59 protein-coding genes and 1 riboswitch (1 of these 60 running past the window's edge) are annotated in these 57,671 nt (G+C 29.5%); of the genes, 21 read left to right on the top strand and 38 right to left on the bottom strand.

Annotated elements, in window-relative coordinates; all coding sequences use genetic code 11:
* From QZ286_RS08830 to QZ286_RS08780, 11 genes are all read right to left on the bottom strand, one after another.
* On the bottom strand, window positions 1-1,662 hold the 5' portion of the coding sequence (locus tag QZ286_RS08830; RefSeq protein ID WP_291256598.1) for a TonB-dependent receptor. It extends 273 nt beyond the left edge of the window; only the first 1,662 of its 1,935 coding nucleotides appear in the window; the start codon lies at window positions 1,660-1,662; its stop codon lies beyond the left edge, outside the window.
* Between the two features lie 88 nt (window positions 1,663-1,750).
* Window positions 1,751-1,920: riboswitch (cobalamin riboswitch) on the bottom strand.
* A 481-nt stretch (window positions 1,921-2,401) separates the two neighbouring features.
* Window positions 2,402-2,566 (bottom strand): hypothetical protein, encoded by a 165-nt coding sequence (locus tag QZ286_RS08825; RefSeq protein ID WP_291256597.1) that lies wholly within the window; start codon window positions 2,564-2,566, stop codon window positions 2,402-2,404.
* A gap of 639 nt (window positions 2,567-3,205) precedes the next feature.
* A complete protein-coding gene (locus QZ286_RS08820; RefSeq protein ID WP_291256596.1) occupies window positions 3,206-3,751 on the bottom strand; it encodes a hypothetical protein in 546 nt (181 codons plus the stop codon).
* 328 nt (window positions 3,752-4,079) lie between these two features.
* Complete coding sequence (locus QZ286_RS08815; RefSeq protein WP_291256595.1) at window positions 4,080-4,307, bottom strand: hypothetical protein; 228 nt, start codon at window positions 4,305-4,307, stop codon at window positions 4,080-4,082.
* Window positions 4,304-6,178, bottom strand: a complete 1,875-nt coding sequence (locus QZ286_RS08810) for an ATP-binding protein (protein WP_291256594.1) — start codon at window positions 6,176-6,178, stop codon at window positions 4,304-4,306. The genes QZ286_RS08815 and QZ286_RS08810 overlap by 4 nt, the downstream gene beginning before the upstream one ends.
* Window positions 6,168-7,250 (bottom strand): SIR2 family protein, encoded by a 1,083-nt coding sequence (locus tag QZ286_RS08805; RefSeq protein WP_291256593.1) that lies wholly within the window; start codon window positions 7,248-7,250, stop codon window positions 6,168-6,170. The genes QZ286_RS08810 and QZ286_RS08805 overlap by 11 nt, the downstream gene beginning before the upstream one ends.
* Window positions 7,251-7,368: 118 nt before the next feature.
* Window positions 7,369-7,590, bottom strand: coding sequence for a DEAD/DEAH box helicase family protein (locus QZ286_RS08800; RefSeq protein WP_291256592.1), 222 nt, complete (start codon window positions 7,588-7,590; stop codon window positions 7,369-7,371).
* Window positions 7,580-7,738 carry a hypothetical protein gene (locus tag QZ286_RS08795; RefSeq protein ID WP_291256591.1) on the bottom strand — a complete coding sequence of 53 codons (159 nt, stop codon included), beginning with the start codon at window positions 7,736-7,738 and terminating at the stop codon, window positions 7,580-7,582. The genes QZ286_RS08800 and QZ286_RS08795 overlap by 11 nt, the downstream gene beginning before the upstream one ends.
* Entirely contained in the window at window positions 7,728-8,756 is a 1,029-nt protein-coding gene (locus QZ286_RS08790; protein ID WP_291256590.1) for a PDDEXK nuclease domain-containing protein, read from the bottom strand. The genes QZ286_RS08795 and QZ286_RS08790 overlap by 11 nt, the downstream gene beginning before the upstream one ends.
* A 12-nt stretch (window positions 8,757-8,768) precedes the next feature.
* Window positions 8,769-8,966: a hypothetical protein gene (locus tag QZ286_RS08785; RefSeq protein WP_291256589.1), complete on the bottom strand. Its 198-nt coding sequence runs from the start codon at window positions 8,964-8,966 to the stop codon at window positions 8,769-8,771.
* Window positions 8,967-9,211: 245 nt separating this feature from the next.
* The gene (locus QZ286_RS08780) at window positions 9,212-9,364 is read right to left on the bottom strand and encodes a hypothetical protein (protein ID WP_291256588.1); all 153 of its coding nucleotides are present in this window, start codon (window positions 9,362-9,364) and stop codon (window positions 9,212-9,214) included.
* Between the two features lie 247 nt (window positions 9,365-9,611).
* Between QZ286_RS08780 and QZ286_RS08775 the strand changes: the two genes are divergently transcribed.
* The 3 genes from QZ286_RS08775 to QZ286_RS08765 all read left to right on the top strand — a co-directional run bounded on the left by QZ286_RS08775 (window position 9,612) and on the right by QZ286_RS08765 (window position 11,888).
* Window positions 9,612-10,085 (top strand): hypothetical protein, encoded by a 474-nt coding sequence (locus QZ286_RS08775; protein WP_291256587.1) that lies wholly within the window; start codon window positions 9,612-9,614, stop codon window positions 10,083-10,085.
* Between the two features lie 29 nt (window positions 10,086-10,114).
* Window positions 10,115-11,017, top strand: a complete 903-nt coding sequence (locus QZ286_RS08770) for a toxin-antitoxin system YwqK family antitoxin (RefSeq protein ID WP_291256586.1) — start codon at window positions 10,115-10,117, stop codon at window positions 11,015-11,017.
* Between the two features lie 169 nt (window positions 11,018-11,186).
* A complete protein-coding gene (locus QZ286_RS08765) occupies window positions 11,187-11,888 on the top strand; it encodes a hypothetical protein (protein ID WP_291256585.1) in 702 nt (233 codons plus the stop codon).
* 175 nt (window positions 11,889-12,063) lie between these two features.
* On the opposite strand, the gene gltX is transcribed toward QZ286_RS08765, so the two are convergent.
* The 10 genes from gltX to QZ286_RS08715 form a co-directional block, all read right to left on the bottom strand.
* Window positions 12,064-13,578: a glutamate--tRNA ligase gene (gene gltX / locus QZ286_RS08760; RefSeq protein WP_291256584.1), complete on the bottom strand. Its 1,515-nt coding sequence runs from the start codon at window positions 13,576-13,578 to the stop codon at window positions 12,064-12,066.
* A 98-nt stretch (window positions 13,579-13,676) separates the two neighbouring features.
* Window positions 13,677-14,778, bottom strand: a protein-coding gene (gene prfB, locus QZ286_RS08755; RefSeq protein ID WP_291256583.1) for a peptide chain release factor 2 whose coding sequence is annotated in 2 segments (ribosomal slippage) — window positions 13,677-14,705 and window positions 14,707-14,778 — 1,101 coding nt in all. Because the reading frame shifts where the segments join, the coding sequence is not laid out codon by codon here.
* Window positions 14,779-14,790: 12 nt separating this feature from the next.
* Window positions 14,791-15,246, bottom strand: coding sequence for an NAD(P)H-dependent oxidoreductase subunit E (locus tag QZ286_RS08750; RefSeq protein WP_291256582.1), 456 nt, complete (start codon window positions 15,244-15,246; stop codon window positions 14,791-14,793).
* Window positions 15,236-15,619, bottom strand: a complete 384-nt coding sequence (gene acpS, locus QZ286_RS08745) for a holo-ACP synthase (RefSeq protein ID WP_291256581.1) — start codon at window positions 15,617-15,619, stop codon at window positions 15,236-15,238. The genes QZ286_RS08750 and acpS overlap by 11 nt, the downstream gene beginning before the upstream one ends.
* A 2-nt stretch (window positions 15,620-15,621) precedes the next feature.
* A complete protein-coding gene (locus QZ286_RS08740) occupies window positions 15,622-16,446 on the bottom strand; it encodes a putative RNA methyltransferase (RefSeq protein WP_291256580.1) in 825 nt (274 codons plus the stop codon).
* A gap of 9 nt (window positions 16,447-16,455) precedes the next feature.
* Window positions 16,456-17,214 carry a TatD family hydrolase gene (locus tag QZ286_RS08735; RefSeq protein ID WP_291256579.1) on the bottom strand — a complete coding sequence of 253 codons (759 nt, stop codon included), beginning with the start codon at window positions 17,212-17,214 and terminating at the stop codon, window positions 16,456-16,458.
* A 22-nt stretch (window positions 17,215-17,236) separates the two neighbouring features.
* Window positions 17,237-18,127, bottom strand: a complete 891-nt coding sequence (gene hslO / locus QZ286_RS08730; RefSeq protein WP_291256578.1) for an Hsp33 family molecular chaperone HslO — start codon at window positions 18,125-18,127, stop codon at window positions 17,237-17,239.
* A gap of 19 nt (window positions 18,128-18,146) precedes the next feature.
* Complete coding sequence (locus tag QZ286_RS08725) at window positions 18,147-18,668, bottom strand: helix-hairpin-helix domain-containing protein (protein ID WP_291256577.1); 522 nt, start codon at window positions 18,666-18,668, stop codon at window positions 18,147-18,149.
* Window positions 18,669-18,689: 21 nt separating this feature from the next.
* The gene (locus QZ286_RS08720; RefSeq protein WP_291256576.1) at window positions 18,690-20,105 is read right to left on the bottom strand and encodes a coproporphyrinogen III oxidase; all 1,416 of its coding nucleotides are present in this window, start codon (window positions 20,103-20,105) and stop codon (window positions 18,690-18,692) included.
* A gap of 12 nt (window positions 20,106-20,117) precedes the next feature.
* Window positions 20,118-21,137 (bottom strand): type IV pilus twitching motility protein PilT, encoded by a 1,020-nt coding sequence (locus tag QZ286_RS08715; RefSeq protein ID WP_291256575.1) that lies wholly within the window; start codon window positions 21,135-21,137, stop codon window positions 20,118-20,120.
* 124 nt (window positions 21,138-21,261) lie between these two features.
* Here QZ286_RS08715 and QZ286_RS08710 point away from each other — a divergent pair, with 124 nt between their 5' ends.
* From QZ286_RS08710 to adiA, 3 genes are all read left to right on the top strand, one after another.
* Window positions 21,262-22,071 carry a Cof-type HAD-IIB family hydrolase gene (locus tag QZ286_RS08710; RefSeq protein ID WP_291256574.1) on the top strand — a complete coding sequence of 270 codons (810 nt, stop codon included), beginning with the start codon at window positions 21,262-21,264 and terminating at the stop codon, window positions 22,069-22,071.
* Window positions 22,072-22,214: 143 nt separating this feature from the next.
* Window positions 22,215-23,645, top strand: coding sequence for a basic amino acid/polyamine antiporter (locus tag QZ286_RS08705; protein ID WP_291256573.1), 1,431 nt, complete (start codon window positions 22,215-22,217; stop codon window positions 23,643-23,645).
* Between the two features lie 32 nt (window positions 23,646-23,677).
* On the top strand, window positions 23,678-25,987 hold the full coding sequence (gene adiA, locus QZ286_RS08700; protein WP_291256572.1) for an arginine decarboxylase: 2,310 nt from the start codon (window positions 23,678-23,680) through the stop codon (window positions 25,985-25,987).
* A 59-nt stretch (window positions 25,988-26,046) separates the two neighbouring features.
* On the opposite strand, the gene minE is transcribed toward adiA, so the two are convergent.
* Genes minE through minC form a run of 3 tightly spaced genes read right to left on the bottom strand, consistent with a single transcriptional unit; the run spans window position 26,047 to window position 27,788 of the window.
* Window positions 26,047-26,310 (bottom strand): cell division topological specificity factor MinE, encoded by a 264-nt coding sequence (gene minE / locus QZ286_RS08695; RefSeq protein ID WP_291256571.1) that lies wholly within the window; start codon window positions 26,308-26,310, stop codon window positions 26,047-26,049.
* Between the two features lie 8 nt (window positions 26,311-26,318).
* Window positions 26,319-27,110 (bottom strand): septum site-determining protein MinD, encoded by a 792-nt coding sequence (gene minD / locus QZ286_RS08690; protein WP_291256570.1) that lies wholly within the window; start codon window positions 27,108-27,110, stop codon window positions 26,319-26,321.
* 18 nt (window positions 27,111-27,128) lie between these two features.
* Window positions 27,129-27,788, bottom strand: coding sequence for a septum site-determining protein MinC (gene minC / locus QZ286_RS08685; RefSeq protein ID WP_291256569.1), 660 nt, complete (start codon window positions 27,786-27,788; stop codon window positions 27,129-27,131).
* A 139-nt stretch (window positions 27,789-27,927) separates the two neighbouring features.
* Here minC and QZ286_RS08680 point away from each other — a divergent pair, with 139 nt between their 5' ends.
* Together QZ286_RS08680 and QZ286_RS08675 are read left to right on the top strand one after the other, a co-directional pair.
* Window positions 27,928-28,569, top strand: coding sequence for a flavin reductase family protein (locus tag QZ286_RS08680; protein ID WP_291256568.1), 642 nt, complete (start codon window positions 27,928-27,930; stop codon window positions 28,567-28,569).
* A complete protein-coding gene (locus QZ286_RS08675) occupies window positions 28,570-28,884 on the top strand; it encodes a hypothetical protein (protein ID WP_291256567.1) in 315 nt (104 codons plus the stop codon).
* 80 nt (window positions 28,885-28,964) lie between these two features.
* On the opposite strand, the gene QZ286_RS08670 is transcribed toward QZ286_RS08675, so the two are convergent.
* Window positions 28,965-30,587, bottom strand: coding sequence for an ABC-F family ATP-binding cassette domain-containing protein (locus tag QZ286_RS08670; RefSeq protein WP_291256566.1), 1,623 nt, complete (start codon window positions 30,585-30,587; stop codon window positions 28,965-28,967).
* 159 nt (window positions 30,588-30,746) lie between these two features.
* Here QZ286_RS08670 and QZ286_RS08665 point away from each other — a divergent pair, with 159 nt between their 5' ends.
* From QZ286_RS08665 to efp, 3 genes are read left to right on the top strand one after another with little or no spacing between them, the layout of a single operon-like run.
* Window positions 30,747-31,706, top strand: a complete 960-nt coding sequence (locus QZ286_RS08665; RefSeq protein WP_291256565.1) for an NADH:flavin oxidoreductase — start codon at window positions 30,747-30,749, stop codon at window positions 31,704-31,706.
* Entirely contained in the window at window positions 31,687-32,850 is a 1,164-nt protein-coding gene (gene earP / locus QZ286_RS08660) for an elongation factor P maturation arginine rhamnosyltransferase EarP (protein ID WP_291256564.1), read from the top strand. The genes QZ286_RS08665 and earP overlap by 20 nt, the downstream gene beginning before the upstream one ends.
* A gap of 12 nt (window positions 32,851-32,862) precedes the next feature.
* Entirely contained in the window at window positions 32,863-33,426 is a 564-nt protein-coding gene (gene efp, locus QZ286_RS08655; protein ID WP_291256563.1) for an elongation factor P, read from the top strand.
* 39 nt (window positions 33,427-33,465) lie between these two features.
* Here efp and htpG read toward each other — a convergent pair whose 3' ends face one another.
* The gene (htpG, locus tag QZ286_RS08650; protein ID WP_291256562.1) at window positions 33,466-35,286 is read right to left on the bottom strand and encodes a molecular chaperone HtpG; all 1,821 of its coding nucleotides are present in this window, start codon (window positions 35,284-35,286) and stop codon (window positions 33,466-33,468) included.
* A gap of 82 nt (window positions 35,287-35,368) precedes the next feature.
* A complete protein-coding gene (locus tag QZ286_RS08645) occupies window positions 35,369-36,250 on the bottom strand; it encodes a lysophospholipid acyltransferase family protein (RefSeq protein ID WP_291256561.1) in 882 nt (293 codons plus the stop codon).
* 158 nt (window positions 36,251-36,408) lie between these two features.
* Here QZ286_RS08645 and QZ286_RS08640 point away from each other — a divergent pair, with 158 nt between their 5' ends.
* Genes QZ286_RS08640 through QZ286_RS08605 form a run of 8 tightly spaced genes read left to right on the top strand, consistent with a single transcriptional unit; the run spans window position 36,409 to window position 43,621 of the window.
* Complete coding sequence (locus tag QZ286_RS08640; RefSeq protein ID WP_291256560.1) at window positions 36,409-37,104, top strand: 5'-methylthioadenosine/adenosylhomocysteine nucleosidase; 696 nt, start codon at window positions 36,409-36,411, stop codon at window positions 37,102-37,104.
* A 12-nt stretch (window positions 37,105-37,116) separates the two neighbouring features.
* Window positions 37,117-38,361, top strand: a complete 1,245-nt coding sequence (locus QZ286_RS08635; RefSeq protein ID WP_291256559.1) for a folylpolyglutamate synthase/dihydrofolate synthase family protein — start codon at window positions 37,117-37,119, stop codon at window positions 38,359-38,361.
* Entirely contained in the window at window positions 38,345-38,596 is a 252-nt protein-coding gene (locus QZ286_RS08630; RefSeq protein ID WP_291256558.1) for a hypothetical protein, read from the top strand. The genes QZ286_RS08635 and QZ286_RS08630 overlap by 17 nt, the downstream gene beginning before the upstream one ends.
* 2 nt (window positions 38,597-38,598) lie before the next feature.
* Window positions 38,599-40,557, top strand: coding sequence for an HPr(Ser) kinase/phosphatase (hprK, locus tag QZ286_RS08625; RefSeq protein ID WP_291256557.1), 1,959 nt, complete (start codon window positions 38,599-38,601; stop codon window positions 40,555-40,557).
* Window positions 40,550-41,497: a bifunctional oligoribonuclease/PAP phosphatase NrnA gene (locus tag QZ286_RS08620; RefSeq protein ID WP_291256556.1), complete on the top strand. Its 948-nt coding sequence runs from the start codon at window positions 40,550-40,552 to the stop codon at window positions 41,495-41,497. The genes hprK and QZ286_RS08620 overlap by 8 nt, the downstream gene beginning before the upstream one ends.
* Window positions 41,498-41,505: 8 nt before the next feature.
* Entirely contained in the window at window positions 41,506-42,417 is a 912-nt protein-coding gene (locus tag QZ286_RS08615; RefSeq protein WP_291256555.1) for a CsgG/HfaB family protein, read from the top strand.
* Window positions 42,418-42,435: 18 nt separating this feature from the next.
* Window positions 42,436-42,750, top strand: a complete 315-nt coding sequence (locus QZ286_RS08610) for a cell division protein SepF (protein WP_291256554.1) — start codon at window positions 42,436-42,438, stop codon at window positions 42,748-42,750.
* 31 nt (window positions 42,751-42,781) lie between these two features.
* Window positions 42,782-43,621, top strand: a complete 840-nt coding sequence (locus QZ286_RS08605) for a TSUP family transporter (RefSeq protein WP_291256553.1) — start codon at window positions 42,782-42,784, stop codon at window positions 43,619-43,621.
* A gap of 51 nt (window positions 43,622-43,672) precedes the next feature.
* Here QZ286_RS08605 and QZ286_RS08600 read toward each other — a convergent pair whose 3' ends face one another.
* The 11 genes from QZ286_RS08600 to QZ286_RS08550 all read right to left on the bottom strand — a co-directional run bounded on the left by QZ286_RS08600 (window position 43,673) and on the right by QZ286_RS08550 (window position 56,295).
* Window positions 43,673-44,485: a zeta toxin family protein gene (locus QZ286_RS08600; protein ID WP_291256552.1), complete on the bottom strand. Its 813-nt coding sequence runs from the start codon at window positions 44,483-44,485 to the stop codon at window positions 43,673-43,675.
* Window positions 44,486-44,497: 12 nt separating this feature from the next.
* Entirely contained in the window at window positions 44,498-44,755 is a 258-nt protein-coding gene (locus QZ286_RS08595; RefSeq protein WP_291256551.1) for a hypothetical protein, read from the bottom strand.
* 216 nt (window positions 44,756-44,971) lie between these two features.
* Window positions 44,972-47,215, bottom strand: coding sequence for an alpha-galactosidase (locus tag QZ286_RS08590; RefSeq protein ID WP_291256550.1), 2,244 nt, complete (start codon window positions 47,213-47,215; stop codon window positions 44,972-44,974).
* Between the two features lie 74 nt (window positions 47,216-47,289).
* Window positions 47,290-47,622 (bottom strand): PTS sugar transporter subunit IIB, encoded by a 333-nt coding sequence (locus QZ286_RS08585; RefSeq protein WP_291256549.1) that lies wholly within the window; start codon window positions 47,620-47,622, stop codon window positions 47,290-47,292.
* 19 nt (window positions 47,623-47,641) lie between these two features.
* Entirely contained in the window at window positions 47,642-48,361 is a 720-nt protein-coding gene (locus tag QZ286_RS08580; protein ID WP_291256548.1) for a GntR family transcriptional regulator, read from the bottom strand.
* Window positions 48,362-48,392: 31 nt separating this feature from the next.
* The gene (locus QZ286_RS08575; RefSeq protein ID WP_291256547.1) at window positions 48,393-49,715 is read right to left on the bottom strand and encodes a PTS sugar transporter subunit IIC; all 1,323 of its coding nucleotides are present in this window, start codon (window positions 49,713-49,715) and stop codon (window positions 48,393-48,395) included.
* 17 nt (window positions 49,716-49,732) lie between these two features.
* On the bottom strand, window positions 49,733-50,665 hold the full coding sequence (locus QZ286_RS08570) for a haloacid dehalogenase-like hydrolase (RefSeq protein WP_291256546.1): 933 nt from the start codon (window positions 50,663-50,665) through the stop codon (window positions 49,733-49,735).
* Between the two features lie 24 nt (window positions 50,666-50,689).
* Window positions 50,690-50,992 (bottom strand): PTS lactose/cellobiose transporter subunit IIA, encoded by a 303-nt coding sequence (locus tag QZ286_RS08565; protein WP_291256545.1) that lies wholly within the window; start codon window positions 50,990-50,992, stop codon window positions 50,690-50,692.
* A gap of 306 nt (window positions 50,993-51,298) precedes the next feature.
* Window positions 51,299-52,930, bottom strand: coding sequence for a Na/Pi cotransporter family protein (locus QZ286_RS08560; RefSeq protein WP_291256544.1), 1,632 nt, complete (start codon window positions 52,928-52,930; stop codon window positions 51,299-51,301).
* Window positions 52,931-53,130: 200 nt separating this feature from the next.
* Window positions 53,131-54,252 (bottom strand): alanine--glyoxylate aminotransferase family protein, encoded by a 1,122-nt coding sequence (locus QZ286_RS08555; RefSeq protein WP_291256543.1) that lies wholly within the window; start codon window positions 54,250-54,252, stop codon window positions 53,131-53,133.
* 66 nt (window positions 54,253-54,318) lie between these two features.
* Complete coding sequence (locus tag QZ286_RS08550) at window positions 54,319-56,295, bottom strand: S9 family peptidase (RefSeq protein WP_291256542.1); 1,977 nt, start codon at window positions 56,293-56,295, stop codon at window positions 54,319-54,321.
* Window positions 56,296-56,423: 128 nt separating this feature from the next.
* Between QZ286_RS08550 and proB the strand changes: the two genes are divergently transcribed.
* Both proB and QZ286_RS08540 read left to right on the top strand, forming a co-directional pair.
* Window positions 56,424-57,224: a glutamate 5-kinase gene (proB, locus tag QZ286_RS08545; RefSeq protein ID WP_291256541.1), complete on the top strand. Its 801-nt coding sequence runs from the start codon at window positions 56,424-56,426 to the stop codon at window positions 57,222-57,224.
* Window positions 57,225-57,468: 244 nt separating this feature from the next.
* Window positions 57,469-57,671: helix-turn-helix domain-containing protein (locus QZ286_RS08540; protein WP_291256540.1), on the top strand; the 203-nt coding region annotated here is incomplete at its 3' end.

The raw sequence follows: 57,671 nt of genomic DNA, 5'->3' as shown, positions 1-57,671 counted from the left end.
CTTATCTGTTAATTTATAATGTATTCCTAATGATCCTTTATTTCTAGATACTCCTGGTATATATTTATCTTTAAATTCCCCATTTTTAAATTTTGAATATAAAAATGAATATGTTCCTGTTAATCTCAATTTATCATTTATAATTTTTTCTGCTAATAATTCATATCCAAACTTTTCACTCTTTCCATCATAATTTGTATTTACTCCCGAATCTTTAAAATTAGGATCTGATGGTTTTCGTGAAGAAAAATAAATTTCATCCTCAGTTACACTATAAAAAATAGAAGAATTAAAGTATGTATCTTTATAATAATCTCTTATCCCTAATTCAATTGAATAAGATTCTTGAGGTTTTATATCTTCATACCAACCATTTGAAGAAACCATTTCTCTACTCAAAGGTGTTCTAAAATCTTTTCCAAAAGTTAAATATGCTGAACCTGTTTCCGAATATTTATAATTTGTTCCTATATTAAAAACCATATTTGAATATGTATTATCTTTAATTAGAGAAGTTTTAAAATTTTTACTATAATTGTATTCCGTTTCCTGATACCTAACCCCTGCTTGAAAATCTAATTTTTCGTTTACTGAATAAGTATCTGAAATAAATATTCCAACAGCTTCTTTCTCATCTGTTCTTATAACTTTATTTTTAGGAATACTTGCTTTTCCATATGAATAATCTATTCCTGTAATTATTTTGTTTTTTCCATAAATATATTTTAATTTTAATGTATTATCCAATTCTTTTAAATTTTTTACTTTATAATTTGTATCCCCATCAGCTCTTGTTTCTTGATAACTTAATTGCTCTATAATTTCTAAATTATTATCTTTATAGGTATATGCCCCTAAAAATCTATTTGTCTCATTGAACATCCATTCTGTCATTTTTTTAGCTTGTTTTCTATCTTCATCATATTGTTTTTGAGATAAATCTCCTGCTAATCTTTTGTAACTATTATTATAACCATATTTAAATAAAATACTATTTTTTTCATTTAATTTAGTATTTATTCCAAATTGTACATTTTCATATTTTGATCTGGAATTTTCTCTATATCCATCACTTTTTTTATTTAAATAATTTCCAAAAACTGTAGTATTTTTTAAATTTACATTAAAATCTATTGTTCCTTTGGCTCCACTATAAGACTCTAACATTCCTCCTAATACTACTTTATTTCCAATCTGATTATTCTTAGTTGTAATATTTATAACTCCTCCTACACTATTATCTCCATAAACTACTGAGGCATTTGATGGAATTACTTCAATTTTTTCTATTGTATCCACTGGAATACTATATAAATCTACATTTCCCCAATCAATAGGATTCATTCTTACACCATCTACTATTATTGCTGTATTTCTATTAAATTGTTTTCCCTGACCTCTTATGTCTATTATTCCATTTCCATCATATCCCTCTGCAATTTTTATACCCGGTACCATATTTAATGCTTCTGGTAAAGATTGAACTCCATTTTCTTTTATCTCTTCAGAAGTTACTACATACACTGTTTTTGGGGTTTCTCTAACACTTGTGTAAAATCCTTCACCTGATATAACACTCTCTTCTAATTTTAAAGCTAATTCTTTATCTGCACCAGCTGAAATTAATGATAAAACAATAAATAATAATGATATTTTTTTCATTCTTTCTCCCTTTCTACAAAAAATTAAAAAACGTCTTTTAACTAAAAAAAAGACGACAAAAAATAAATTTTATCTGTCCTCGCAGATTCAATTAAAGTTAAAAAATAGTAGGTCTCCTGACTTAGTTTCATCCTCAAGTATCCTTCCCAAATTTCTTCAGTGGTTTTATACTCTTGTCAACATCACAGTGGCGGGACCGTACAGGAGTTTAACCTGTTTCCCTTTTAATCTTTCAGAACTATTTTTTATTATGTTTTCTTATTATACAATACTTTCTCTATTTGTGTCAATATTTTATAATACACTCATTTAATTTATAGAATTATATAACTATTATAAAATTCTTTTTTCCATTTTCTTATCTTTATTCTAAATATCCCAAAAGAAACTAAAACATATTCTTCATTAAAACAATTATATAAAAAAACTACCCCTAAATTAGAGTAGTCTTAAACTTACATCTCTTCCTCATCATTTAAAATTAATTGAAATATTTTATTTATAAAGTCCGCGATCACTAAGACACATGCATACCAAACATACATACACCTATTGCTAAAAATCCTATCAGCGAAAATAATATTATCCAAAACATTTTATCATCTCCTATTTTTAATTGATCAATAAGTCACTCGAGTAATCAAGTAACCTGAAATCAATTAAAGTCCTTTCACTTCTACCTTTCCATTCTGATATAACTTGTAAGAGACTTTCTCATTTAATACAATCTATTCCCCTACTACTGGGCACTCAAACATCTCTCTTCCATCTCTGCCCAAAGCAATAACTCAATGTTATATACAAAACCTAAGAACTCAAAGAACGCATACAAAGCATATGATCTAAACTCAATGCTTCCATTGTACTTTATAGTCTTGTCTCTTCCTTCTGAGAACTTGTCCATAGTATAGTTGTATTGTTGAATAACTATATATATTAAGATACCATACTGAGTTTTAGTCTCCTTCTAAATTGGAGTGGTCTTAAGCTGATAAATTTTTTGGCTTATAACTTCTTATTTTTTTACACTTCACAGGTTTTTTACAACTAATTTTATTATTATTTTTTGAGCTTAAAACCACTCTTATGAAGAATTTTATCACTATTCCTTTTATTTTTTAACAACATGTTCAATTGGTAGATACCTATTTTTATATTTTAATTTTTGATAAAATATCTCTAAAATTTTACTTTTACACTCCCAATAGCTAGATTAAAATTATTAAGTATGCTCTTATGTTCAATTCATAAACTTGGATAAAGCCCTTTTGCAACAATGATCTTACTAATTAAAGTTCTAAGCAATGTCTAGTCATAATTCAATCCCATATTCTCTATATCGACATCAACTCTTTTAAATCCATCACCAAATAATACTTTAAAGCTATCTCTTTTATACCCTCTTCCTGTTCTATAACTAACTTTTCTTTTAAGATTCTCAGTTGTTCAACTTATAAAATATTTAAAATCATCCTTACCACTTATATTATTGTATAACTCTTTACTATATCCATCTTTATAATTCTTCCCTTTTTTAAGTGTTTTATTTCATGCTTATCACACTTTCAATAGTTATATTTTTAGCCATTTTAAATTCAATTTCAAATCCGTACTCTTCAAAAATATCTTTAATTGATTTTAAATATACATTTTTCAATTTCCTGTCATAATCTAAAAGTTCTCTCATCTTCATAAAAACTTCTAATAAAGAAAATTTAGGAGTTGGAATATAATTAAAATTTCCTTTTATATCTATCGTAAATACCTCTTCTACTTTCTCTTTTGGCTCTTTTATCTTCTTTAATTTTATCTCATTCTGTTCTAAATATATTTCATAGCTTGAAAAAAAATCTCTTAATTTTTCTCTTCTTATTTTATTTTCTTCCTGTTTTTTTCTTTTTTCTTCATCTTTCTCTGTTGGATCCTTAGGTGTTTTTATAAAATTTCTTAAAGAATATCTTTCTAATTCATCAAACTTATTCTCCGTTTTGTCTATAGGATTTTCAATATCTTCAACCAATATTCTATTTGTTCCCTTAAAATGAGATAACTCTTTTAATTTTTGATTCTTATTTTTTGTTACTTTCATTTTTTCTTTCCTCTCTCAATTTAAAGTAGCCCTACTTTTATTATATATTATCTTTTACACCAAATTTATTTTTAAAATCTGAAGTTTTCTCTGTAAATTTATCATTAGAAATATTAATATTTCATTTCTTCTTTTGATTATACCATAGAACCTAATAAAATTATATATTATATTCATTACCTATATTAATTCTATTCGTACTCCTTCCTTTTTAATTTTTTTACATTTTTTGACAAATAGAACTAATCGTCAACTTGACGATTAGTTCTTCAACTTCTATGTTTAATAAATAATTTTTTATCTTACTATTAATTAATATAACTTATACTTAAAAGTTATTTCCTTTAGGTGGAGAATATATTTCTTCATATTCATATCCACAACTCCTCATAGCTGAACATACTGTTGATATTGCTTGAATTATATTTAACTTTTTTACTATTGTTTCTGTATTTATTTCTGTTTCTTTAATTCCTCTAGCTTTTAAATCATCTAATTGTTTTCTTAAATATTCTCTAACTTCTTTTACTCCTAGATTATCTGCCTTCTTTTTCATTTCTTACTCCATAATTCAACCAGATTTATGTCATCACTATTTGGTCTTTCATCTTTATCTTCTATTTTTTCTACTTGAATAATTTGAGGAAAATCAAAAGCTGTTCCTGTTAATATACATGCTCCTTGTGGTAAAGTTGGAATAAGTCCTTTTGAATAATTATCTAATGTTGAGATAACATTATCAATTAATCTTAAATCTTTTTCATTAATTAATCTATGAATAAAAAAATTATGAAATTGTGACATAATAGTTTCTGAAATATCTGCTGGTCTTTGACTTGATACAGTTAGAAAAAAGCCAAATTTTCTTCCTTCTTTTATTATTTCTTCAAATAATTCTAGTCTATAATCTTTCCAAATTTCAGCTTCTCTATTCGATTGATAAGATAAAATATTATGAGCTTCATCTATTATTAAATGAAATGTATTTCTTACTTCTGCTCTTGTTTTATTTTTATGAGCTTCAAAATATTCTCTTGCTAATAAAATTGGAAATAATTTTTTTATTTCTTGATTACAATTTCTCAAAGATATTACTTTAACTTTTTTACCATTATCTTCTGTTTCAGAAACAATTTTCATTATCTTTCTTAAACTTTTTGATATTGATTTTATTCTAGAAATTAATGGATTTATATTATCATATTGTACATAATTTACCAATAATCCTCTTATTAAATCTAATCTTACTCTTATTTCTAATTCATCAAAGGAATCTAAAACTGTTTCTTCAGCAAAATTTAATCTATCTATATTGAACAATTCAATGTAAGCGTTAATATTCTGAGAATATAAAAAATTTGTTGCAATATTATAATCTGCTTTTATCTTATTCTCTAAAGGAATATTTAAATCTAACTGAACTCTAAAACAACTATTACTATTAAACCATTCTATTCTTTTTAATAATTTAAAATCTATGTTTATATTTCCTATTTTTAAAACATCTTTTAATAATTCTAACATTTCTTTTTTAGGGTTTGTTGTTTGGAGAATTTTTTTAAACATACTTTTTATATATTTTAAAATATTAGTATTTATACTTTCTTCTTCTTTTAAAAACTGTTCTCTTCCTTCTATCATATTTTTCAAAAAAGGTTTTTGTGTTTTTTCAGTTGAGTGAAACAATATTCCTAAAACTTCTTCACTCCAAAAGTTTTTTTCATTTAATGAAAATTTATCCTCTTCTTTATTTGTATTTAATTTAAGTATTTCTTTATTTTCGTTAAACACTTTATCTCCTACATACTCTCCATTAAAATCTATGAAAACAAATTCACTATTATCTAAATTTAATTCTTCATGATTTAATAAAGTTTTATATAACATAGTTAAAGTGTTTGATTTTCCACTTCCTGTATTTCCAAAAATCCCTATATGAGTATTAAAGATCTTATTCCATGGTAAATCCATATTTATACCATATTTTATATCTTTTCCTATGATAAAAGGTATCTTATTATCTTTTTTTTGAGGAGTAAGCATTAGTTCAACCAAATTTTTACTCATCATTTTTACTGTATTATATATAACTGGTGCATATTTTACTCCAGTAAAAAAAGTTCCTCTTTCAAAGTATCCAATACATTTAGCATAAACAAATCGCTCATATCTTTCTTTATTAAGAATATTTTCATTCTCTTCTTTAGTTAGTAATTTTGAAAAATTATCTTTAATCTCTTCAGATTCTATTTGACACACTATATCAATGTGTCCTCTAGTAATGCTTAAATATCCCCCAGTTTTAACTCCTTCATATTCTTCTCCATTATAGAAATATTTAAAATCACTTGATATATCATACATTTTAATTATAATATTAGTTCCATTAACCCCCCAAACTATACCTACTTCAAAATTATTTTCCATTCTTATCACTCTCTATTTCAAATAACTTATTTAAAAATGTATTAAAATCTATGCTTCCATTATCTTTTGGAATAATTGGAATAATATTATTAGGAAATTTCTCTAAATGTAAATTTTTTAATACATCTTCTCTATTATCTTCTTTATAACAGAAAATAAATATTTGTAATGTTGGATTATTACAAGCTCTTTTTATCATTTCTGCTATATGCTCATCTGCAAAACTAAAACCAAAAGCTATTAATATTGTATTTTTTCTCTCTAACTCATAGCTTAATTGTCTTAAAAACTGATAATAATATTCTTCAAAAAGTGTTTTTTCAAATTTATCTTTCTCAGGAAAAATAAGTACAAACTTTTCTCTAAGATTTTTTCTAATATTTTCTAATCTAGAAATATTTTCTGGATCTTGTAATATCTTTTTTATTTCTTCTTTATTCAAATTTTTTAATAAAATATCTTCAGTCAATTTATTTTCTTTATCTTGATAATCTACATTTATTCCAACAATTTTTTGTTTTTCATTATATTCATACTTCCAAGATACAGAACCATGAACTTTAAATAAATTTATTATTGGAATTTCTCTATTGAAATTATCAAAGTTTCCAGTATGATAAACTTTTTTATGATAGTTTTTCATACTTAATCTTCTTGTTATATTTCCTGCTGAACCATCATTAAAATAAAACTCATATTTCCCAATTAAATTATCAATAGCTTTTTCAAAAAATAAATCATAGTTTGTTGTGAAAATATTTATTCTTTTCTCTTTTTGATAATTTTCTCGATACATAAATTTTATTAATTGCTCAAGAAATTTCTCATAATTTTTCATAACAATAGAATCTTTTATATCTTCTAAAAAACCTGTTTTAATAATTTTTTGATAAAAATATAAATATATAAGATTTCTTAAATTTTTATTATCTTTTTCCACTGTTAAAATTTCTTCTATACTTAAATTTTTTCCATCTTTTTCATATTCTGTTGCTAAAGTAGGAATAGCCCCAGCACTTGCTCCTGATCCTATTAAAAAATTTATATTTTTTCCATATAACTTTTCTATCATATAACCCCCATCTATATTTTATTTAAAGAGCTACCTCAATTTGAAGTAACCCTACTTTTATTATATATTATCTTTTACACCGAATCTATTTTTAAAATCTTGATAATTTTTAATCCAATCAAATTTTAGGAACAACTATTATAAACTTTTTAAATCCATGTTCTTTAAATAATCTTATGGTTGTTCTTAAATAAGCATAAGTTTTTCCTATTCCTGTTTCCATCTCTATTATAAAGTTATTATTTTCTATTTTATCGTCAAAAAAAAGCTTATTTTCTAATTGAACTTTTCTTAAATTCTCTAGTAGTTTTTTTCCTGTAAATATATTTTTATTTCTCACTGATTCCATATAAAGTACTATTCGTTCTGGTACTTAAATATATCACACTTCTCTCTTTAGGCAATCCTCTAAAAAGTTCTACTACTGAATTAATAGCTTTTTCTTGATAAGCTAGTTCTTCAAATTGAAATACAACTCTATTTCCCATCTTCTAAATTCTTTTCTTGCTCCAAAATATCATATTCTTTTTTTAATTCTAAAAGTAATTCCTCTTCACTTGGTAAATATAGCATATATTTTGAAGCAAAAATCTGTTTTTCTCCTTTTGGCAAAGTATACTTTACTATTGAATCACTTTTATCTGCACAAAGAACTATCCCTATAGGTGGATTATCCCCCACTGTCATCATCTTATCTTCATAGTAATGAACATACATTTGCATCTGTCCTAAATCTTGATGTGTCAAATCTCCAATCTTTAAATCTATTAGGACAAAACATTTTAATATATAGTTATAGAAAACTAGATCTATATAAAAATGTCTACCATCAAAAGTTATTCTTTTCTGTCTAGCTACAAAAGAAAAACCTCTTCCAAGTTCTAGTAAAAATTTTTGTAAATGATCTATCAAGGCTTGTTCTAAATTTTTCTCTAAAAAATCCATATTCTCTGGTAGTCCTAAAAATTCTAAAACATATGGATCTTTTATTATATCCTCTGCTTGTTTAGGTTGTGGCTCTAGCTTATAAATCTCTTGAGCTACTTTCTCTTTATTTTTACTTGATAGTATTCTTTCATAAAAAAGAGTTGTTATCTGTCTTTCTAACTGTCTTGTACTCCAATTAGATTTTATACACTCTTCCATATAAAAATTTCTAGCATTATCATTTTCAATTCTCATAAGTAATCTATAATGTGTCCAACTCAATTCGCTACGCAGTGCGTAGCTTTTTGGAAAAGTCAAATAAAATTGTCTCATATTTTTTAGATTTGCTATTGTAAATCCTTTTCCAAACTCTTTAGTCATCTCTTTTGAAAGATTTTTTAATAAGGCTGTACCATATTCAGCCTTATCATTTCCACCTTGTTTTTCTACTATTACTCTTCCAATATTCCAATAAGCTTCTACCATAGCGTTGTTTGCTACTTTATATACTTTATTTCTTGCTTCTTGTAATATCTCTTTTATCTTTTGAAAAATTATTTTTTCTTGACCCTCTAACATAAAGCGTACCCCCTATATAAATTCTACTGTATATGCCTTTTTAGTAAGTCCTGAATTTCTTTCTACTAACGTTTTTAATCTTCTAAAAGTTTCCTCTTTTAACCCAATCTTACTTCCAAAAGCTGAATCTCTAAAGATAAACTTGATAGGTAATGGATTTAGCTCTGCTAACTTTTCTATTAATTCTTCTGTTATCTCTGTAAGTCTCATTTTAATTAATTCTCCAGCTCTTCTTATTCTTTCTTTTCCTATTTTATAAATATTAGTAGGTTTATTATTTCATTTTAAAAAATTTATACTTCGTTGTATAGATTTTCTATTATCTTCAATCTACTATCTAAATTTTCTCTTCATATCTTTTCCTTATTATATTTTAACATATTTTTATAAAAAAAGACTCTCTTTATTTAAATTTAAAGAAAGTCTTAAAAAATTATTTATCTCTTTTTGAATCTCTAAAATTTATAAGTAACCTTTCCTGTTGTTACTCCTTCTCCTGTTGTATCTACTGAATAACCTACTCCTAGTTCAACTTTCTCAGCTACATCAAATGTCGCTGATATTGTTGCCATTCCTACTCCACCATCATATTTTTTTATTTTTGCCAATAAAAAATATGTTTACTTTAATTTTAAAACATTAAAAACATTTAATAAACACTATTTTGTATTTGTATAATTTTTAAACTTACATTTGCTAAAATTAATTTTTTGTAGTATACTCATATCAACTAGAAATATTACAAAACTTTATATTCTAATCACAAAGAGGTGATGCTTATGACAAAAACTATTTTTTTAATTCAAGAATAATTTTGTTATGAGCATTTTTTATTAAAGAAAAAAGGAGTTAAATATGTTAAAAATAATAGGAATAGTTTTCATAGCAATAGGAAGTTTCAATCTTTTTCAATATAACAAAACTATGAAAGATAATATTTGTGTAAAAGGAGTTCTTATTGATTATACTTATTCTCCAACATTAAGAAGAAGCTTTCCTATATTTAGATACACAATAGATGGAATAACTTATAAAGAAGAGTACAGAGGTAGTTATACATCTAAAAAACAAATTGATGAATTAAAAAATATAAATATTGATCAGATGCCAAAAGCAACTAGAAATTTTATGAAAAAATTAAAAGACGCTAATTATGTAGAATATGAAATTGGAAAAGAGTATAAGTTATTAGTAAATAAAAATAATCCTAAAGAATATTGGATAGCTGAAGATGGAACTAATAAAGGAAGAGAATATATTTGGTTAGGAATAGGAACTATATTTTTAATAATATCATTTATTTCAAAAATTATTAGAATAATGTTTTAATACTAAGATAATGAATTAGGAGGAACTCTATGAAAGTTAAAGTCATTTTAGGGATAGTAGTTTTATTTATAATATCAGTTGGAACTTATACTTATCAAAATAGATATTCTTTTTATAGATATTTACCTGCAAAAGATGAATTTAAACTTCAAAATATCAATTCTAAATTATATGATGAGAATAATAAAATATTTAGTGGCAGAGTCAAAAGTGGAAGTGATTCATACCTAAATATCTACTCTTACAAAGATGGAGAGCTAGATGGATTAAATGTCATATATTTTAAAAATAATATCAAAGAGATAGGACATTGGAAAAAAGGAAAACAGAATGGACTTTTCCAATTATACACAGAAGATGGAATCCTAATTGACAATGCTAACTTTAAAAATGGAGAAAGAGATGGACTTACAGAACAATATTATGGTGATACAGGGAACTTAAGGGTATCTGCAAACTATAAAAATGGTATACTTGAGGGAAAATTTAAAGCATACTATCCAAATGGAAATCTTCAAGGAGAAGTAATTTATAAAAATGGTGAGATGAATGGAGAATTCAAAGAATATCATGAAAATAAAAATATAAGACTTTCAGGAAGTTATAAAAACAATCTACAGGACGGCGAATGGAAATCTTATTTAGAAGATGGTACTTTAGAATCAATAATAAACTATAAAGATGGAGAACTTAATGGTCTAAAAGAAGATTATTATAAAAATGGAAATGTATGGACAAGACAAGAATTTAAAAATAATACTCAAGAAGGAATTTATGAAGTTTATTATGATAATGGCAATCTTCAATTAAAAGCTAAAATAAATAATGGAAAAATGATAGAAGAGCAAAGGTTTAACATAGATGGAACACTTTATGATGAGAATGATGATCGAATAGTTATTAAGGATTCAGTAGATTTTCAAAAGAAGTAGGAAATTCCTTTTATTTATAGTAAATTATGGGAATTTAAAAAAATAAATCTTGAAGAATTTATTTTTCCTGAGATAGATAGTTATTATAGAGAAAATAATGTGTTACAGAAATTTTTTGATATAACTGTATCTATAAAAAATCATTCATAAAATATAGGAGATTATAGCAATGAAAAAGATTTTAATTATTATAATTTGTTTTTTTATTAATATTTCTACAATTTTATTTGGAAATACTCTTTCAATTAATTCAGAAAAAATGGAGAATAAAGACAGTATGATACAATATAATAATAAATTTGGAATTGAAGTCAATGGAATATATTTTCCTATCCCTAGTGCTTTAAAAGAATTTATTAATAATGGTTGGAAAATAAGTGATAAAAAGCCCTATTTTTTAAATCCACTAGTTGGAGAAGATTACTATAACATGCGTACAAATTGGTCATTATCAAAAGATAAAAAAAGTATTTTAAAAGGTGGAAAGATTATTAGACTTTTAGAAAAAGATGGTGTACTCTTGGAAGTTACAATAGCCAATCAAAATATCTTGGAGAATGATAGTCCTACCCAAGCTATTGAAGAGGGTATAATAAATTCTATGATCATATTTTATAATGAAACATGTGATAGCATAAAATTAAACAATAAAGAGTTGAAAAATTTAACTCCTGATATCTTAATCAAAGATTTTCCTTTAAGTGATGGCTGGCAACATATTCCTACAAATTACAGTAATCATCCAGAATTAGGAATATCATCAGAGTATACCACTATGAAAATAATGGATAATAATGAAATAAGTATCATTATCTATTTTAATTTAGAAAATAGAGCTTTTAAAATAGAAGTATCCAATCAAAATTTTTAGAAAATAATTTTTTATAGTATATCTATTTAGGAGGCAAAAATGAAAAAAACAATTTCAATCTTAAGTCTATTAATATTTACATTGTCGTATTCAGAGGAAAAATCTGCTGTAAAATTAATCAAAAAAAACTCAAAAATAAAGTAAAAGATGGTGCTAAAATTAGCACCATCTAATCTTATAATACGTTATATTTTTCTATCATAGCTTTCATTCTATTTAATGTTCTTGTTTTACCAATTATAAATAGAACGTTGTATAGGTCAGCACCTCTAGCCTGTCCTGTAATAACAGCTCTAAGTGGCATATAAACTTTAGCAGGTCCCTCTCCGATCTCATCTAATGTAGAGTGTAGTAATTCCTTAGCTTCTTCTACTGTGAAATCTTCTCCTTCCCAAGCTTCAAGTTTTTTCATAAATAATTTTATCGACTCTTTTCCAACTGGATCAAGTATAGATTCATTTAGTTTCTCTACACTTTTTCTCTCTTTTTTGTTCATCTCTTCAGTTACTACTGGAAGTTCAAATGTATCCTCAAAGTAAACTGCAGATTCTTTTGCTATCTCTTTAAGAGTTTGAGCAGATTCTCTTAAAATCTCTACTATCTTAACAAGAGCTCTGTACTCATGCTCAGATACCTCTTCTCCTACATATCCTAACTGTCTAAAGAAAGGTATAGCTAGATCTGTAAGTTCATTGATATCTTTCATTCTCATATGGTGGTTATTAACCCATCCTAGTTTTACAAGGTCAAATACTGGTCCTCCTAAAGACACTTTATCAATGTTGAAGTTGTCTATGAACTCTTGTAATGTGAATATCTCCTTATTCTCTCCAAATGAATATCCCATTAATCCTAAGAAGTTTACTATTCCCTCTTTTAAGTATCCCTCTTCTTTATACCAAATTAATGATACAGGATTTTTTCTCTTTGATATTTTTGTTCTATCAGCATTTCTAAGTAATGGCATGTGGATAAATTCAGGTTGATCCCAACCAAATGCTTTATATAATTGGATATGTTTAGGAGTTGATGCTATCCACTCTTCTGCTCTTATAACGTGAGTTATTCCCATTAAGTGGTCATCAACTACGTTTGCTAAGTGATAAGTAGGGAATCCATCAGCTTTTAAAAGTACTTGGTCATCTATCTTATTGTTCTCAAATACAATATCCCCTCTTAATCTGTCGTGAATAACTGTTTCTCCTTCATAAGGCATCTTTAATCTTATTACATAAGGTTCTCCAGCATCTAATTTAGCTTGGATCTCTTCTGGAGTTAATGAACGGCAGTGTCCATCATATCCAGGAGCTTTTCCCATTGCTTTTTGTCTCTCTCTTAATTTCTCAAGTCTATCTTGAGTACAGAAACAGTAGTATGCTCCACCTTGTTCAACAAGTTTTCTAGCATAATCTCCGTATAGATGAAATCTCTCTGATTGTCTATATGGTCCATACTCTCCAGATACATCTGGACCCTCTGCATAGTTTAATCCTAACCAGTGAAGGGCATCAAATATCATTTGCTCTGACCCTTCAGTATATCTATTTTGGTCAGTATCTTCTATTCTTAGGATGAAATCTCCTCCATTAGAATTAGCAAATGCTAAGTTAAATAAAGCTATATAAGCTGTACCTACGTGAGGATCTCCAGTAGGTGATGGAGCTATTCTTGTTCTTACTTTTTTTTCCATTGTTCCCTCTCCCATATAAATAATAAATAGTTTTCTCTAAATTTTATCACAATTTTTAATTTTTTTAAAGTGTTATTTGTAACTTTTCCCAATTTTTATTATTTTAGCTTATTCCATCTCAAATATCCATTGATAAATATATCTATATCTCCATCCATAACTGCCTTAATATTTCCAGATTCACAGTTTGTTCTATGATCTTTTACCATAGTATATGGCTGAAACACATATGAACGAATTTGGTTTCCCCAACCTATATCACTCTGTTCTCCCTGTAACTTTCTAAGTTCTTCCTCTTTCTTCTTCATCTCTAATTCTATCAATTTAGATTTTAGAAGTTTCATAGCAGTCTCTCTGTTACTCAACTGAGATCTCTCTCTTTGGCAAGTTACAACTATACCTGTAGGAAAGTGTGTAATTCTAACAGCTGAATCTGTCATATTGACGTGCTGTCCTCCAGCTCCACTTGCTCTATACGTATCTACCCTTATCTCAGATGGATCTATATTTACCTCTATACTATCATCTACCTCTGGCACTACCTCAACAGAGGCAAAAGAGGTATGTCTTTTCTTATTAGCATCAAAAGGTGATATTCTTACAAGTCTATGTACACCTTTTTCACTTTTTAAATATCCAAAAGCATTCATTCCCTCTATCATAAAGGTTATAGATTTTATTCCAACACTATCACCAGGCATAAAATCCATCTCACTTATCTTATACTTTTTATCGCTACACCATCTTGAATACATTCTATATAGCATATCAGCCCAATCACAAGCCTCTGTTCCTCCAGCTCCTGAATGTATAGTTACAATTGCATTGTTAGAGTCATAGTCCCCATCTAATAAAAGTCTAGTATCAAAATGCTCTACATCTCTTCCTAAAATTTGATGTTTCTCCTCTAACTCATCTTGAAAATCTACTTCTCCCTGTTCTACAAACTCAATAAGAACCTCTTCATTTTCAATCTCTGATACAAGATTTTTAAACTCAGCAACTAATTCCTTTTCTCCATTCATCTCTTTTATTATAGCTGAACTTGTCCTTTTGTCATTCCAAAAGTTATCTTCCATAGTCTTTTTTTCAAGTTCTGATATCTTAAGTTCTCTCTTATCTAAGTCAAAGAGACCCCCTTATATCTTCTATTTTTTTCTTATACTCAGAAAACTCTCTCTTTATATCTAATATATCCAAAATTTCCTCCTATTACAATCCTAGCTTTCTCTTTACATCTTGTAAATTCATCAAACTATAAATTACTCCATCAATAGATACATTGGGACCTTTAGCGCATCTTCCAAAACATCTCTTAGTAGTAAGCAGTATCTTCCCATCTTTAGATAACCCTTTCTCATCAGGTTCTAATATTTTTACAAGCTCGTTGTATATCTGCTGTCCTCCTGCAGGTCCACAATTCATTCCCACACAGACAGCAACTTCCTTTACTCCCGAATCCTTTCCTCTAAACTTAGGATAAAAGTTAATAGTATTCTCAATGGTTATCTCCATCAATCCCGTCTTTTCAGCAATAAATTTTTGAACCTCTTTAGGTATAGCTCCAAGTCTATCCAGTACATAGTTTAAAATTTTTACATCATCTTTTTTATCTGATAATTTAGCAATAAACTCCTCTAATTCACTATAAAAATCTTTATCTATCAATTTTCTCTCCTTCTTCTATGATTATAGCCATAGCCACTGCATAATCTTTTGAATGTGAGATTGAAAGTTCAACTCTCTTACCTTTTAGCTTCTCTTTAAGAGAATTTTTTAAAATTACACAGGGTTTTCCCAATTCATCATTTAGTATCTCAATATCTGTTAGATTAAATCCTCTTACCCCTGTTCCCAAAGCTTTTGAGATTGCTTCCTTAGCTGAAAATCTTCCAGCATAACTAGCTCCTCTTCCCAAACCTTTTTTCTCTATTATCTCTATCTCTTGATCTGTATATACTCTTTTTTTGAAACTCTCATTTTTAATAGCCTTTTCAATTCTTGCTATCTCAATAATATCATTTCCAATTCCAAATATCATAGCTATTCCTTTTCAAATACATCAATATTTACATCAATAGTTATCTCTAAATTATCTAGGCTGAATAATCTTTCAACTCCAGCTTTAGGACTTCTCCATTTATACGGAGTCATATCAAATAGATTTCTTATACTCTCATTTTCTTTTATAAAAGATTTTCCAACACAGTTTACTCTTTTACAGTGCTTGAATATTTTTAAATCCTCAATAGGTGAGTAAAACTCTGTTCTTACACTCTCGTAAACCACTTTTTTTAACTCTATTAGATGATTCTCACCAGTAGAAACCACAATTAACTTTCCACCTTTTTTCAGTGTTCTCATCTTCTCTTCAGGAATTATCTTTGCAAACATACAGATGATAAAATCTAAGCTCTCATCTGCTACTGGAATATTTGTAGCACTCGCTACTATCCAATCTATATTCTTATAGGTTTTAGCTGCACTTATCACAGCCTCTTTTGATATATCAATCCCTACTATTCTGCTCTCAATCTCCAAATTTTCTAAAAACTTTTTTATATTTCCTGTATAATATCCCTCTCCACAACCTATATCTAATATATTTACAGATTTTTTCTCTCCAAGATTCTCTTTTATAAGCTCATTTACACTATTTGAAATTATCTTATAATAGTCCTTTTCCAAAAATCTCTTTCTGCTAAGCACCATCTCCTTGTCATCTCCAGGAGTTTTACTATGTTTTTGATTAGAGAGTAAAAGATTTAGATACCCTTGTTTTCCCATATCAAAAGAGTGGTTATTTTCACATCTATATGTTCTCTCATTTTTTATCAATTTTTCTTTACAAACAGGACAGATTATCATATTTTCCCCTTATATCATCTTATATGCTTTTTTAGTATTTTCATTGGTAATTCTTGCTACCTCTTCAAAAGAGATCTCTTTTAATTCAGCTATTTTTTCAGCTACATACTTCACATATATAGGTTCATTTCTCTTTCCTCTATTTGGTACAGGAGCCATATATGGGCAATCTGTTTCTAATATCAATCTATCTAATGGTATATCTTTTACTACTTCTACCAATTTTTTAGCATTTTTAAAAGTTAAAACACCACCTATTCCCAAATAAAATCTATCTATTACCTCTTTAGCTGAATCAACAGATCCTGGATAACAGTGGAATATTCCTCCTACATCTGGAAACTCCTTTAAAATTTTAAGTGTATCTTCCATAGCATCTCTTGAATGGATTACAACAGGTTTTCCAATTCTTCTTGCCAACTCCATCTGCTTTCTAAAACCAGCTTGTTGTACCTCTTTTGGTTGACTCATCCAGTAATAATCTAAACCGATCTCACCAATAGCTAAAATTTTCTCGTTTTTGGCTAACTCCTCTAGCTCTCTTTCAACCTCTTCACTATAGCCTTCAATATCCACAGGATGTACTCCTACTACTCCATAGATAAAATCATATTTGTTAGCATACTCTACACTTATCTTACTACTTGGAAGATCATAACCAATGTTTACAGCAAACTCTAACTCATCTTTTATTCTATTTAAAACTTCATCTCTATCTTCATCAAACTGCTCATTATTTAGATGAGCGTGTGAATCTATTAATTTCATCTACTCTACCTCATACTCTCTATTATTTTCCTAATATATCTTTAAAATCATCCTCTACAAATTTATATCTCTTTCCACAGAAGTGGCATTCTGCCTCTAGCTCCTTCTCATTTTTGAAAATATCTTCTAACTGATCTTTTCCTAAAGTTATAAGTCCTCTATAAAACTTATCAGCTGAACAGTTACAATTATATTTTACCTCTCTCTCCTCTAATATCTCATAATCTTCTACTAATTTTTCAGCATTTTCATCATTCATATCCTCATATAGAAGTTTTGCTATTCTTTTTATATCCATTCCACCAGCCATAAGTTCTGTCATTGGTCTGATAGCTCCTATTTTTTGCTCTAAAGCTGTTATAAAATCGTCATCAGCATCTGGAAGAAGCTGTATCATATATCCACCAGCATATTCAACTGTATTCTCATCTTTTAATTTTACACCTAAAGCTATTACAGTTGGAGTTTGCTCTGAGTTATAGAAATAATAAGCTAAATCTTGAGCAATTTCACCTGAATTTATCTCTGATAAACCTACATACGGCTCTTTTAATCCCATATCTTTTATTATCTTTAAGATTCCTTTTCCTACTAGAGTCCCTACATCAGATCTTCCATTATCTTTTAATGGTACATCAGCACTTGGATTTGAAAGATATCCCTTCACTCCTCCATCAGAATCTGCTGTTACAACCATATTATTTAACTCTCCATTTGTATCTGTTCTAAGAGTTAATACATCATTTCCCTTTAAAGTACTTCCCATAATTACACCAGCAGTTAATAATCTTCCAAAAGCATCTATAGCAGTTGGACTACATCTATGTATATTTTGAGCCTCTTGTACTATATCTGTTGTATCCACAACAAAAAATCTCGCATTCTTACTAACTCCTCTTATTAATTTACCCATTCTCTATCACTTCACTTCCTTAAAATTTATCATACTTTATTATTGTTTTATATTTTTTATAATCCTTCTCTGAAAGAACTTCCATCAAATCTAGATTACTGCTTATTTTACCATTTTTATTTAAATATTTCCTAATATTTTTAATATCTTTTTTATCGAAACCATAATACTGCAAAAGTTGATCATTAGCTTCATTGATATATAGAGGTTTCTTCTCTATCTCAGTTTTTATCAAAAATTTGCCCTTTAACTTTTCATAGGTAGCTGATCCTATCCCTTTTATTCTCTTTAACTCATTTAAATTCTCAAAGCCACCTGTCTCCTCTCTGTACTCCACTATCATTCTAGCTAATCTCAAAGTGATTCCAGCTCCTGTCATCTCCTCTTTTGTAGCACTATTTATATCTAAAAATTTACTCTCTTCATCTAAAACATTTTCACTCATTATTATATCAAAATTTTCATTGTTTTTAAAAGAATTTCCATAAATTCCAATTGATACTGAAAAAATAATAATTATTAACATAAAAATTTTTCTCATATTTCCCCCACTATCATCTTATTATATAGTTTCTCTCTCTTTCAATCTTAAAAATAGCTGTTTCTTAGCTTCCATTCTCTCCTCCATCTCTCTTATATAAAGAGCTGGATCCTTAGGATTTACATATCTTTCTATATAATCTCTATACTCATTTTCAGGAAGAACTATCTTAGTGATCGCTCCACCACCTAATCCCATAGTAGATTGATTTTCCTCTATCATCTCAATATTAAATACAGATTCACAAGCTGTTTTTGAGTATCCTATATTCTCTCCCCACTCCATTATATTTTTTTGTCTATATAGATAGTATGGGAACATCCCCTTTTTCTCTATTAAATCCTTTATTCTACCTATTATTCTCTTTCCATCTAATTCTACTCTATCTTGACTCTCCTTAAATAGATTAGAGGCTCTTTTGAAAGCTAGTGTGTGTACTGTCAAGTTTTCAATATCAAACTTCTCTAGCTCTCCAAGAGTATAGAGCACATCTTCAGTGGTCTCATCTGGCAAGCCCACTATTATATCCATATTAACTATAAATCCTAACTCTTTTGCTTTTATAAAATACTTTTCAAAATTCTCTCTATTAAATCTTCTATTTACTTTTTTTAGAGTTTCCTCTTTAAAAGTTTGTGGATTCAAGCTTATTCTATCAACTCCATATCTCTTAGCTATCTCAAGTTTTTTCTCAGTTAGAGTGTCCTCTCTTCCAGCTTCAAATGTAAACTCTCTCACTTCACTCATATCTATATATCTATTTACAGCTTGTAATACATCTTCCAAATCTTTTTCTGTCAATGTACTTGGTGTTCCACCACCTATATATATTGAAGAGATTCTAAAATCCTCTCTCTTTAAAAACTCTCCAGTTAATTCGATCTCCTTTAGTAAAGTTTTTACAAAATCCTTATAGTATCTTCCCACTCCACTACTCAATTCATATGATGCAAATGAACAGTACTTACACTTAGTAGGACAAAATGGGATTCCAATATATAGATTTATATGCTCTCTATCTAAAAACTCCAACTCTTTTTTTACTACTTCAATTAGAAGATCTATCTTTTCCTCAGTTACTAATAAAAACTCCTGCATCATCTTCTTTATCTCTTCATAGCTATATCCCAAAGCTAAAAATCTTCTCACTACCTTAGTTGGTCTGACTCCCATCAAACCTCCCCAAGAGTACTCTTTTTTAAAAAACTTTAACAGTAGAATTTTTACCATTGTTATCTCTTGATCCTCTATTCTTCCATCTTGATCAGGATATCTAAATACCTCTTTTCTCCCTTCAATCTCTAACTCTACTACTATTTCACCATCTATTTTTTCTATTTTTATATCCAAACTCTTATCAGAAGCTTCAGGTACCATAACTCTTGCAAACTCCTCTATACTTCTGTGATTCATTTGAAAATTTGAATTAATTAACACATTTTCCTCCAATTACTCTAAGTTCTCTTCATACTCCTCTTGAGAAATTATTTTTTTACTATACAACTCCTCTAAATAGTTTCTCATAAGTATCATACCTTTTTTTCTATTCAATTCTATTATACTGTTAATTTGATTTGTTTTGTTATTTAAGATTAAATTGCTTATTGCTGGAGTTGAAATTAATATCTCATAGGCACCAACTCTTTTTCCTTGAAGAGTATTCACAAGTTTTTGACTTACAATACCTCTCAATGTAGAGGCTAATTTAACTCTTACCTCGTTTTGCTCCTCAGCAGGAAAAACATCAGTTATTCTATTTATACTTTCACTTGCACTATTTGTATGTAGTGTGCCCAAGACTAGATGCCCTGTTTCAGCAGCTGTTAGAGCAGCTCCTATACTCTCTCTATCTCTCAACTCTCCCACCATTATAACATCTGGATCCTGTCTTAAAACACTCTTTAATCCTTGAATAAAACTTAGTGTATCCTTACCTACCTCTCTCTGTCTTATCAAAGATTTTTTACTCTTAAAAATATACTCAATAGGATCTTCCAATGTTATTATATTCAATGCCTTACTCTCATTTAGCTCCTCTATCATAGCTGAAAGTGTTGTACTCTTTCCACTTCCACTGGGACCTGTAATCAAAATTAAACCTTTTTTACTGTTGAGTAGCTCTTTTAAAATTATTGGCAATCCCAGCTCTTCCATACTCAAGTTGGCTCTCTCTATCAATCTAATAGATACTGCTATATTGGATTTTTCCCAATGAAAATTAGCCCTGTATCTAAATCCTCTAGAATCTTCAAAACTACAATCCAAATCTCTATTCTGATATAAGATATTTTTTTCTCTCTCATTTAAGATCAGATCTACTAATAGATTTAAAAATCTTCTATCTACTCTCTCCTCTCCTATGAACTCTATTCTTCCATTTAATCTAAATATTGGTAATTCCTCACATACTAAATGTATGTCTGATGCCCTCTGTTCTCTAGCTTCTAACAAAAGATTTTCAAGTAACATCATCTACCTCCATCTATTCAATATACAGAATTTACTATATATTATACCATTTATTCTCTATTCTTCAAATAGAAAAAATTCTAATTCTATGTTATAATGTAAAGAAAAATTCTGAGGTGATATTTTGTCTTATAAAATAATCTTTACTGACCTAGATGATACTCTTTTAAACTCTGAGAAAAAAATATCTCAAGTTGATAAGGAAGCTATTATGAGAGCTCAAGAAGCTGGAGTTAAATTTGTACTTGCTTCTGGTAGACCTACATTCGCTATGAAAACTCTAGCTGAAGAGTTAGAATTAGCAAAATATGGAAGTTTTATTCTATCTTTTAACGGTTCTATTATAACTGATTGTAAAAGTAACAAAAATCTTTTTGAAGCTAGTCTTACAAAAGAGGATCTACATCTTATGTATGATTTTGCAAAGGAGAATAATACAGATATTTTAACATATATTGATGATACAATTATATCTGAAACTGAGAGTGAATATATAGATGTTGAAGTTGATCTAACAAAGATGCCACACAAAGTTGTTAAAAACTTTAAAGAAGCTGTCTATACATCTGCTGTTAAGTGTATGTTATTAGAGGAGCCTTCATATTTAAAAGAAGTGGATACAAAACTAAAGAGCAAATATGGTGATAGTTACAGTATTGCTATATCTAAACCTTTCTTCTTAGAGGTTACTAAACTAGGAGTTGACAAAGGAGTGGCTCTTAGAAAATTAGTGGATATACTTGGACTTAAGATTGAGGAAAGTATAGCTGTTGGAGATTCTTACAATGATCTTCCTATGCTTAAAGCTGCTGGTTTAGCTGCCTGTGTTGCCAACGCCAATGAGGATATAAAAAGGGTTTGCTCATTCATCTCAAAATCTAATGATGAGGGTGGAATGGCATATTTAATTGACAAATTAATTTTTAACAAATAGGTAATTTATTACGACTGAATACAGGTTAAAAAAAGGCTGTTTTCAGTCTTTTTTTATTTTCAATTTCTCCTCTCATAATTCCTTCTTATTATAATCACATAAACTTGTTATAAAGAGATTAATTCAACAAACAGGAGGTATATATGGAATCTAAAAACAACAAATTAGGCTTAATTGGACTTGTTGCAATTGTTGTCAGTTCAATGATTGGTGGTGGTATATTTAATCTCCCTTCCAATATGAGTATTGATGCTGGATTCATAGCTGTCATCCTCTCTTGGATTATAACAGCTATTGGAATTTACTTTCTTGCAAATACATTCAGTATCCTAGCTGATAACAATCCTGAATTAGAATCAGGTATATATGCTTATGCTAAAACAGGATTTGGAAAATTCGTTGGTTGTGAAATAGCATGGGGATATTGGTTAAGTTCAATCTTTGGAAATGTGGCCTTTGCTGTATTGCTAATGCAAACAATTGGATACTTTTATCCAATATTTAACGGTGAAAACATTCAATCTTTTATAGGTGGATCTGTCTTTATCTGGTTGATGTATTTTATTGCTATTTGCGGTGTTTCAAAAGCTACATTCTTAAATAACATTGCTACCTTTGCTAAACTTTTAGTTTTAGCTGTCATTCTATTTTTCTTTGTAAAAGGTTTCAATTCAGATATTGCTACCTATGATATGATGGGGAAAATTGAGCATTTAGGTAGTATGACACAACAAATTAAGAGTACTATGCTTATTACTCTTTGGTCTTTCATAGGTTTGGAAGGAGCTGTAGTTTTATCTGGAAGAGCTAGAAATTCAAAAGATGTAGGAAAAGCTACAATCTTAGGAATTGCCATTTGTATAGTTATTTTCTCTGCACTTTCAATACTATCATTCGGAGTTTTTCATCAAGCTCAATTATCAAAATTACCTAACCCTTCAACTGCTTATGTCCTTGAAAAAATAGTGGGACATTGGGGAGCTACTTTTGTAAATATTGGTATTATAATAGCTCTACTTGGGTGTTGGTTATCTTGGACAGTTATAACTGCTGAAGTTCCTTATATTGCTGCAAAAGATGGAGTTTTCCCTAATTTTCTTGTAAAAGTTGATAAAAATGAAACTCCTACATCTTCACTTCTTATATCTACAATAGCTATGCAATTAGCTATGCTTGTTGTACTATTCAATAAGAATGCTTGGCTTTTCCTTGTAGATATAACAGGATTGATGATTATTCCTCCATACATTGTAAGTACATTTTTCTTAATTAAAGAGGTAACTTGTGGTAAGTTAACTCATCTTGAACCTAAAAAGAAAAGATTTGCTTTTATGTCTGGTTTAATTGCTGCCATATTCACTCTTTGGCTTTTATTCTCTTCACAATTATCTTTACTTCTAGTATCTACTACAATATTTGCCTTAGGAATTATTGTATATGTAGTTTCACAAAAACAGATTAGAAGCAATGATATGTTCACTTGTAAAGATAAGGTTATAGCTTTTCTGTTAAGTGGAATTGGTATAATCTCGATTATTTTACTTTTATTAGGTAAGTTAAATCTTAATTCATAAATTTATTTTTAATATATAGGAGATGATTTTATATGAAAAGTTTAGATGGTGAAATATTTCAAGTTTTATTTGTTCACGATTTTAAAAAGAACGAAGAAAACAGTATCAAAGGTGCTTTACACTCTTTAAAAGAGGAGATCTTAAAAAGAGGAATACAGATTGTAAATGCCAACTCTATTGAGGATGCTAATGATATTATAAAGCTCAATAAAGACATTGATTGTATGCTTATTGACTGGGATTCTAAACATGGTATAAAAGGTCAAGAGGATAAACTTGAACATCTAATTATACAATTACATAAAAGACAAGAGAATGTTCCTGTTTTTCTACTTGCTGAAAATGAAAGAGCTCTTGACTCTTTAAAATCTGAAACTTTTACTTTAATTGATGAATATGTATGGCTTCTTGAGGATTCATCAGCTTTCATTATGGAGCGTATCTCTGCTGCTATTGAAAGATATAGAAAACAACTACTTCCTCCTCTTGCAGCAGCTATTATGAAGTATGAGAAAAAAGCTGAATACTCTTGGGCTGCACCTGGACACCAAGGTGGTGTTGGTTTTACTAAAACTGCTGTAGGTAAGAAGTTCTATGATTTCTATGGAGAAAACCTATTTAGAACAGATATGGGTATAGAGAGAGCTGAATTGGGATCTCTACTTGACCATACTGGATATTTTGGTGAATCTGAACAATATGCTGCAAAAGTTTTTGGTTCAGATAGAACTTATTCTGTTTTAGGTGGAACATCTGGTTCTAATAGAACAATTATGCAGGCATGTATAAAAGATAACGATATTGTTTTAGCTGATAGAAACTGTCATAAATCTATAGAACAAGGTTTAATCTTAGGTGGGGGTCTTCCTATATATATGATTCCTACAAGAAATAGATATGGAATTATTGGTCCTATCCTTCCTGAACAGATGGAAAAAGAGACAATATTGAAAAAGATACAAAACAATCCTGTTATTCAGGAGAAAAACAGAGAAAATGAAAAACCAGTATATTCAGTAGTTACTAACTGTACATATGATGGTGTTACTTATAATGCTAAAAAAGTAGAAAAGCTTTTAGAATCTTCATCTGATATTATTCATTTTGATGAAGCTTGGTATGGATATGCTAGATTTAATGAGATCTATGAAGATCATTTCGCTATGAGAGGTGAGCCTGAAAAATATAATCAAGGACCAACTATTTTTGCTACACACTCTACACATAAACTTTTAAATGCTCTTTCTCAAGGATCATTTATTCATGTAAGATATGGTAAAAAATCAATGGATGAGAACAGATTTAACCAAGCATATATGATGCATGCTACAACTTCGCCTCTATATGCTATTGCTGTTTCAAATGATATTGCTACTGCTATGATGGATGGAGAATCTGGTATCTCTCTAATGGAAGAGGTAGTAGAGGAAGCTGTTGAATTCCGTAAAGTTATTGGAAAACTTTATGCTGAATACACTAAAGAGAATAATTGGTTCTTTAAACCTTGGAATGCTGAATCATACAAAGAAAAACATTCAGGTAAAGTTGTTCCTTTCTATGAGGCTGATACTAAAACACTAGCTAACGATCAAGACTTTTGGATAATGCATCCAGAAGATTCTTGGCACGGATTTAAAAATCTTCCTGAAAACTGGTGTATGCTAGATCCAATAAAAGTAAGTATTTTAACTCCAGGAATGGGAGAAGATGGTGAATTACTAGATAAAGGTGTTCCTGCTGCTCTAGTTTCAGCTTTCTTAAATAAATATGGAATTGTCCCTACTAGAACTACTGATTTCCAATTGATGTTCCTTTTCTCTATGGGAGTAACTAAAGGAAAATGGGGAACTCTTGTAAGTGTTCTATCAGAATTTAAAAGACTTTATGATAGAAATGCCCCTATAAGTGAAGTTTTACCTGATCTTGTAGACAGTCATAAGGAAATCTATGAGGATATGGGAATTAAAGATCTTGGAGATAAGATGTTTGAATACCTTAGAGAACATAATTTAGGTGAAGTTTTAAATAAAGCTTACTCTAGTCTACCTAAAATCGAAATAACTCCAAGAGAAGCTTATAACTCAATTGTTAGCAATGATATAGAGCTAGTTCCTGCAGACAAATTGGTAAATAGAATAGCTGCCAACTCAGTTATTCCTTATCCACCTGGAATACCTATGCTTATGTCAGGAGAAAACTTCGGTGATGAAAATAGCCCACAAATAAAATACCTAGAGGCACTATCACTTTGGGATAAAGCTTTCCCTGGATTTGAACATGATACAGAGGGAACTGAAGTTATAGATGGTATCTACCATGTGCTTTGTGTAAAAGAAAAATAAAGTAAAAGAAGAGAGATATTCACATCTCTCTTCATATTTTTTTATTATTCTCTCAACTCTTATGCTTTTTTTGTTTTCAATGGAATATTTGCTACCAATGTTGTTCTTCTTGTATTTTCTGGATTTTCAGCAATATCTATATTAAGAGCATCTCTATCTATATCTACATATTTAGATATAACAGCAATTATATCATCTTTCATCTGCTCTAACATTCCAGATGAAAGCATCGCTCTATCATGTATAAGCACAAGTTTAAGTCTATCTTTAGCTACATTCTTTGATTTTTTCTCCTCTTTATTAAAAAAACTAAATATACCCATCTTGTCACCTACTTACTAAATACCATTTTTATTTTATCAAAAAAGCTTAACTTTATATCCAAGTCTAAGAATGGAACTGACTGTCCCTCTATTCTTTCAACAATGTTCTTATATGCATGAGCTGCTAAAGACTCTCCTTTGTATACCAATGGTTCTCCTCTATTTGTAGATATTACTATATTTTCATCATCTGGTACAACTCCAATAAGTTCTATCGCTAAAATATCCAACATATCATCTACACTCAACATATTTCCAGCTTTGACCATATCCATTTTTATACGGTTCACTATCAACTTTGGACTTCTTATATCATTTGCTTCTAATAGTCCTATGATTCTATCAGCATCTCTTGTTGCAGATATCTCTGGAGTAGTTACTACTATTGCCTCATCTGCAGCAGCTATTGCGTTTTTAAATCCTTGCTCTATTCCAGCAGGACAATCAATTAGGATATAATCAAAATCCTTTCTCAATCCCTCTATCAGCTTTTTCATCTGCTCTGGACTAACATCATTCTTATCTCTAATTTGTGCAGCAGGTAATAGACAAAGATTTGAACATCTTTTATCCTTTATCAGTGCTTGAGCTATTCTACATCTATCCTCTACTACATCTACTAAGTCATAAACTATTCTATTTTCAAGTCCCATAACTACATCTAAATTTCTAAGTCCAATATCTGTATCTATTAAAAGTACCTTTTTTCCTTTTAATGCTAATCCTACTCCAATATTAGAAGTAGTTGTAGTTTTTCCCACTCCACCTTTTCCAGATGTTACAACTATTACCTTCGCCATTTTTTTCACTCCTAACTCTTAATCATTTAATAAACGAGTACTAAAATCCTCTATTCTTATCTCTTTGCCACTTAGATACGCTATCTTAAACCCACCTTTTCTGTCTACTTTGTTAGTATCTAAGATTCTACTTTGCATAGGTTGAGCTACAGTATGCCCTATTACCAATTGAACTGGATTCATATGAGTTGCACCTACAAAGGCATCTCTATCTCCATCTTGTCCTGCATAGACAGTTCCGTTTAAAAATCCTAAAACAATAACATTTCCTTTAGCTCTTATTAATGCTCCCGGATTTACATCTCCTATAACTACTATATTTCCATCATACTCTAACTTGATTCCAGAACGTAAAGTTCCCCTATGAAATTTTGTAATTCCCTCTTCTGTTACAGATTTTACAAACTTTATCCGTTCAACTTCACCATCAGATTCAGAGAAAACATAGGTTATATTCAAATCACTATTCACCTTTATTAAATCTATTAGTACATTCTCCTCTAGTTCACTTAATTTTCTATTGGTAAATTCAATAGCAATCTGTCCCTTTCCTATGAAATTCCTTGCTTCTATTATCTTTTCTACAAGACTATCTCTGATTGTTAAAAAATCTACTTCATCATTTAGATAAATAGATAACCTATCCTTTTTTCCTTTTAAAATAACGTAATTGTTCATAAGTCCCACCTTTTTTCGTCCTTATAATGTGAGTATACCATATGTTCAAGATTTAATCAATACTACACCTTATTATTATTGTAAGAAATATGAAAAAATGTTATAATTTAAAATGAATTTAAAAAAAAGGAGCAATTATATGAGTAAAAATATTTTTAAAGGAAGTGTTGTCTTAAACCCTGTTCCTGTGGTAATGGTCACAAGTAGAAACAGTGAAGGTAAAGATAATGTATTTACTGTTGCTTGGACAGGAACTGTATGTACAAAACCACCTATGCTTTCAATCTCAATTAGACCTGAAAGATTATCCTACGATTATATAAAAGAGAGTATGGAGTTTACTATCAATCTGCCTACAAGAAGGCTAACTAGAGAAACAGACTTTTGTGGAGTTCGTTCTGGAAGAGTAGTTGATAAGATCAAAGAGATGAATTTTACTATGAAGGAGGGGAAAGAGGTAAATAGCCCATATATTGATGAGTGTCCTGTAAATATTGAGTGTAAAGTAAAATCAATTATTCCTCTAGGAACTCACGATCTATTTTTAGCTGAAGTATTATGTTCACACATTGATGAAAAGCTTATTGATGAAAATGGAAAGATACATTTTGAATGGGCTAACTTAATAACATACTCTCATGGGGAGTATTTTCCTGTTCCTAAAACAGCGATTGGTAGTTTTGGATACTCAGTTGCTAAAAAAGCTACTATTGAGAAGAAAAAAAGTACAAACACTATAAAAAAGAAAAAAGATAAAACTAAAAAGAAAGGAAAGAGATAGATGTCAGATAGATTAAATGCTTTAGGGCAATATATTATTGAACAAACTAAGAAAAATTTTAATTTCAAACAGATTAAAAACGACCCCATTTACTACAATATCCTTTTTACATTTGGGACTGATGATTATTTAGTAGCTGAAGATAGAGAGGAAATTACAGCTACTATACAACTTATGGAGTTTAGAGCCTTCCATAAAGACTATCCTCCTAAACAACTCAAAAGATACACTCACAGAAAGTTTGAAAAACTTCATAAGAAAAAAGAGGAATATATTACAGTTAAGGGAAAAAGATACATTATTATAAAGCTTTAGTAAATATAAAAAGGAAAAAAGTTACTCCATTAGTAATTTTTTTCCTTTTTACTTATTCTAAATTATTCTACTTTTAGTTATTATTCAGCATATAACTCTTCTAATCTAGCTTGTACTCTCTCATCTTCTAAGTACTCATCATAGCTCATAGTCTTATCTAATATTCCATTAGGTGTAATCTCAATAATTCTATTTGCTACTGTTTGTATGAACTCGTGGTCATGTGCTCCAAATAAGATTGTTCCTTTAAAGTTTGTTAAAGCTTTGTTTAATGATGTGATAGATTCTAGATCTAAGTGGTCATTAGGGTTGTCAAACATAAGAACATTGGCATTTGTTAGCATCATTTTAGCTATCATACATCTTACCTTTTCTCCTCCAGATAGAACAGAACTACTTTTTAAAGTTTCCTCTCCAGTAAATAACATTCTTCCTAAGAATCCTCTTACAAAAGCTTCATGCTGGTCAGGTGAGTATGGTCTTAACCAATCTATTAGATTTAAATCCTTATTTTCAAAGAATTTAGTATTATCTTTTGGCATATATGCTTGGCTAGTTGTTACTCCCCAAGTATAACTTCCTGAATCTGGCTCCATCTCTCCACTTAAAATATTAAGTAATGTTGTCTTAACTATATCATTCTTAGCTAGGAAAACAACCTTATCTCCAGTGTAGATAGTAAATGATAAATTATCTAATACTTTCACTCCATCTACTGTCTTAGTTAGATTTTCAACTTTTAACATATTGTTTCCAGCTTCTCTCTCTTGTTTAAACTCAACAAATGGGTATTTTCTATTAGATACTTGCATATCCTCAAGTTGTAATTTCTCAAGAAGTTTCTTTCTAGAAGTAGCCTGTTTAGATTTTGATGCATTGGCACTAAATCTTGCAATGAACTCCTGTAACTCCTGTCTTTTTTGCTCAAGTTTTTTATTTTTAGAAGATATTAATTTTACCATAAGTTGGTTTGATTCATACCAGAAATCGTAGTTTCCAACATACATCTTAATCTTACCATAATCTATATCTGTTATGTGAGTACACACTTTATTTAAGAAGTGTCTATCGTGTGATACTACTATTACAGTTGTATTGTCAAGTCCCATTAAGAAGTTTTCAAGCCAAGTTATAGCTCTTATATCAAGTCCGTTAGTAGGCTCGTCTAATAATAATACATCAGGTTGTCCAAATAGAGCTTGAGCTAATAGAACTTTAACTTTTTCTGGCTCTCCTAACTCTTTCATATATTTTTGATGTAGATCAGCACCTATTCCTAATCCCATAAGTAGAGTTTCAGCCTCAGTTTCTGCTTCCCAACCATTAAGTTCAGCAAACTCTCCCTCTAACTCTCCTGCTCTTATTCCATCTTCATCAGTAAACTCTTCTTTAGCGTAGATAGCATTTTTTTCAACTATTATATCCCATAGTTTTTTGTGTCCCATTAAAACTACATCTAAAACCTTATCCTCTTCATGTGCAAAGTGGTTTTGGTTTAATACTGCCATTCTCTTATTTTTATCAAAAATTACCTCACCTTCAGTAGGCTCTAATACTCCTGAAAGTATTTTTACAAATGTTGATTTTCCTGCACCATTAGCTCCTATTAGTCCATAACAGTTACCAGGTGTAAACTTAATGCTTACATCTTCAAAAAGCTTTCTTCCAGAAAATCTCATCCCCAGATTACTAGTTGCGATCATTGAATAACTCCTCCTTTTCAACTTTCAAAAAATTCCATAACATTATACCATGTATTTTAAACTTTTACAATAAGATTTAACCCATACAAAAAATATATTGAGTTTTTTTATGTTTTATCATATAATATAATCTGAATGTTCATAAAAAAGGAGATGAGTATGGCATCTATATTTGATAAATTAACTATAAAAAATATAGAGTTAAAAAATAGGATTGTTCTCCCTCCACTTGTTAGATTCTCCATTGTTGGATTAGATGGATATGTTACTGATGAATTAGTAAGTTGGTACGAAGATGTTTTACGTGGTGGTGTAGGACTTGTGATTGTCGAAGCTACTGCTGTTAGTGAAGATGGTAAATTGAGAGAAAATCAACTGGGAATTTGGAATGATTCATTTATTCCTGGATTGAAAAAGATAGCTGATAAATGTCGTGAATACAGTGTTCCTGCTCTTATACAAATTCATCATGCTGGATTTAAAGAGGGGATAAAAGATATAGACAAGTTAGTTTTAGAAGAGATTCTAGAAAAATTTAAATTAGCCTTTGTGAGAGCTAAAAAGGCTGGATTTGATGGTATTGAAATTCATGGTGCTCACACATATCTCATTTCACAACTTAATTCAAGACTTTGGAATACTAGAACTGATGAGTATGGTGGTCCTTTTGAAAATAGAATGTATTTTTCAAAAAGATTGATAGAAGAGACTAGAGAACTTTTTGATGATAATTTTATATTAGGTTATAGAATGGGTGGAAATGAACCTGAATTAGCTGATGGAATTGAGATTGCTAAGTTTTTAGAAAAACTTGGTATTGATCTCTTACATGTTTCCTCTGGAGTGCCTGATCCTAAATACAATAGAAAAGAGAAGATAGAAGTTCCTAGTGACTTTCCTCTAGACTGGGTAATATATATGGGAACTGAGATAAAAAAACATGTTTCTATTCCTGTTATTGGAGTTAGAAATATAAAAAAAGAGAGTCAAGCAAGTTGGCTAGTTGAAAATGATCTCCTTGATCTTGTAGCAGTTGGAAGAGCTATGATTGCTCGTCCTAATTGGGTAAATGTAGCTAGAAAGGAGTATGAATTAAGAAATGGAATTAAAAACTCTTGATATATTTTGTGAAATCATAGATAATTATGGAGATATTGGTGTAGTATATCGTGTTGCTAAAGAGTTAAAAAAAGTTTTTTTCAATAGCAAAATAAGAGTTTTCTTAAATAGATTGGATGAGTTTAAAAAGATAAATTCATCTGTAATAGATAGTGGTATTCAGACTATTGACAGTATAGAATACATCACCTTTGATTATTTAAGAGAAAATTCAAAAGATCTATCTACATCACAAGTGATAATAGAAGCTTTTGGTTGTAAAATCCCTGAGGAATATATGGCTATTGCCTATGATCACTCAGATCTTTTAATCAATTTAGAATACCTTTCTGCTGAAGATTGGATTGAGGACTTTCATTTACAAAGTTCACCTCTAGGACAAGGAAAATTAAAAAAATTCTTCTTTATGCCTGGATTCACTGAAAAGAGTGGAGGGATTATTGCTGATTCTAACTATCTTGAAAGAGCTAAAAAGGTAGCTATGAACAAAAAAGAGTATAGGGATAAGTATCTTGCTGATATTGAAAATATAGATAATAAAATTGTGGGAACTCTTTTTTCTTACGAAAAAAATTTCATTCCACTTATTGAAGATCTACAAAAATTTGATAAAGAGGTAGTTTTACTTGCCTTAGGAGAGAAGACACAAGATAGTTTAAGAAAAATTTTAAAAAATTTTTCAATAGAACACTTTAGAAATTCGTTAAAATATGGTAAAATAGAGATAAGGTTCTTAGAATTTCTTAATCAAGAGGAGTATGAAGAGTTAATCAACCTAGTTGATTTCAATTTTGTCAGAGGGGAAGACTCATTTATAAGGGCTGTACTCACTGGTAAACCTTATATGTGGCACATATATTGTCAAGAGGAGTTTGCTCATCTAGATAAGATTGAGGGATTTTTAGATAAGTATAGAAAAGTTATTCAAGAGTTTGCTGATGATGAATTTTTGGATAATATGGAGAAGTTTTTTAAAGATTATAATTTTAGAAAGGAAAATAATTTGGAACTTGGAAAGGAGAGTTATCTTTACTTTTTCGAGAACCTTGCTAAGATAGAGAGATACAATACTATTTTTAGAGATTTTCTTATACAAAAATGTAATCTTATAAATAAATTAAAAATTTTCATAGAAAAATATTGAGGAGGTTTACAAATGAAAATAGCTCAAGAGTTAAGAGCAGGAAGCACAATCAAGATCGGAAACGATCCATTTGTAATTTTAAAAGCTGAATACAACAAATCAGGAAGAAACGCCGCTGTTGTAAAATTCAAAATGAAAAACTTAATATCAGGAAACATTTCTGACGCTGTTTACAAAGCAGATGACAAAATGGACGATATTAGACTTGACAAAGTTAAAGCAGTTTACTCTTACCACGACGGAGAGTTCTATGTATTCTCTAACCCTGAAACTTGGGATCAAATCGAACTTAAAGAGGAAGATTTAGGAGATGCTTTATACTACCTAGAAGAAGAAATGGAATTAGAAGTAGTTTACTATGAGTCTACTCCAGTTGCAGTTGAATTACCAACTTTCGTAGAGAGAGAAATAGTTTATACTGAGCCAGGATTAAGAGGAGATACTACAGGTAAAGTATTAAAACCTGCTAAAATCAACACTGGATATGAGATCCAAGTTCCTTTATTCGTAGAGCAAGGTGAATGGATTAAAATAGACACTAGAACTAACGAATATGTAGAAAGAATTAAAAAATAGTTCTTCATAAAAAAAAGAGGTTTTCACCTCTTTTTTCTTTTATCTGATTAAACTATTTAACTTCTTAATAAACTCTACTGGATTTTCTATTTGGAATCCCTCTAGCATAAGTGCCTCTGTATAAAGTACATCTAAAAGGTCGTTAAATTTATCTGTATCCTTACACTCTTGAAGTTTTGTAAATAATGGATGTTCTGGATTTAAAGCTAATATCTTTTCAGCTTTTACACTCTCGTTTCCAGGAATTTGTGATAGAACTTTTTCCATTTCAAGAGAGATCTCACCTTTTGCAAGCAGTGCTGATGCACCATTTCCTAGATTACTACTCAACTCTACATCAACTATCTTTCCTGTTAAGCTCTCTTTTATCTTATCCAACATAGTTTTATTATCTTCTGATATTTTTTTAATCTCTTCCTCTTTCTCTTTGTTCTCTTCCATTTTAAAATCTGAGTCATTTATTGATTTGAAAGTTTTTCCATCAAATTCATTCATTGTTTTTAAAGCAAACTCATCAATTTTATCAGTTAAGATCAATACATCTATACCTTTCTCTTTTAAAGCTTCCATTTTAGGAAGAGATTTTACAGTTGCAAGATCCTCTCCTACTACATATAGTATCTCTTTTTTATCTCCCATATGCTCTACATACTCTTTTAAAGTTACATATTTATCTTCTAATGAACTTCTAAATATCAATAGATTTTGAAGTTTTTCTTTATTCATTCCAAACATATCATGAATACCGAATTTTATGTTTCTTCCAAAAGCTTCCCAAAACTCAATATATCTATCTCTATCACTTTTTAATATATACTCAAGTTCAGATATTATTTTCTTTTCAAGGTGTTTTGAAATAGCTGTAAGTTCGCTGTTCTGTTGTAGTATCTCCCTTGAGATATTCAATGATAAATCATCACAATCTACCAACCCTTTTATAAAGCTGAAGTACTCAGGTATCAACTCATCACACTTATCCATTATAAAGACATTTTTTGTATAAAGTTGAAGGCCTTTTTTGTAATCTTTAGAGTAAAAATCCATTGGAGCTTTTTTAGGAATATATAAAAGAGCTGTATACTCAATATTTCCTTGAACTTTTAAATGAAAATGGAACATTGGATCTTCCCAATCATGGAAATTAGATTTGTAAAACTCATTATAGTTCTCATCTTTTAATTGAGATTTATCTGTTTTCCAAATTGGTTTTGTAGAGTTTATAACCTCATTATTAAATTCAATAGGATATCTTACATAATCAGAGTATTTTTTTACTAAGTCTCTAATTTTCCAATCCTCTAAAAATGAACTATACTCCTCTCCATCTTTTATAGTTAGGGTAATTGTTGTTCCTCTCTCTGCTCTCTCAATCTCCTCTATCTCATAAGATCCATCTCCAGTTGAAGTCCATCTTACTCCTTTATCTGATTTTGGCGACTTAGTTAAGATACTCATCTTGTCAGCTACCATAAATCCTGAATAGAATCCTACTCCAAATTGTCCTATTATATCTATATCATCTTTTGAACTATTTTCCAATTTCTCCTTAAATGCCTTTGAACCAGATTTAGCAATAGTTCCTATATTCTCTGCTACCTCTTCATAAGTCATTCCTATTCCATTATCTGTAATACTTATCTCTTTCTTTTCACTGTCCACTGATATAAGTATTTTAAAATCTCTATCCTCACCTAAGATCTCACTATCTGTTAGAGATTCAAATTTTATCTTGTCAATAGCATCACTTGCATTTGATATTAACTCTCTTAAAAATATCTCTCTATTTGTGTAGATAGAGTGTATCATTAAATTTAATAATTCCTTTGTTTCTGCCTGAAACATTCTTGCTTCTTTTCTCATAAAAATACCTCCTTAGCACTCTTATTAATTACTGGCTAACAATTAATATATATCACAAACTAAGGAGGTTGTCAATAATTTTCTATCTTTTTTTCTTATGGAACTTACTATACAGATTCCATCTATCATGAAACCACATCCACTGCTCTGGATGCTCCCTTATTACTTTTTCCATCTCACTAATAAGGAGTTGTGTATTGCTTAACACATCTTCTTTAAAATTTCCTGTCTTTATCATATCCAAACTTTTAATTACTGTAGTACTACTGTTGTCAGCATTGAAGTAGTTATATCCCCAAACTAGAGGAATGTCAAATTTTAGAGCCAGAGATACTGCTCCAGTCGGAGCTTTTGCTTCCATTCCAAAAAAATCAACAATAGCTCCCTTATCTCTATGATCACTGAACAGTGCAAATATCTCTTTGTTGTTCAATCTCTCAATAAGCTCTCTACTTGTAGATTTACTTTTTGAAAAAACAGTTAAATTCAAATCCTCTTTTCTACTTTTAGTTATAAAATCATTTATATATGGATTTCTCTGTTTTTTAGCCACAGTTACAACTTCATACCCTTCAGCTGCCTTTATTGCAGCTTCCATATTCCCCATATGCATAAGAGCAGCTATAACTCCTTTTCCCTTATTATACTCTCTATCTAAAATATCTTTATTTTTTACTGTCACCCTGTCTTTTAAGTAATCTTTAAACCAAAGTGTACATAAAAAAGCTTTTATCATAATTTTAAAAGATTCTTTAGCTATTTTCTCCACTTCATGTATATCCTTTTCAGGAAAAGCCATTTTTAAGTTAGTTAAGGCTATCAATCTTCTCTTTTTTATCAATCTATAACTCAAACTTCCTAAAAAATCTCCAAATTTAAATCTTGAACTCTCTGGAAACATCAATAACATCTTATAAAAAAATAAAACCAACCAAAATTGAAATTTATATATTAAATTTTTCATCTCTTCTCTCCTATTTTTAATTTCACCTCTTTATTATAGCATAAAAACCAAAAAAATAATATTATCTTACAAATAAACCTTTTAATAAATTGCTTAGAATACAAGTATATGGTATAATTTCTAGAGAATAAAAATTTGATATAGAGGTGAAAATATTTATGAGAATAGGTATCATAGGTGCAATGAATGAAGAGATTATAGAGTTAAAATCTGTAATGAATAATATAGAGGAAGAGTGTATTGGAAATTTAAGTTTTTTCAAAGGAGAACTAAAAGGAAAAGAAGTAGTTTTAGTTGAATGTGGTATTGGTAAAGTAAATGGTGCTATCTGTGCTACTTTTATGAAGAGTCATTTCAATGTAGATATGCTATTATTTACTGGAGTTGCTGGTGGAGTAAATCCTGATATAAATATTGGTGATATTGTTATAGCTACAGATTTAGTTGAACATGACTTTGATACAACTGCCTTTGGTTATGAGTTAGGACAAATTCCTAGAATGGCTGAATATAAATTTAAAACTGATGAAACCCTTAGAGATATAGCTTATGATTGTGCAGTAAAAGCTTTTGGTGAAGCTAAAGTATGGAAGGGTAGAATAGTGAGTGGAGACCAATTTATAGCTTCTCCTGACAAGATCAAATGGCTTAAAGAGATCTTTGATGGTTACTGTACAGAGATGGAGGGAGCTGCTGTAGCTCATGTTTGTTATACTTTCAATCTTCCATTCCTAGTTATAAGAGCTATCTCTGATAAAGCTGATGATGATGCTAAGGTAGATTATCCAGAATTTGTAAAACTTGCTGCTAAAAACTCTAAAACTATAATAGAGGGGATCTTAGAAAGATTATAAGAAGGTGTGACTATGAATATAGATGCTCTATTAAATGAACTTTACTCATACTCTATGCATGGAATAAAATTGGGATTGGAGAATATTAAAACTCTTTGCAATGAGTTGGGAAATCCTCAAGACAATTACAAAGTTATACATATAGCTGGAACTAATGGAAAGGGATCAACTTCTACAACTATTGAAACTATCTTATTAGAGGCAGGTTATAAAGTTGGAAAGTATACCTCTCCTCACATCTTAAAATTTAACGAAAGAATCAGAGTTAATGGTAGAGATATAAGTGATGAAGAGATTGTAAAATATTATGAAAAAATTAAAAATATAATAGCTAAAGCTGAAATTAAACCTACTTTTTTTGAAGTTACAACTGCTATGATGTTTCAATTTTTTTCTGATCAAAAAGTTGATTATGTAGTTTTAGAAACTGGTATGGGTGGAAGATTTGATGCAACTAATATATGTAAATCTGAGGTCTGTGTCATTACCAATGTAAGTTTAGATCACACTGAATATCTAGGAGACTCTATCTATAAAATAGCCAAAGAGAAAGCTGGAATTATAAGAGATTGTCCTAAGGTAATTGTTGCTGATAACAACAGTGATTTTCTTAAAGCTATATCTGAAGAGAAGGCTACTATTATAAATGTCTTAGAAAAGTATAGAGATGCTAAATTCAAATTGAATTTTGATAATTTTACTACGAATATTGAGATTGGAAAGAGTAAGTTTGATTTTTCCCTCTTTGGTGATTATCAATTCAAAAACTTTTTAACTGCCTATGAGGTATTAAAAGAGTTGGGAATAGATGATGCAACTATTTCATCTGGCTGTAAAAAAGTAGTATGGCAGTGTAGATGTGAACTCTATTGCAAATCTCCTCTCACTCTTTTAGATGGAGCTCACAATGTAGATGGTATGAGAGAGCTTTGTAAGATCATATCTAAAAATTTTAAACCTGAAGATGTTGTCATCATAACATCTATCTTAAAGGATAAAGAGGTTACTCATATGGTAGAGTTGATGAAAACTATTAGTAAACATATTATCTTTACATCTCTAGCAGATAATCCTAGAGGTACAACTGGAGAGGTAATAATTGAGCAATTGAGTGATAAAAGTGGTTGCTCTGTAGAAAATGATATAACTAAGGCATACTCTATGGCTAAAGAGTTAAATAAAAAACTTATTATTCTATGTGGATCTTTTTATACACTAAGTAGATTTAAAGAGGAAATGAATGAAAAGAAAAAATAATCTATTGAGAGTTATCATCTATATGGTAGTATTGGGAGTTTTTATCTTCTTTGAAAACAAATTATATAGACAGTACAGAGCAGAAAAAAAAGTTGCTGACTATGTCAAAGAACAGAAAACACAGGAGATTGAAAACTCTTTCCTACTGAGAAAAAAATATTTCTATACAGATAATGAATACTTAAAAAATTTTAAAAAATTAGTTGAAAAATCTTCAAAAAAAGGAGAGGATTAGACTTGATTTCAGAAAAAAAAGTACCTATAAGAGAGTTTATCTCTCATCTCAATCTAGAGATTATAAATGAAGGAAATATGAATTTTCAAATTGAGATTCCAAGTATCTATCAAATTGGTTATGAACTCATTGGTTTTTTTGAAGTGGATGAGGAGCTTAATAAATATATTCATATCTATGGGAGAAAAGAGGCTAAATATCTTATGAATTTAACATCTGAAGAGAGGTCTCGTATATTTGATAACTATTTTTCCCATAACTTTCCAGCACTTATTGCCACTAATGAGAGTATAATATTTCCTGAATTAATAGCTAGTGCTAAAAAATATAATAAAACTTTCTTAAAAAGTATGAGAAGAACATCTGCTACCATTAGAGAAGCCAAGTTCTTTCTATCTAAAAGATTGGCTAAAGAGGAGATGTTTAATGGATATATATTTCTTGATGTAATGGGAATCGGTGTACTTCTTACTGGTTATGAAGATGCTAAATTGGGAGTTACAATTGAGCTTCTTGAGAGAGGGCATAGACTCATCACTGACAACCATTTAATTATGAAAAGAGTGGCTGAAAATGATCTAGAGGGATATAATAGAATAGATAAGAGTACTATGGATAGCCACTTCTTCCTAGATAACCAAAAAGATAATAACAAGATAGACGTCACTACTCTTTTTGGTATAAAGGCCACTAGAAAAATGAAGAGAATTGATATGTTGATTGTACTAGAGGAGTGGCAGGAGAAAAAATTTTATGATAGACTTGGATTAGATGAAGTCTATGAAGAGTTCTTAGGTGGTAAGATTCCAAAATGGACTATCCCTGTTAGAAAAGGGAGAAACTTGGCTATAATTATTGAGACTGCAGCTTTAAACTACAGACTAAAGATGATGGGAGTCAATTCAGCAGAGTTTTTTATGAAGGAATCTCAAAAACTAATACAAGCTAATAAGAAAAAGCAGGGAGAAAAAAATATGAGTAATAAAAAAGTTCTTTCAGTAATGCAACTAAAAAATCAATTTAACTTAAAAGTTCTTTCAGGTGAGGAGCATTTAGAAGAGACAATGATTGAAACTACTAGCATACATAGACCTGCTCTAGCTCTTGCTGGTTTTGTTGAAAACTATAAAGATGCTGCCTATATTGGAGTACAGATATTTTCCAAAGCTGAGTTCAAATATCTAAGTACCCTTTCTGAAGAGGAGAGAATTAAAAATCTAGAGAAATATCTTCAGTTTAAACTTCCAATCCTTGTTTTGACTGCAGATGTAGAAATACCTGACTACTTCTTAAAAATGGTTAGAGAGCGTGAGATGATACTTTGTAGATCTTCATTTAAAAAGGCATCTCAAGTAATAGCTAACTTTAATAGCTTTTTGGAAACATATTTTACTCCTAATATCTCTCTTCACGGAGTATTTCTGGAACTATATGGTTTTGGTGTTCTATTAACTGGAAAAAGTGGAGTAGGAAAGAGTGAGACTGCTCTTGAATTAATACATAGAGGTCATAGATTGGTAGCTGATGACTTAGTTAAATTTATGAAGGATACTAGTGGAGATATTATGGGTACTGCTGCTAATCTTCCTTATTTTATGGAGATTAGAGGACTCGGAATAATTGATATCAAGACACTTTATGGACTTGGAGCTGTTAGAATCAATAAAAAACTTGATATAGTCATTGAATTAAAAGAACAGGAATCTTGTAATGATTACCTAACTTCTGTTGACTATCAAAATAGTATGGCTGAAATTTTAGGAAATGATATTCCTAAAATGGTTCTCTATATATCTTCAGGAAGAAATGCTGCAGCTATGGTTGAGATTGCTGTAATGAATTTAATGGCTTCTAAATTGGGTCATGATCCTAAAAAACTGTATTTAGAAGGTTTAAAAAGAATGACAAAAGAGGAGAGAAAGGTCTTAGGAGTTAAGATTGACGAGGAGGAAAATGAATAATTTTAATGATATTATAGATAAAATTAAGCAAGTGAATGGAGATATAATCATTACATCTCATGTTAATCCTGATGGAGATGCTATTGGTTCTGGTTTAGCTCTTACTCTTGCACTTAAAAATTTAGGAAAAAATGTTAGATTTGTCCTTCAAGACAACTACCCTAGTAATATTAAATTTTTAGAAAAAATTGATCTAGTAGAGGTTTATAACCCTGATGAAAACTACACACCTGAACTTATCATATGTGTGGATAGTGCAACAGCTGAAAGAGTTGGAGAGACTAAAATGCTTTTTAAAGATAACTTTGTAATCAATATAGATCATCATATAAGTAATCCCCTATATGGAGATCTTAACTATGTAGAGGAGATCTCTTCTACAAGTGAAGTTATCTATAAATTTTTAAAACATTGTAATATAGCTTTGACTTTGGATATGGCTGAAGCTCTTTACACTGGCTTAGTTAATGATACTGGTAATTTTTCACATGACAATGTTACTTACCATACTTTTGAAATGGCAAGTGAATTAAAAAGAGTTGGTGCTAACTCTTCAAAAATTGTAAGAGAGTTTTTTAATAACAAACCTCTTCCAGCTATTAAATTACTAGGAAAAGCTATGTTTGAGATGAAATTTGATGAAAATAAAAAGTTAGCATCTCACTTTATCTCTTATGCAGATTTACTTGAATACAATGCTAAAAAAGAGGATACTGAGGGTATTGTTGAAAAGCTACTTGCCTTTAATGAAGCTGAGGTCTCTCTCTTCCTTAGAGAGGATAAGCCTGGAGTAATAAAAGGAAGTATGAGAAGTAAACATGAAGTTGATGTAAATAAGATTGCTAGTATCTTTGGTGGTGGAGGTCATCGTAAAGCCTCTGGTTTTACTAGTACCCTTTCTGCTGATGAAATATTAAAACTTGTTTTAAAAGAAATGTAGGTGAGTTTATGTTAAAAAAGATTGCTGTTACTATATGTTCTCTCTTCCTAATGTTAGGTTGTGGAAGTGCTGAAGTTAAAAGTAATATATCAAAAGAGGATAACTTTTCTAATCTTAGAGAGTATGATGTGCAAAAAGCAAATTTAAATCTTAAAAGTAGATTAGTTATTGGAAAAGTTAAAAACTACTCTAGATTTGGAACACAAAGAAATGATAGTATCTATAAAGATATTCTTATCTCTGAGTTTTCAAACTCTAAAAGATTTACACTCCTAGAGAGAGAAGATCTTGACTCTGTTATGGAAGAGTTAGCTTTTTCAAGTAATCTTGGTCAAAAATCTATCTTAGCTAAGCAGAGATTCTTAGATACAGATTATATAATTGTTGCTAGTGTGTCTAAGTATGGAGTAAAGATCACTGGGAATAAAACTCTTATCTCAAAAACTAAATATCAAACTGGTGAAGCTGTTGTTGAGTTAAAGGTTATTGATGTTTTAAATGGTAAAGTTTGGTCTGTTACTGGAGAGGGTAGCTCAAGTGTAAAATTTGAGACTGTATTGGGAGCTGGAACATATGGTTCACTTAATAATTTGGAAGAGGAAGCTTTTAGAGCTGCTATTATACAGGGAGTTGAAAAAGTTATAGAAAAAATTGACTCTGCTCCTTGGACAGCATCTATTTTAAAAAAATCTGGTAATAAGATAATTATTAATTCTGGTTTTGAAAATAATCTTAAGCTTGGAACTAAACTAAATGTTTACAAACAAGGGGAAGCTGTAGAATACAACGGAGAGATCTTAGGATATGAAGAGACTCTTGTTGGAACTGCTACAGTTGAATCATATATTGGTGATAAGGCAGCTAGTTTATCATATGAAGGTATGGACTTTTCTCTACCTGCTGTGGTAAAATTAAAATAAAAGTATAAGGAGACTACTATGGAAAAGGATTTTGATATTGTATTTGTTAAACCAAAAAAATATGAAGAGTGCATGAGATGTGTTGACTATATTAAAGAAGACAAAATAGTACATATCAATCTTATGGATTTAGATTCAAAAGAATCACAAAGAATATTAGACTATATTTCTGGAGCTGTGTATATAAAAGAGGGAGATATTGTAAACCCTGGTGAGAGTATTTTCTGTACTATCCCTAAAAACAAAAAACATCTTTTTGACTACAAACCATTAAATGGAAGATTTAATGAAGATGAGATTGAAGAGATTGTGCCAAGTTACAAAAATAAATAATATATTTTAATAAATTAGTGGAGGAAGGTTAATGTTTGAAGATTTTTTTACTAATATTGATATTAGTAGTTTTTTATTTTTAGGAGTTGCTTGCTTTTTTGCTTCGTTTATTGATGCTATTGCTGGTGGAGGTGGGCTTATTACAGTCCCGGCTTATTTAGCCTCTGGTTTACCTGCTCACACAGCATTGGGAACAAACAAAGTTTCATCAAGTATAGGAACTATAGCAAGTACTTGGAAGTTTGCAGCTTCTGGTAAAATAAATTGGAAAATGGTTAGAACTATGGTGCCTTTCTCCCTTATTGGAGCATTTATAGGAGTTAAGACTGTCGTACTTATAGATTCCAAATATCTCTATCCAATAGCTATTATTCTACTTCTTCTTGTTCTTGTTTACTCTTTAATGAACAAGGATCTTGGAGAGGAGAATAATTTTTTAGGACTCAATAGTAAAAATATTCGTAATGGAAGAATTATGGCTATTATTATGGGATTCTACGATGGATTTTTTGGTCCTGGAACAGGTTCTTTCTTAATATTTGCTCTGATTAGAATTTTTAAATTGGACTTTACAAATGCTAGTGGTAATGCTAAAATTCTAAATCTTACTAGTAATTTAGCCAGTATGTTTCTCTTTATCTATCTTGGTAAAGTTAATTTTTTCTACTCTATCCCTATAGGTATTATTATGATATTTGGAGCTATTTTAGGAGCTAAGATGGCCGTTACAAAGGGAACTAAATTTATTAAACCAATGTTTTTAATAGTTACCTCTATAGTTTTGGTCAAGATGATTTTAGAATCTATGTTGGGAATAGATGTAGGTGGATTAGTTAAAGAGTTCTTTTTATCTATCACTAGAAGTTTTTAAAGAAAAAACACAACTTTCTTCTAAAAGTAAGTTGTGTTTTTTTACTCAATTTTAAATTTCTCTCTTTTCCTCTAGAATGTTCTCAATCTCTTGAGAAGTAGCATCTCTTTTCTCCATTTTTTCTATAAGCTTGTTATATTTAACTTTTAAATTCTCTTTTTCACCCTCTGTTAAAACTCTTTCAAACTCCCTTTTCATCAAAATTCCAGGATCTATTTCAGGAGTTTTTTTCATAGAGTATAAACATTCTAACTCCCTATTATATATTCTTATATCTGAAAAATAACCTCCATTATATAAAAAGCTCAAATTTTCAGGTAAAGTTTTTATAACAATATTATGAGCTTCTTTTGGTGTTCCTCTTGCCACTGTTCCTAACTCTATCATCTTCTCATAACGTTGATGTGTTCCCAATAGTGAATCTTCAGGTCTCACTTGGATTATACAAAGCTCAACATCATAACCCTTGCTCTTCAATATATCTCTTGTTTTTAGAGGAGCCTCTTTTGTTCTCAAAGTTCCCTCAACTATTATATTATATCCCTTTGTACTCAATCTATCTATAAGAGTCTCAGTCATCTTCCCTATAAATTTTTGAGTATGAGCTACATACTCATCTCCAAATTCCTCTTTTAACTCTTTATAATGTGGATGTTTTTTCCTAAATTCATCAGCATTTATAAGTATTAGATTCTTATTCTCACTCTCCAATACTGCAGTTAATCCACTTTTTCCTGCTCCAGGTTGTCCCCCTAAGATAAATGCCCTTTTTTCCTTAGTAATACTTATATTTTCTATAAGACGTCTCTCTATTCTTTCGTATGCTTTTTCAAATTCAATCTCTGTATACTGTCCTCTTTCCATAATAACTACTCCCTAACTCAATTTATTTAAAATCTCTGTTGCAAGATCTAATTTAGCATTAGCCTCTTTTAAACTTATCATGTTGTCATATTCAGGCTTGAAGATATTACGATATATTTCTGTAATTGCTCTCTCTAGTAATATTATGGGATTTTTAGTATCATCATAATCAATATTATTATCTTCTAAATATCTGTCAAAATCAGCCAATATTCCTGCACTTTTCTCTCTTAAGATCTCTCTTTCAAAATTTATCTCATATTTGCTCATCTCTTCACTCCCTTTTCTCTTCTATACTCTTATTCTATAGTTTTAAGAAAGCTTTGTCAATAAATATAAAAAATAGCCCTGTTATCATTAACAGAGCTATAATTTTAATTTCTATTATTTTTACTTACTTGAATATCCTTCAATAATATTAGTTAATAGAAATTTATTCTATTTTCTTCAAACCTTATAAAAATACAAAATTTCCATACTTAATTACTATTTAACCTTCAAAATATAAATAGTTGAATCAAAATCATGTGATACTCTACTACCATCTAAAACTTGACCTGAAGATGAATCTGTAGTTATAAGCCCTATATTCATCAATTCATCACCATAACAATATTTTGTTGCTATTTCTTCTGGGTAATTTAAATTAGAAATTTCGTACTTTAAATCAGGATCTAATCCTTGAAGTTTTATTCGTCTATATGCACAGTTTACATCATTTAAAATCTTATAATATCCAACTATTGCTGTTCTTCTGTCTTCTGTTACTACCATCCAAGAAACAATATTATTTTTAAATGGATCTAATAGACGATAAAATATTCCATATTGAAAAATATGTCTATATTTTTTATAAAAATCAATTTGTATCTTTATTTTCCTATTTTCTTCTCCAGTTAATTTACTCATATCCAATTCATAACCAAAATTTCCAAAATAAGCAACTCCAGCTCTTGTTTCTAGTGGAGTTATACGTTGAAGCTGATGATTAGGAACCACTGATACATGAGCTCCCATTGTCGATAATGGATAGACTAATGATGTCCCATATTGAATTTTTAATCTCTCAATAGCATCTGTATCATCACTAGTCCAACACTGTGGTGCATAATACAGCATCCCCGGATCAAATCTAGCCCCTCCACTTGAACAAGATTCAAATAATATATTTGGAAAAGCTTTAATTAACCTTTCATATAGATCATATACACCCAATATATATCTATGAAAAATTTCTCCTTGTCTTTGTGGTGGATAAGCAACTGAATAACATTCTGTTATATAACGATTCATATCCCATTTAATATACGATATTTTCGAGTTTTTAATAATTTTAAACATCATATCATATATATAATCTATAACCTCTATTCTTGAATAATCAAGAACAAATTGGTTTCTTCCATGTGATTGATTCCGTTGAGGAACATGAAGTATCCACTCTGGGTGTTTTTTAAAAAGTTCACTATTTTTATTTACCATTTCTGGCTCAAACCATAGCCCAAATTTCATTCCAATTTTATCTATTTCATGTGATAAACCTTCTACTCCATTTTTTAACTTATTTTTATTTGAAACCCAATCTCCAAGTCCTTGTTTATCATCATTTCTTGTTCCAAACCATCCATCATCTAAAACAAAAAGTTCCACTCCCATTTTATGTGCAACTTTAGCTATATTTAATATTTTTTCATCATTAAAATCAAAGTAAGTTCCTTCCCAATTATTTATTAAAATTGGTCTGAACTTATCTCTCCACTCTCCTCTTACCAATCTTTTTCCAAAAATATTATGAAAAGTTTGACTCATTTTATTTAAACCAGAGTCTGAATAAACAATAATAGCTTCTGGTGTTTGGAATTTCTCATTATTTTCTAAATGCCAAGTAAAACCAAAGGGATTTATTCCTAAAGATACTCTAGCTACATCATAGGTATCGACTTCAACTTGTGCTAAAAAATTCCCACTATAAATCAAGCTGAATCCTATTACTTCGCCTAAAGTTTCTGTAGTTTCAGGTCTTTTTAAAGCAATAAAAGGATTTTGATCATTACTTGAAATTCCTTTTGTACTACTTATAGCCTGAATTCCCATTTCTAATTTTCGTGTTTTTATGTATCGTTCTCTTGACCAAGCCCCAGACAATTGAAGTAACTCATAATCATAATCTGGTAAATCTAAATTTAAACTTAATGCTCTTGTTATATCTACTGAATTTTCTCCTTTATTTATAAACTGAGCATTTCTAGCTACTACATCATATTTTTCAAAAATAGTGTACGAAAGTACTAACTCTATTTCTATCATTTTATCTTTTAAAAAAATTTCTAATGTTGTAGCTTCATCTTCATTTTCAACATAAACTGCTGGCAATCCAACCAGTTTTTTTTTCCCTTTGAATATTTTATGAGATATATATTCAAACTCTGTTATTGTACTTCCATTTTCTTGTTTTATTTCAAAAGCTGGATATCTATGATCCGTTGTTCCATAGCTTGGAAATTCTTGTTTTATATGATCCAATGAAAAAGAAAAATCATTTTCATATAAGTATTGAGCCATAGGACGACTTTTACTTTCAAGTAAATAACTATAACTTTCTTTATGTTTTATTTTTTTTCCAAAATATAGTTGACCTATTTGACCATTTCTTAATATTTTGATAACATAACTTATATTATTATTTGAAAGATGAAACTCCTTTGTTTTATTATTGAAATTTATACTCATATAACTCCTTTTCTATTTTAAAAGGTATGAAATATTTAGATAATAATATCTAGTTTCATACCTTTCAATTTAAATTATTTATTTTTAATTGAATTTTTAACTAAAACAACTGCCATTTTCAACACATTTTCTGCTTTTACTAGAGCATAGTCATTTGTATCTATAACAGCAACTGGAGTTCCATCTACACCATACATTTTTTTAGTTTCTTCATAAGTATGTTTTACTTGTGGCCCCAATAAAATACAATCTGGATTCAAAGTTTTTACTATACTATCTATCTCACTTAATGGAAAAGCTTTAACCTCTACAGGAAGATTATACCCATCTGCACACTTTTGCATTTTATTCGCTAAAATACTTGTTGACATACCTGCACTACAAAATAAATATATTTTCTTTTTCATTTTTCCTCCTAAATTCTTTTTAGATTTCTAAAAAATTTTTATATTTAAATCTCTCTGTTACTATATGCTTTGATACAATTATTATTAACTCATTATTTATATCATAAAAGTTTTTATTTATGCAGAGTAAAGGTGTGTTATTATTCAAATTTAATTTATCACTCAATTCTTGATAAGATAAAACAATATTATAATCCTCTGTAATTCTTTTCAAAACTATATTCTTGTTTTGACATATTTTATCTATAAATTCTTTTTCTAAATTTTCGTAACTTATATCATTAAAAATATTTTGATTTAAATAATAATCTACGAGTAAAACAGGTATATTTTCTAAACAAATTATATATTGAATCCTTATAAATTCTATCTCATTGAAAACTTCCTGAATATTATTAGGTAAAATACTAGTTAATCCATATAAGCTTTTTTTAAAAGAACTTTCAGTTTTATATTCAGTAGTAAAGAAAGTTCTTTCATCAATTAAATTAAAAGAATTTAATGAATTGGATGAAAAATCTGAAACAAAAGAACCTTTTCCTTGAAGTCTATATATCATACCACACTTTTCTAACTCTTCCATTGCAAGTCTAACAGTTGTTCTACTGACAGAATACATTTCTCCTATTTCTTTTTCACTTGGTAATTTATCACCAAAATCTAAATTACTCTCAATATATTTTTTTAAAGCTTTAGTTAATTGGCTATATAAAGGTATTTGTTTCTGTTTTCCTAACACTCTTTCTCCTTCTTTCTTTATTTAAATTTTCTTAAAACGTAAAATTATTTAGATCAACATTTTCAAAATCGTTTTCACTTTTTTCTAGCTCAGCTTTCTTTTCAGTTTCAATTTTCATTTTATCATCTTTAAGGAAGAAAGGCAAATAAATTAGGATATTTATAGCAATTGTTATTATTTGAATAATCGCTCCACTTATATGTCCTCCAGTTGCTAAAAATCCTGCTATTACTGGAGGTGTTGTCCAAGGTATTATTGCTCCTATTGGTTTAGCTACTAATCCAAAATACATTGCATAATATGTTACTATTGTTGTTGTAATAGGTGCTAATACAAACGGAATAGCTATCTTAAAATTCATTATAATTGGAAATCCAAATAATATTGATTCTGGTACTTGGAAACATGTTGGTGGTAAAGCAATTTTCCCTAAAATTTTATTTTCTTTACTTTTAGATTTGAAAAAAAGTAATAACGCCATCGCAAATAGGCATCCTGCTCCTCCAGTGAATACAAAATTATATACAAATTCATAAGTTATTATATTTGGTAATTCTTGACCAGCAATATAAGCTGTTCTATTTATATCTGAAGCTTGTAGTAATAATGGTTCTATTAATGGTCCTGTAACCTGTGCTCCATGTATTCCAAACATCCAAAAGAAACATTGGATAAAAATAACCAATATTATTCCTGGTAATGTATTACTTAATAGCCCTAATGTCGATCCCAATACTGATTGTATTAAGCTATGTATATTTTCTACTCCTAAATATGTCAAAATTATACTTATTATTACCCAAAATGATACAATTGCTAATCCAGGAATAATTGCCGAAAAAGCTCTACTTACACTTGGTGGTACTGAATCTGGCATCTTTATCATAATGTTATTTTGTTCAAACCAACGATAAATTTCTGTTGTTATTAGTGCAATTATTATTCCAGCAAACATTCCAGCACTTCCCATATATTTTATTGGGAATCCTGCACCAATGTCAATTGTATAAATTGGAGTTAATATTATAAAAGAAGCTAAGGATAAAACTCCTGCTGAAAACTTATTAATTTTATAATAACTTCCTAAATGATATGCAACAGAAAAAGATATAACTAAACCTATTATTCCAAATGTAGAATCACTTGCTTTGTTAAAAAAAGCTTGTAGTCCAACTTTTTGTAACCATTTTGTAAAAGGTTCAAAAGGGAATTGTGCTAATAACATAAAAAATGACCCTATAATAACTAATGGCATTGCTGCAGCCATTCCATCACGTAATCCTAATAAATGACGCTGTCCTCCAACTTTTCCAGCAAAATAAGTTACTTTTTCTACCAAATTATTATTTTTCATAAAAACCCCCTATTTCATTATTGTCCACGATAATTAGAACGAGCTAACATTGTTAATTGATGTCTTTTCCCACGAATAGCCACTCCTAATGTATATATATTCTCTGGAATACAAACTCCATTAAAAGAATCTCCAATATGATGTAAATCTACTCCACATGCTTTTGCTGTTAATCCTATTTTTTTAATTGTATCTGCATCTGATGAGTCTTGACTTGTTCCATTCGCTGCCATAATCAATACCTTTTCTTCTATACTTTTTCCTTTATTGTACTCTTTTACCATATCTACAATTTCTCTTAAATCTTGTTCCATAAAGTGTGGTACTGTATATGGAGCTGGTACAAGTAATATATCTATTCCTGCATTAACAAATTCTTTAGCTATTTCTAAATTCATCACTGGTTCATCTACTCCTGCACCATGCATTTTTCCAGCTATAATTAATCCATTAAAATATTTTCTAGCTAATACTATTGCATTTTTTATTGCTGAGTTTGATACACCAGTTCCTGGATTTCCTGTTAAACAAATAAAACTAAATCCATATTCTTTAGCTAACTCTAATGTCTTAGGTGATACTATTCTACCTATAGAAATTTCATGTCTTTTTTCATTCATAGTTGCATTTAAATCTACTGGTTCTAAGTTAATACCTATAGGTCTAGCAATGGCTTTACGTATCCAATTTATATGTTCACTTTGTGGTATATTACTTGGAATTCCACGAATCTCTGGTTCCATTAAATCAAGTACATTAAACAATATTAAGTCTGCTCCTGCAGCACGTTCTATTTCTGCATTTGTAACTCCATTTAAATATGGTTGCTCTACTGGTACATTTTCTGCCATAATTACTCTTCCCTCAGAAGCTAATATACTTTGTTTTAACTCCATAGGTGTTACTCTTAAAAAATCTTCGCCTCCAAAATCTAATAATCTTTTTTTCATTTTTCCTCCACTTTAATCCTTTATTTAATTTTTTTTATAAATATCAATTAACTCATTAATTAACTCTCTAGCTAATAATGAAGTCATTAAATGATCTTGTGCATGAACCATCAGTAATGACATTTCTGTACTATTACCATTAGCTTCTTCACATATAAGTTGTGTTTGTAATTCATGAGCAGCTAAATTTTTTTTATGACTTTTTTTTAATAATTCCTCTGCTTTTTCAAATTCACCCTTTTTAGCTTCATGTAAAGCTTCAAATGCTAAACTTCTTGCTTCTCCTGCATTTCCTACTAATGACATTGCAATCGTTTCTATATCCATTATTACCCCTCCTCAACTTGTTATAACAAGTTTAATTCTTATAACAATTATAAGCTTTTTATTTTATTATGTCAATAACTTTTTTTTAAAAAAACATACAGTTTTTAATCAAAAAAATAGAAAATAGTATAATTTATAGGATTTTAAATTTTATAACTTGTTATGAACTTGTGTTAATTAATTATAACAAGTTAAATATATGTGTTTTTATAATATTTTTTCTTCTATCTTAAAAGCTTTTTGTTTTTAATAAAAAAATAGCCCTGTTGTCATTAACAGAGCTATAATTCTAATTTCTATTATTTTTTACTTACTTGAATATCCTTCAATAATATTAGTTAAATGATCCCCAACTCTTCTATAGAAATTTATTATATCCATAAAATTAGTTGTAGACATTGTAGTTGCTGCTTCTTTAATTCCATAATCCATATAGTGCTTTTTAGCATCTTTATAAAGAGCTGTTACTTCTTTAGCATTAACTATACACTCTTTTATCAATATCAGATTTTTCTCTTGATAACCTCTATCAATATTCTTAAAAAACTCATTAGTTTTTTCATGCAATAGTAACATTACTTCTATTTCTTGTTCAGTAAAAGTCATAACATTATCATGTAATTTCTTTAGACTATTAGTTATTCTCATTAAATAATCACTTACTGTTTCATATTCATCTGAAACAATTAAGTTATTTCTAATATCTCTTCTTAAACTATCATTTATATCTTTATTATTTAGGATAACGAAATTGGCATCAGTTATCTCTTTTTGATAAAGATCTAAGTCATCTTCCATCTTTCTTAAATCTTTAACTTTTGTATCTGTCAAAGCAGCAGGATTAGTATAGACTTTTTTTACTTCATCAAACATTAATTGTATCATTTTACCCATATTTCCAACTTCCACTTTGGTCTGTTCCACAACTACCCCTGAAGTTTTTAACATAAGTTCATCTATCTTAGTTATTCTATCATTAACTTTACCATCATCTTTTATCACCTTACATAAAAAATCTGCTAGATATCCTATGAAAGGAGTAAATAAAATTACATTCACAACATTGAAAACTGTGTGTGCTGTAGCAATTGCCATTGTTATATTTGTATCATGATTATTAAATATATTTAAAAATTGTAAATAAGGTTTAAATACTGCTGTCACCCATAAAACACCAAATGTGTTAATTATCGTATGAGCATAAGCTGCTCTTTTAGCATTAACATTTGCGTTTAAAGTTGCTAAAATAGCTGTAATTGTAGTTCCAACGTTTTCTCCCAATACCAAAGCTACTGCTGTCTCATAAGATATCAATCCCTGTAATGCTAATGTAATTGTTATTCCTAATGTAGCTGATGATGATTGTACAATAGCAGTAACTAAAGCTCCTACAGCTGCCGCTTTTATAACACCAAAATATGAATCCGCAGAAAACATTTGAAATAATCTCACAAATTCTGGCATATCCCTTACTGGCTTCAATCCATTACTCATTAGCTCTAGTCCTAAGAAGATCATTCCTAATCCCATTATTGTAAGTGCTCTTGTCTTCGCTTTATCTCCTTTTAAAAACATATGTGCTATAGCTGCAGCACCAACTATTGGTAATCCATATTTTCCTATATTCAATACAAGAATCCATCCTGTAATTGTAGTTCCTATGTTTGCACCAAAAATTACTCCTAAAGCTTGTTTTAATGTTAATAATGAAGCATTTACAAATCCTATTGTCATTACTGTACTAACAGATGATGATTGAACTAATGCTGTTACAAATATTCCCATTAATATTGCAATAAACCTATTGGTAGTTAAAACAGCTAAAAATCTTTTTAACTTCTTTCCTGCTAATTTTTGCATTCCTGAAGACATATTATCCATCCCATAAAGAAATATTCCCAGACCTCCAAGAACCTTAAAAATTATATCCAGATACATTTTACCTCCTAAAATAAATAAGAATTATCATATAACATTACTCTTTTTGTATTAATTTTTAATTTCATTATGTAATACAAAAGACGTACATTTTATTATAATATCTTATTTAGGAAAATTCAAGTTTTAAAAAAATAAAAAGCATTTTTTTTATTTTTTTCGTTATTCTCGCTCATTTTTTTCTTTTTTTAAACAAAATTTTACTTTTTTAATTCTTTTAAAGTTTTCTCTAAAGCTCTCATAGTGTAATCTATTCTAAAGAAACGAGCATTCTCTCCCATATGCCCTATTCTTAAAACTTTATCAGCTAAATATCCATAAGATTTCCCTACCATCACTTCATGATGCTCTAACATATGATTATATACCTCTTCTAAATCATATCCTTCTGGTACATAGAAAGCTGTTACTGTTGGTGAATATCCACCTTTTAAATAAAGCTCTATTCCTAGATCCATCAATCTATTTCTAGTATACTCTGCTGCAGTATAGTGTCTCTCTATTACTTTATCCAGTCCTTCTTGGAACATATTATCAATTGATAATCCTAAAGCTGCTATCTCTCCAATTGGCATAGTATATGGGAAAAGTTTTTTCTCTACACAATCTCTCCATAACGAAAGATTACAATAGAATGAAGGAATTGGAGATTTTCTATTCTCTATTGCCTTCCAAGCATCATCACTTACTGTCATTATTGTAAGACCAGTTGTAGCAGAAAGAACTTTTTGTGAAGCACCTAAAGCTATGTCTATACCCCACTCATCAACTTTTACCTCTGCTCCTCCAACAGCTGAAACAGTGTCTACAACTGTCATTATTCCCATTGATTTCAATGTCTTACATATATCCTTCACATTGTTAAAAACTCCAGAAGGAGTATCACAATGAACTACTGTTGCATACTTAAATCCATAATCTTTATGTTGCTCCAAAAATACTCTCAGAGAATCTGTATCTATTTTATCTTTTACATCACTTTCAAATACTGTTACCTCTCCACCATAGATCTCAACTAAATCTTTGAATCCAGCACCATAAAGTCCATTAGAGATTACTAAAACTTTGTCTCCTTTTTCAGTAAGAGCTGCACAGGCACTGTCTAATCCTAGCATTCCTTCTCCAGCCATTATTATAGTTTGAGCCTTTTTTGCTCCAAATATCTTTCCTATTTTTTTACATAATTGTCCATAGAACTCAAAAAATTTAGGATCAAAATCTGAATTCCCATAATAATTTCCTTTTGCATGTAATACATTCTCCCTAACCATAGTAGGTCCTGGTGTCATCATAATATAATTAGCTTTATGCAAAAAACCCACCTCCAAAATTTAAAAAAAGCTTTGTTCTGTGTTTATTATATCACATTTAAAAATATTTATTAACAGTTATTTTAAAAATTCTTCGAACCATTTTGTTATCTCTTGTAGCCTTTTAACTCTATTTTTAGGCTTTCCGCTTCTAGATAATTCATGGTTCTCTCCCTTAAACATACAGAGTCTAGCCTGAACTCCATGATATTTAATAGCGGTAAACATCTGTAATCCCTCAGCTAGCCAGCATCTATAATCCTCTTCTGAGTGTATAAATAGAGTTGGTGTTACCACTCTGTTTGCATATTTTAGAGGCGAATGCCACCATAATTTCTCTGGATTCTTCCAAGGGCTAGACATATTTTGATCTACATTAAAATAGTAACCTATATCTGTAGTACCAAATTTTGAAAACCAGTTAGATATACTTCTTTGAGATACAGCACAGGCAAATCTATTTGTATGCCCTATTATCCAGTTTGTCATATACCCACCATAAGATCCACCTGTCACACCTATTTTTCTCTCTATTATAGGGTAACTATTGGTTACTTTATCAGTAAAATTCATCAAATCCTCATAGTCAATTGTTCCATATTTCCCTCTAATGTCTGCAAACTCATTTCCACGTCCATCTCCACCATGTGGATTACAGAAAAAGACAAAATAACCTAGGTTTGCCCAAACTTGCATCTCATGATAAAAAATATCTCCATAGACAGTTTTAGGTCCACCATGTATATCTAAGATAGCTGGGTACATTTTCCCCTCTTCATAATTGGTTGGTTTTATAACCCATCCCTCTATCTCTACTCCATTGCTTACAACACTTAATTTTTCAGGTCTTGAAAGCTCTTTATTCTCATATATTTTCTCATTAAAATCTGTTACTCTCTTCTCTACTCCATTTTTAATAGAGTATATCTCCTGTAATCTCAAACCTTTCATTCCTATAAAGTAGATCTCTTTATCAGCTAAAATAAAGCCATCCACTGACCCATCAGCAGAGGATATTGTTCTTTCAACTCCCATTTCATCTAGAGATCTCAATACTGAACTGTGTAAAATAGTTGTTATATAGTATAGTTCTCCTGAATTTTCTCTAAAATTTCTATTATTTCCATATCTACAATCTGAACCTACACTATTACTTAATGAACTATCATTTTCTTTGAAAAGTTTAAGCTCTCCATCTTTTATTGTATAGAATTTTGGATTTTGATTGAGTCCATAATCTTTAGTGTCATTTAAACCACAAATTATTCCATCATTAAAAAACTCTACAAAATTAACTCTAAACTCCTCACCAGCCAATAATAGCTCCTCGCTCTTAGTGCTGATATCAAAACTATATATCCCCTCTCTCTGCTCCTGTTTATTAGTAAATCTATTCACTGTATATACAATTTTTCCATCTCTATATGAATAGTAATTTACATTTGAAATTCTATCACTTATTGGATAGATCTCTCCACTTAATCTATTATACATATATAGTCTATTTCTCTTCTTATTCGTAAATCCCTTACCATTGCCCCAGAAAGGAATCTCATCTATTATCTCATAATTTTTACTCTCTCTAATCTTCTCTAACTTCTTGATACGTTCATCTCCAACTGCACCATTGAGTTCAACTCCATAATTATCATATTGAGCTGTAAGAATGAATTTCTCTCCATCTATATTTTTGATAGATGTTACTTCTAAAGGAATTCTCATATACTCCTCAACTTTTTTGCTCTCTAAATCTATAATTTGGTAGCAACTCCAGCTCTCTCCCTCATCACTTCTAAGCTGTAACTCCCTATCTTTGTTACTTGAAAATACTATTGATTTTTCATCTATCCACATATACTGATTTTTATCACTGAGTTCTGTCAATTTACAATACTCTTCACTCTCACGATTCAGTATATAGATATTTGAGCTATAGTTGTTCTTATCATAATCAGCTCTGTGTTGTAAAAAACTTACATATTTTCCATCTGGTGAAATATTTAACTCAGACAGATAGTTATAATCTAGAAAATCCTCAATTTTTAAACTCTCCATACCATAAACCTCCACTTAATAATTATGACCCTATAGGTACATTTTACAAAATTTTTATAAAAAAATCTATTAAAAATATAATTTTACCTGTATAATGTATATTATAATAAATTTTAAGGTGAGTATATATGAATAATGAAATCAGAGAAAAAATCAAAAATTCAAAGAGAATTGTTATAAAGGTTGGTACATCTACTCTTACTTATCCCAATGGAAATCTTAACTTCCATTTGATGAATAAGTTAGCTTGGATACTTTCAGATCTTAGAAATCAAGATAGAGATGTTGTACTTGTAACTTCAGGAGCTATTGGTGTAGGATCAAAGAGCTTAAACTTTGAGAAAAGACCTACTCTTACTAGAGAAAAACAGGCTGCTGCTGCTGTTGGACAAGCAGAACTTATGCATATCTACAAAAACTTTATGAGTGAATATAATCAAAGAGTTGCTCAAATTCTTCTTACTAAAGATGACTTTAAAGAGGGAGAGAGAAGAACTAATACAACTAACACTTTAGAAACTCTATTGGGATTTGGTGTTATCCCTATTATCAATGCCAATGATACTATCTCTACTTTTGAGATTGAATTTAGTGACAACGACAGACTTTCTGCAAGTGTGGCAACACTTATAAAAGCTGATCTACTTGTAATTCTTACAGATATTGATGCCCTTTATGATGCTAATCCTAAGACACATCCTGAAGCAAAGAGAATATCTTATGTTAAAAAAGTTACTGATGATATACTAGCTATGGGTGGAGAAAAGGGTAGTGAGTTTAGTGTTGGTGGTATGGAAACTAAACTTCTAGCTGCAAGAAAATGCTATAACGGTGGAGTAAGAATGGCTATCTTAGATGGTTCTAATCCATCATTTATCGAAGAACTTATCTCTGGAAAAGATATTGGAACTGTATTTGATTGTGAATAATTAGGAGGGTTAAATCTGTTGTTAATAATATATAACTTTATATAAAATTCTATAAAATATTGAAAGATTATGATATAACACTATTGAGGTGATAATATGAAATATTACTCAATAGGAGAATTTGCAGATAAAATAGGAAAACAATTCAAACTCTTAGAAATTGGGATAAGAATAATACTTTTAAACCTGCTTATGTAACTGTGGTATCAACTATAATAAAAAATGATTAAGGAGTTAACAGAAGATGATACTTGCAAAGAAAGTTAGATTGTATCCAACCAAAGAGCAAGAGCAGAAATTATGGCAATGTGTTGGAACTGTTAGGTTTATCTATAACTATACTCTTGCGAAACAGGAAGAAAATTATAGAAATGGTGGTAAATTTATTAGCGATGGAATTATCAGAAAAGAATTAACTCAACTAAAAAAGTCAGAACTAATTTGGTT

This window comes from Fusobacterium sp., assembly GCF_019012925.1.
Classification (GTDB): domain Bacteria; phylum Fusobacteriota; class Fusobacteriia; order Fusobacteriales; family Fusobacteriaceae; genus Fusobacterium_A.
This window is presented reverse-complemented; position numbering and strand designations above follow the sequence as displayed.

What these genes read in the sequence shown, in the direction of transcription:
- QZ286_RS08825 (WP_291256597.1), bottom strand. Translation starts at nt 2,566, where the DNA reads ATGGACAAGTTCTCAGAAGGAAGAGACAAGACTATAAAGTACAATGGA.
- QZ286_RS08820 (WP_291256596.1), bottom strand. Translation starts at nt 3,751, where the DNA reads ATGAAAGTAACAAAAAATAAGAATCAAAAATTAAAAGAGTTATCTCAT.
- QZ286_RS08815 (WP_291256595.1), bottom strand. Translation starts at nt 4,307, where the DNA reads ATGAAAAAGAAGGCAGATAATCTAGGAGTAAAAGAAGTTAGAGAATAT.
- QZ286_RS08810 (WP_291256594.1), bottom strand. Translation starts at nt 6,178, where the DNA reads ATGGAAAATAATTTTGAAGTAGGTATAGTTTGGGGGGTTAATGGAACT.
- QZ286_RS08805 (WP_291256593.1), bottom strand. Translation starts at nt 7,250, where the DNA reads ATGATAGAAAAGTTATATGGAAAAAATATAAATTTTTTAATAGGATCA.
- QZ286_RS08795 (WP_291256591.1), bottom strand. Translation starts at nt 7,738, where the DNA reads ATGGGAAATAGAGTTGTATTTCAATTTGAAGAACTAGCTTATCAAGAA.
- QZ286_RS08790 (WP_291256590.1), bottom strand. Translation starts at nt 8,756, where the DNA reads ATGTTAGAGGGTCAAGAAAAAATAATTTTTCAAAAGATAAAAGAGATA.
- QZ286_RS08785 (WP_291256589.1), bottom strand. Translation starts at nt 8,966, where the DNA reads ATGAGACTTACAGAGATAACAGAAGAATTAATAGAAAAGTTAGCAGAG.
- QZ286_RS08775 (WP_291256587.1), top strand. Translation starts at nt 9,612, where the DNA reads ATGTTAAAAATAATAGGAATAGTTTTCATAGCAATAGGAAGTTTCAAT.
- QZ286_RS08770 (WP_291256586.1), top strand. Translation starts at nt 10,115, where the DNA reads ATGAAAGTTAAAGTCATTTTAGGGATAGTAGTTTTATTTATAATATCA.
- QZ286_RS08765 (WP_291256585.1), top strand. Translation starts at nt 11,187, where the DNA reads ATGAAAAAGATTTTAATTATTATAATTTGTTTTTTTATTAATATTTCT.
- gltX (WP_291256584.1), bottom strand. Translation starts at nt 13,578, where the DNA reads ATGGAAAAAAAAGTAAGAACAAGAATAGCTCCATCACCTACTGGAGAT.
- acpS (WP_291256581.1), bottom strand. Translation starts at nt 15,619, where the DNA reads ATGATATTTGGAATTGGAAATGATATTATTGAGATAGCAAGAATTGAA.
- QZ286_RS08740 (WP_291256580.1), bottom strand. Translation starts at nt 16,446, where the DNA reads ATGATAATCTGTCCTGTTTGTAAAGAAAAATTGATAAAAAATGAGAGA.
- QZ286_RS08735 (WP_291256579.1), bottom strand. Translation starts at nt 17,214, where the DNA reads ATGAAATTAATAGATTCACACGCTCATCTAAATAATGAGCAGTTTGAT.
- hslO (WP_291256578.1), bottom strand. Translation starts at nt 18,127, where the DNA reads ATGGGTAAATTAATAAGAGGAGTTAGTAAGAATGCGAGATTTTTTGTT.
- QZ286_RS08725 (WP_291256577.1), bottom strand. Translation starts at nt 18,668, where the DNA reads ATGAGAAAAATTTTTATGTTAATAATTATTATTTTTTCAGTATCAATT.
- QZ286_RS08715 (WP_291256575.1), bottom strand. Translation starts at nt 21,137, where the DNA reads ATGTTACTTGAAAATCTTTTGTTAGAAGCTAGAGAACAGAGGGCATCA.
- QZ286_RS08705 (WP_291256573.1), top strand. Translation starts at nt 22,215, where the DNA reads ATGGAATCTAAAAACAACAAATTAGGCTTAATTGGACTTGTTGCAATT.
- adiA (WP_291256572.1), top strand. Translation starts at nt 23,678, where the DNA reads ATGAAAAGTTTAGATGGTGAAATATTTCAAGTTTTATTTGTTCACGAT.
- minE (WP_291256571.1), bottom strand. Translation starts at nt 26,310, where the DNA reads ATGGGTATATTTAGTTTTTTTAATAAAGAGGAGAAAAAATCAAAGAAT.
- minD (WP_291256570.1), bottom strand. Translation starts at nt 27,110, where the DNA reads ATGGCGAAGGTAATAGTTGTAACATCTGGAAAAGGTGGAGTGGGAAAA.
- minC (WP_291256569.1), bottom strand. Translation starts at nt 27,788, where the DNA reads ATGAACAATTACGTTATTTTAAAAGGAAAAAAGGATAGGTTATCTATT.
- QZ286_RS08680 (WP_291256568.1), top strand. Translation starts at nt 27,928, where the DNA reads ATGAGTAAAAATATTTTTAAAGGAAGTGTTGTCTTAAACCCTGTTCCT.
- QZ286_RS08675 (WP_291256567.1), top strand. Translation starts at nt 28,570, where the DNA reads ATGTCAGATAGATTAAATGCTTTAGGGCAATATATTATTGAACAAACT.
- QZ286_RS08670 (WP_291256566.1), bottom strand. Translation starts at nt 30,587, where the DNA reads ATGATCGCAACTAGTAATCTGGGGATGAGATTTTCTGGAAGAAAGCTT.
- QZ286_RS08665 (WP_291256565.1), top strand. Translation starts at nt 30,747, where the DNA reads ATGGCATCTATATTTGATAAATTAACTATAAAAAATATAGAGTTAAAA.
- earP (WP_291256564.1), top strand. Translation starts at nt 31,687, where the DNA reads ATGGAATTAAAAACTCTTGATATATTTTGTGAAATCATAGATAATTAT.
- efp (WP_291256563.1), top strand. Translation starts at nt 32,863, where the DNA reads ATGAAAATAGCTCAAGAGTTAAGAGCAGGAAGCACAATCAAGATCGGA.
- htpG (WP_291256562.1), bottom strand. Translation starts at nt 35,286, where the DNA reads ATGAGAAAAGAAGCAAGAATGTTTCAGGCAGAAACAAAGGAATTATTA.
- QZ286_RS08645 (WP_291256561.1), bottom strand. Translation starts at nt 36,250, where the DNA reads ATGAAAAATTTAATATATAAATTTCAATTTTGGTTGGTTTTATTTTTT.
- QZ286_RS08640 (WP_291256560.1), top strand. Translation starts at nt 36,409, where the DNA reads ATGAGAATAGGTATCATAGGTGCAATGAATGAAGAGATTATAGAGTTA.
- QZ286_RS08635 (WP_291256559.1), top strand. Translation starts at nt 37,117, where the DNA reads ATGAATATAGATGCTCTATTAAATGAACTTTACTCATACTCTATGCAT.
- QZ286_RS08630 (WP_291256558.1), top strand. Translation starts at nt 38,345, where the DNA reads ATGAAAAGAAAAAATAATCTATTGAGAGTTATCATCTATATGGTAGTA.
- QZ286_RS08620 (WP_291256556.1), top strand. Translation starts at nt 40,550, where the DNA reads ATGAATAATTTTAATGATATTATAGATAAAATTAAGCAAGTGAATGGA.
- QZ286_RS08615 (WP_291256555.1), top strand. Translation starts at nt 41,506, where the DNA reads ATGTTAAAAAAGATTGCTGTTACTATATGTTCTCTCTTCCTAATGTTA.
- QZ286_RS08610 (WP_291256554.1), top strand. Translation starts at nt 42,436, where the DNA reads ATGGAAAAGGATTTTGATATTGTATTTGTTAAACCAAAAAAATATGAA.
- QZ286_RS08605 (WP_291256553.1), top strand. Translation starts at nt 42,782, where the DNA reads ATGTTTGAAGATTTTTTTACTAATATTGATATTAGTAGTTTTTTATTT.
- QZ286_RS08600 (WP_291256552.1), bottom strand. Translation starts at nt 44,485, where the DNA reads ATGGAAAGAGGACAGTATACAGAGATTGAATTTGAAAAAGCATACGAA.
- QZ286_RS08595 (WP_291256551.1), bottom strand. Translation starts at nt 44,755, where the DNA reads ATGAGCAAATATGAGATAAATTTTGAAAGAGAGATCTTAAGAGAGAAA.
- QZ286_RS08590 (WP_291256550.1), bottom strand. Translation starts at nt 47,215, where the DNA reads ATGAGTATAAATTTCAATAATAAAACAAAGGAGTTTCATCTTTCAAAT.
- QZ286_RS08585 (WP_291256549.1), bottom strand. Translation starts at nt 47,622, where the DNA reads ATGAAAAAGAAAATATATTTATTTTGTAGTGCAGGTATGTCAACAAGT.
- QZ286_RS08575 (WP_291256547.1), bottom strand. Translation starts at nt 49,715, where the DNA reads ATGAAAAATAATAATTTGGTAGAAAAAGTAACTTATTTTGCTGGAAAA.
- QZ286_RS08570 (WP_291256546.1), bottom strand. Translation starts at nt 50,665, where the DNA reads ATGAAAAAAAGATTATTAGATTTTGGAGGCGAAGATTTTTTAAGAGTA.
- QZ286_RS08565 (WP_291256545.1), bottom strand. Translation starts at nt 50,992, where the DNA reads ATGGATATAGAAACGATTGCAATGTCATTAGTAGGAAATGCAGGAGAA.
- QZ286_RS08560 (WP_291256544.1), bottom strand. Translation starts at nt 52,930, where the DNA reads ATGTATCTGGATATAATTTTTAAGGTTCTTGGAGGTCTGGGAATATTT.
- QZ286_RS08550 (WP_291256542.1), bottom strand. Translation starts at nt 56,295, where the DNA reads ATGGAGAGTTTAAAAATTGAGGATTTTCTAGATTATAACTATCTGTCT.
- proB (WP_291256541.1), top strand. Translation starts at nt 56,424, where the DNA reads ATGAATAATGAAATCAGAGAAAAAATCAAAAATTCAAAGAGAATTGTT.